The sequence below is a fragment of the Mucilaginibacter lutimaris genome (genome assembly GCF_042676625.1).
GTDB classification, from domain to species: domain Bacteria; phylum Bacteroidota; class Bacteroidia; order Sphingobacteriales; family Sphingobacteriaceae; genus Mucilaginibacter; species Mucilaginibacter lutimaris.
Genome location: NZ_JBHTIA010000003.1, coordinates 288,358 through 346,028, shown reverse-complemented (window position 1 = coordinate 346,028; position 57,671 = coordinate 288,358). Strand labels below are relative to the sequence as shown.

49 protein-coding genes (2 of these 49 only partly in view) are annotated in these 57,671 nt (G+C 44.8%); 21 read left to right on the top strand and 28 right to left on the bottom strand.

Going from position 1 to position 57,671, the window contains the following annotated elements; all coding sequences use genetic code 11:
• From ACFQZI_RS02220 to ACFQZI_RS02205, 4 genes are all read left to right on the top strand, one after another.
• On the top strand, positions 1-258 hold the 3' end of the coding sequence (locus tag ACFQZI_RS02220) for a gluconate:H+ symporter (RefSeq protein ID WP_377137936.1). 1,050 nt of this gene lie to the left of the window's left edge; 258 of the gene's 1,308 nt are visible here — the last part of the coding sequence; the start codon falls outside the window, past its left edge; the stop codon is at positions 256-258.
• A gap of 4 nt (positions 259-262) precedes the next feature.
• Entirely contained in the window at positions 263-1,060 is a 798-nt protein-coding gene (locus tag ACFQZI_RS02215; RefSeq protein WP_377137934.1) for an alpha/beta fold hydrolase, read from the top strand.
• A 95-nt stretch (positions 1,061-1,155) separates the two neighbouring features.
• Complete coding sequence (locus tag ACFQZI_RS02210; protein WP_377137932.1) at positions 1,156-1,476, top strand: hypothetical protein; 321 nt, start codon at positions 1,156-1,158, stop codon at positions 1,474-1,476.
• 275 nt (positions 1,477-1,751) lie between these two features.
• The gene (locus ACFQZI_RS02205; RefSeq protein ID WP_377137930.1) at positions 1,752-2,111 is read left to right on the top strand and encodes a response regulator transcription factor; all 360 of its coding nucleotides are present in this window, start codon (positions 1,752-1,754) and stop codon (positions 2,109-2,111) included.
• A gap of 219 nt (positions 2,112-2,330) precedes the next feature.
• On the opposite strand, the gene dnaK is transcribed toward ACFQZI_RS02205, so the two are convergent.
• Positions 2,331-4,268, bottom strand: coding sequence for a molecular chaperone DnaK (dnaK, locus tag ACFQZI_RS02200; protein WP_377141714.1), 1,938 nt, complete (start codon positions 4,266-4,268; stop codon positions 2,331-2,333).
• Between the two features lie 223 nt (positions 4,269-4,491).
• Here dnaK and ACFQZI_RS02195 point away from each other — a divergent pair, with 223 nt between their 5' ends.
• The gene (locus ACFQZI_RS02195; RefSeq protein ID WP_377137929.1) at positions 4,492-5,289 is read left to right on the top strand and encodes a hypothetical protein; all 798 of its coding nucleotides are present in this window, start codon (positions 4,492-4,494) and stop codon (positions 5,287-5,289) included.
• A 40-nt stretch (positions 5,290-5,329) separates the two neighbouring features.
• Here ACFQZI_RS02195 and ispG read toward each other — a convergent pair whose 3' ends face one another.
• Together ispG and ACFQZI_RS02185 are read right to left on the bottom strand one after the other, a co-directional pair.
• Positions 5,330-7,393 carry a (E)-4-hydroxy-3-methylbut-2-enyl-diphosphate synthase gene (gene ispG / locus ACFQZI_RS02190; RefSeq protein WP_377137927.1) on the bottom strand — a complete coding sequence of 688 codons (2,064 nt, stop codon included), beginning with the start codon at positions 7,391-7,393 and terminating at the stop codon, positions 5,330-5,332.
• A gap of 120 nt (positions 7,394-7,513) precedes the next feature.
• Positions 7,514-8,383 carry a DUF808 domain-containing protein gene (locus tag ACFQZI_RS02185; protein ID WP_377137925.1) on the bottom strand — a complete coding sequence of 290 codons (870 nt, stop codon included), beginning with the start codon at positions 8,381-8,383 and terminating at the stop codon, positions 7,514-7,516.
• Between the two features lie 112 nt (positions 8,384-8,495).
• On the opposite strand from ACFQZI_RS02185, the gene ACFQZI_RS02180 reads away from it, so the two are divergent.
• A complete protein-coding gene (locus ACFQZI_RS02180) occupies positions 8,496-9,317 on the top strand; it encodes a hypothetical protein (protein WP_377137923.1) in 822 nt (273 codons plus the stop codon).
• A 1-nt stretch (position 9,318) separates the two neighbouring features.
• Here ACFQZI_RS02180 and ACFQZI_RS02175 read toward each other — a convergent pair whose 3' ends face one another.
• From ACFQZI_RS02175 to ACFQZI_RS02125, 11 genes are all read right to left on the bottom strand, one after another.
• Positions 9,319-10,182, bottom strand: coding sequence for an NAD(P)-dependent oxidoreductase (locus tag ACFQZI_RS02175; RefSeq protein WP_377137921.1), 864 nt, complete (start codon positions 10,180-10,182; stop codon positions 9,319-9,321).
• Entirely contained in the window at positions 10,179-11,186 is a 1,008-nt protein-coding gene (locus ACFQZI_RS02170; RefSeq protein WP_377137919.1) for a phosphotransferase enzyme family protein, read from the bottom strand. The genes ACFQZI_RS02175 and ACFQZI_RS02170 overlap by 4 nt, the downstream gene beginning before the upstream one ends.
• A 71-nt stretch (positions 11,187-11,257) precedes the next feature.
• The gene (locus tag ACFQZI_RS02165; protein WP_377137917.1) at positions 11,258-11,515 is read right to left on the bottom strand and encodes a Txe/YoeB family addiction module toxin; all 258 of its coding nucleotides are present in this window, start codon (positions 11,513-11,515) and stop codon (positions 11,258-11,260) included.
• Entirely contained in the window at positions 11,506-11,703 is a 198-nt protein-coding gene (locus ACFQZI_RS02160; protein WP_377137915.1) for a DUF2683 family protein, read from the bottom strand. The genes ACFQZI_RS02165 and ACFQZI_RS02160 overlap by 10 nt, the downstream gene beginning before the upstream one ends.
• A 99-nt stretch (positions 11,704-11,802) precedes the next feature.
• Positions 11,803-13,134, bottom strand: coding sequence for a TldD/PmbA family protein (locus ACFQZI_RS02155; protein ID WP_377137913.1), 1,332 nt, complete (start codon positions 13,132-13,134; stop codon positions 11,803-11,805).
• 3 nt (positions 13,135-13,137) lie between these two features.
• On the bottom strand, positions 13,138-14,775 hold the full coding sequence (locus tag ACFQZI_RS02150; RefSeq protein WP_377137911.1) for a TldD/PmbA family protein: 1,638 nt from the start codon (positions 14,773-14,775) through the stop codon (positions 13,138-13,140).
• Between the two features lie 129 nt (positions 14,776-14,904).
• Positions 14,905-16,650 (bottom strand): hypothetical protein, encoded by a 1,746-nt coding sequence (locus tag ACFQZI_RS02145; RefSeq protein WP_377137909.1) that lies wholly within the window; start codon positions 16,648-16,650, stop codon positions 14,905-14,907.
• On the bottom strand, positions 16,650-18,776 hold the full coding sequence (locus tag ACFQZI_RS02140; protein WP_377137907.1) for a hypothetical protein: 2,127 nt from the start codon (positions 18,774-18,776) through the stop codon (positions 16,650-16,652). The genes ACFQZI_RS02145 and ACFQZI_RS02140 overlap by 1 nt, the downstream gene beginning before the upstream one ends.
• Positions 18,769-20,223, bottom strand: coding sequence for a BatA domain-containing protein (locus ACFQZI_RS02135; RefSeq protein WP_377137905.1), 1,455 nt, complete (start codon positions 20,221-20,223; stop codon positions 18,769-18,771). The genes ACFQZI_RS02140 and ACFQZI_RS02135 overlap by 8 nt, the downstream gene beginning before the upstream one ends.
• Complete coding sequence (locus ACFQZI_RS02130) at positions 20,220-21,101, bottom strand: DUF58 domain-containing protein (protein WP_377137903.1); 882 nt, start codon at positions 21,099-21,101, stop codon at positions 20,220-20,222. Before ACFQZI_RS02130 ends, ACFQZI_RS02135 begins: the two co-directional genes overlap by 4 nt.
• A 98-nt stretch (positions 21,102-21,199) precedes the next feature.
• Positions 21,200-22,195 carry an AAA family ATPase gene (locus tag ACFQZI_RS02125; protein ID WP_377137901.1) on the bottom strand — a complete coding sequence of 332 codons (996 nt, stop codon included), beginning with the start codon at positions 22,193-22,195 and terminating at the stop codon, positions 21,200-21,202.
• A 292-nt stretch (positions 22,196-22,487) separates the two neighbouring features.
• Between ACFQZI_RS02125 and ACFQZI_RS02120 the strand changes: the two genes are divergently transcribed.
• The 6 genes from ACFQZI_RS02120 to ACFQZI_RS02095 all read left to right on the top strand — a co-directional run bounded on the left by ACFQZI_RS02120 (position 22,488) and on the right by ACFQZI_RS02095 (position 28,771).
• A complete protein-coding gene (locus tag ACFQZI_RS02120) occupies positions 22,488-23,114 on the top strand; it encodes a DUF4159 domain-containing protein (RefSeq protein WP_377137899.1) in 627 nt (208 codons plus the stop codon).
• Positions 23,115-23,160: 46 nt separating this feature from the next.
• Positions 23,161-23,793 carry an RDD family protein gene (locus ACFQZI_RS02115; RefSeq protein ID WP_377137897.1) on the top strand — a complete coding sequence of 211 codons (633 nt, stop codon included), beginning with the start codon at positions 23,161-23,163 and terminating at the stop codon, positions 23,791-23,793.
• Positions 23,794-24,548: 755 nt separating this feature from the next.
• Positions 24,549-24,716 carry a hypothetical protein gene (locus tag ACFQZI_RS02110; protein ID WP_377137895.1) on the top strand — a complete coding sequence of 56 codons (168 nt, stop codon included), beginning with the start codon at positions 24,549-24,551 and terminating at the stop codon, positions 24,714-24,716.
• Between the two features lie 363 nt (positions 24,717-25,079).
• On the top strand, positions 25,080-26,714 hold the full coding sequence (locus ACFQZI_RS02105) for a TldD/PmbA family protein (protein ID WP_377137894.1): 1,635 nt from the start codon (positions 25,080-25,082) through the stop codon (positions 26,712-26,714).
• Positions 26,715-26,718: 4 nt separating this feature from the next.
• Entirely contained in the window at positions 26,719-28,056 is a 1,338-nt protein-coding gene (locus ACFQZI_RS02100; protein WP_377137892.1) for a TldD/PmbA family protein, read from the top strand.
• Between the two features lie 220 nt (positions 28,057-28,276).
• Positions 28,277-28,771, top strand: a complete 495-nt coding sequence (locus ACFQZI_RS02095; RefSeq protein WP_377137890.1) for a hypothetical protein — start codon at positions 28,277-28,279, stop codon at positions 28,769-28,771.
• A 54-nt stretch (positions 28,772-28,825) separates the two neighbouring features.
• Here ACFQZI_RS02095 and ACFQZI_RS02090 read toward each other — a convergent pair whose 3' ends face one another.
• The 6 genes from ACFQZI_RS02090 to ACFQZI_RS02065 all read right to left on the bottom strand — a co-directional run bounded on the left by ACFQZI_RS02090 (position 28,826) and on the right by ACFQZI_RS02065 (position 35,662).
• Positions 28,826-31,498, bottom strand: coding sequence for a TonB-dependent receptor (locus tag ACFQZI_RS02090; RefSeq protein WP_377137888.1), 2,673 nt, complete (start codon positions 31,496-31,498; stop codon positions 28,826-28,828).
• A complete protein-coding gene (locus tag ACFQZI_RS02085; protein ID WP_377137886.1) occupies positions 31,495-32,427 on the bottom strand; it encodes a GLPGLI family protein in 933 nt (310 codons plus the stop codon). Before ACFQZI_RS02085 ends, ACFQZI_RS02090 begins: the two co-directional genes overlap by 4 nt.
• Positions 32,428-32,547: 120 nt before the next feature.
• On the bottom strand, positions 32,548-33,216 hold the full coding sequence (locus ACFQZI_RS02080; protein WP_377137884.1) for an RDD family protein: 669 nt from the start codon (positions 33,214-33,216) through the stop codon (positions 32,548-32,550).
• 49 nt (positions 33,217-33,265) lie between these two features.
• Positions 33,266-34,252 carry a LiaI-LiaF-like domain-containing protein gene (locus tag ACFQZI_RS02075; protein ID WP_377137882.1) on the bottom strand — a complete coding sequence of 329 codons (987 nt, stop codon included), beginning with the start codon at positions 34,250-34,252 and terminating at the stop codon, positions 33,266-33,268.
• Positions 34,253-34,254: 2 nt separating this feature from the next.
• Positions 34,255-34,860, bottom strand: a complete 606-nt coding sequence (locus tag ACFQZI_RS02070; RefSeq protein ID WP_377137880.1) for a PspC domain-containing protein — start codon at positions 34,858-34,860, stop codon at positions 34,255-34,257.
• Positions 34,861-34,957: 97 nt separating this feature from the next.
• Positions 34,958-35,662, bottom strand: a complete 705-nt coding sequence (locus ACFQZI_RS02065; RefSeq protein WP_377137878.1) for an SDR family oxidoreductase — start codon at positions 35,660-35,662, stop codon at positions 34,958-34,960.
• Between the two features lie 94 nt (positions 35,663-35,756).
• On the opposite strand from ACFQZI_RS02065, the gene ACFQZI_RS02060 reads away from it, so the two are divergent.
• From ACFQZI_RS02060 to ACFQZI_RS02035, 6 genes are all read left to right on the top strand, one after another.
• Positions 35,757-36,488, top strand: a complete 732-nt coding sequence (locus tag ACFQZI_RS02060) for an MlaE family ABC transporter permease (RefSeq protein ID WP_377137876.1) — start codon at positions 35,757-35,759, stop codon at positions 36,486-36,488.
• Positions 36,485-37,237, top strand: coding sequence for an ABC transporter ATP-binding protein (locus ACFQZI_RS02055; RefSeq protein WP_377137874.1), 753 nt, complete (start codon positions 36,485-36,487; stop codon positions 37,235-37,237). Before ACFQZI_RS02060 ends, ACFQZI_RS02055 begins: the two co-directional genes overlap by 4 nt.
• A 33-nt stretch (positions 37,238-37,270) precedes the next feature.
• Positions 37,271-38,746, top strand: coding sequence for a redoxin family protein (locus tag ACFQZI_RS02050; protein ID WP_377137872.1), 1,476 nt, complete (start codon positions 37,271-37,273; stop codon positions 38,744-38,746).
• A 121-nt stretch (positions 38,747-38,867) separates the two neighbouring features.
• Positions 38,868-39,755: a class I SAM-dependent methyltransferase gene (locus tag ACFQZI_RS02045; RefSeq protein WP_377137870.1), complete on the top strand. Its 888-nt coding sequence runs from the start codon at positions 38,868-38,870 to the stop codon at positions 39,753-39,755.
• 80 nt (positions 39,756-39,835) lie between these two features.
• A complete protein-coding gene (locus tag ACFQZI_RS02040) occupies positions 39,836-40,903 on the top strand; it encodes a hypothetical protein (protein WP_377137868.1) in 1,068 nt (355 codons plus the stop codon).
• Between the two features lie 86 nt (positions 40,904-40,989).
• A complete protein-coding gene (locus ACFQZI_RS02035) occupies positions 40,990-41,952 on the top strand; it encodes a Gfo/Idh/MocA family protein (RefSeq protein WP_377137866.1) in 963 nt (320 codons plus the stop codon).
• Positions 41,953-42,171: 219 nt separating this feature from the next.
• On the opposite strand, the gene lepB is transcribed toward ACFQZI_RS02035, so the two are convergent.
• From lepB to ACFQZI_RS02010, 5 genes are read right to left on the bottom strand one after another with little or no spacing between them, the layout of a single operon-like run.
• Positions 42,172-43,320, bottom strand: a complete 1,149-nt coding sequence (lepB, locus tag ACFQZI_RS02030; protein ID WP_377137864.1) for a signal peptidase I — start codon at positions 43,318-43,320, stop codon at positions 42,172-42,174.
• A 22-nt stretch (positions 43,321-43,342) separates the two neighbouring features.
• Entirely contained in the window at positions 43,343-44,092 is a 750-nt protein-coding gene (gene dapB, locus ACFQZI_RS02025; RefSeq protein WP_377137862.1) for a 4-hydroxy-tetrahydrodipicolinate reductase, read from the bottom strand.
• A 34-nt stretch (positions 44,093-44,126) separates the two neighbouring features.
• Entirely contained in the window at positions 44,127-44,837 is a 711-nt protein-coding gene (locus ACFQZI_RS02020) for a DUF5683 domain-containing protein (RefSeq protein WP_377137860.1), read from the bottom strand.
• 4 nt (positions 44,838-44,841) lie between these two features.
• Positions 44,842-45,765, bottom strand: coding sequence for a ParB/RepB/Spo0J family partition protein (locus ACFQZI_RS02015; RefSeq protein ID WP_377137858.1), 924 nt, complete (start codon positions 45,763-45,765; stop codon positions 44,842-44,844).
• Between the two features lie 8 nt (positions 45,766-45,773).
• Positions 45,774-46,577 carry a ParA family protein gene (locus ACFQZI_RS02010; RefSeq protein WP_377137856.1) on the bottom strand — a complete coding sequence of 268 codons (804 nt, stop codon included), beginning with the start codon at positions 46,575-46,577 and terminating at the stop codon, positions 45,774-45,776.
• A 283-nt stretch (positions 46,578-46,860) separates the two neighbouring features.
• Here ACFQZI_RS02010 and ACFQZI_RS02005 point away from each other — a divergent pair, with 283 nt between their 5' ends.
• Positions 46,861-47,382 (top strand): NADPH-dependent FMN reductase, encoded by a 522-nt coding sequence (locus ACFQZI_RS02005; RefSeq protein ID WP_377137854.1) that lies wholly within the window; start codon positions 46,861-46,863, stop codon positions 47,380-47,382.
• Between the two features lie 4 nt (positions 47,383-47,386).
• Here ACFQZI_RS02005 and ACFQZI_RS02000 read toward each other — a convergent pair whose 3' ends face one another.
• Together ACFQZI_RS02000 and ACFQZI_RS01995 are read right to left on the bottom strand one after the other, a co-directional pair.
• Entirely contained in the window at positions 47,387-49,327 is a 1,941-nt protein-coding gene (locus ACFQZI_RS02000) for a gliding motility-associated C-terminal domain-containing protein (protein WP_377137852.1), read from the bottom strand.
• A 95-nt stretch (positions 49,328-49,422) separates the two neighbouring features.
• On the bottom strand, positions 49,423-51,387 hold the full coding sequence (locus ACFQZI_RS01995; protein WP_377137850.1) for a gliding motility-associated C-terminal domain-containing protein: 1,965 nt from the start codon (positions 51,385-51,387) through the stop codon (positions 49,423-49,425).
• A 144-nt stretch (positions 51,388-51,531) separates the two neighbouring features.
• On the opposite strand from ACFQZI_RS01995, the gene ACFQZI_RS01990 reads away from it, so the two are divergent.
• Both ACFQZI_RS01990 and ACFQZI_RS01985 read left to right on the top strand, forming a co-directional pair.
• Entirely contained in the window at positions 51,532-52,845 is a 1,314-nt protein-coding gene (locus ACFQZI_RS01990; protein WP_377137848.1) for a PQQ-dependent sugar dehydrogenase, read from the top strand.
• A gap of 72 nt (positions 52,846-52,917) precedes the next feature.
• Entirely contained in the window at positions 52,918-54,996 is a 2,079-nt protein-coding gene (locus tag ACFQZI_RS01985) for a TonB-dependent receptor (protein ID WP_377137846.1), read from the top strand.
• Positions 54,997-55,144: 148 nt separating this feature from the next.
• Here the strand turns inward: ACFQZI_RS01985 and ACFQZI_RS01980 are convergent, their stop codons facing one another.
• A protein-coding gene (locus ACFQZI_RS01980) for a family 20 glycosylhydrolase (RefSeq protein ID WP_377137844.1) crosses the window boundary here: on the bottom strand, positions 55,145-57,671 show its 3' portion. It continues 23 nt past the right edge of the window; the window shows 2,527 of its 2,550 coding nt (coding positions 24-2,550); the start codon falls outside the window, past its right edge; its stop codon occupies positions 55,145-55,147.

Sequence of the window (57,671 nt, the reverse complement as noted above, 5' to 3'; positions counted from 1 at the left end):
GCTACTGTTGCGGGTTTGACTGCCGCGGGTATCGTATCGTCTTTAGTAGTGAGTGAACACGTAAACCCCAATTTAATGGTGCTATCTATAGGTGCCGGCAGCTTGGCGTTCTCACATGTAAACGATTCGGGGTTCTGGCTTTTTAAGGAATATTTTAACCTGAGTATAAAAGATACGTTCAAATCATGGTCAATGATGGAGAGCCTGGTATCTGTAATAGGCCTGGCTGGCGTTTTAGTTTTAAACCTGTTTGTTTAATGGTATGAAAAAGATCTTATCGCTAATAATTTTCGCTATAATTTGCTGCACGGGCTTGTATGCCCAAACACCCGAAGGTAAATTTTTCACCTCTTTCGATGGCACGAAGATCTATTACGAAGTAAAAGGAAACGGCTTTCCCGTGATATTACTGCACGGCTTTACCGGTACCAGCCAGGGCTGGAAACATGGCTCGCTTTATCCAGCATTAATTGAGGCAGGGTACCAGGTTGTTATACTGGACCAGCGCGGTAATGGCCAGTCGGACAAGCCACATACCGATGCAGGTTACAACAACGACGCAGAAGCTAAAGATGTAATGGCCCTTGCATCAAGCCTGGGCTTTAAGAAATACAGCGTGGTAGGATATTCGCGCGGTTCCATCATCACATCGCGCTTAATGGTGCTTGATAAACGCATCAATAAAGCTGTAATGGGCGGTATGGGTGTAGATTATACTAACCCCGAATGGCCGAGGCGCATTCATGCGTACAAAGCGTTAATGGGTGATACCACAGTGTATGATGTAGATGATATGATGGTTTGGATCCGTAAGAATAATTTCGATAACCTGGCGCTGGCTTACCAGCAAAAACACCAGCCAAGTACAAGTGCTAAAGAACTTGCGGGTGTAAAAATACCTGTGTTATTAATAGATGGTGCTGATGATACCACAAACGGAGACGTTACGGTTTTACAAAAAATGATACCAGGTTCTAAGTTTATAACCGTACCCGGTGATCATAATAGTGCAGGGAAAACTATACAGTTTTCGGCAGCTATACTTAGCTTTTTAAAATAAATGGTTAAACTATTGGTATAATAATCAATCTATATATGTGTAAGTTTTATGGCTTACTATTTGTTAGAGTGTTTTATATTATAAAGATACATACCATGAAAAAGTTACTCATATATGGAGGCTTGTTACTATCATTAACCACTACGGTTAACTTTAGTGCACAAGCGCAAGAAAGCAAAGGAATAAGTAAACAAGGTAAAGGCGCTATTATAGGTGGTGCCGGTGGTGCCGTTGCAGGCGCGCTAATTGGTAAAAGCGTTGGCGGTGCCGTAATTGGGGGCGCTATTGGCGCTGGTGGTGGTTACATTATTGGTAATGAAGCCCGCAAACGCGAACAAAAAAGAAAACATGCTGCCTGGCTGGAACGCCGCCGCGCATGGAAACGTGCACATCCGGGTAAGGCGTATCCATATTAATACAGCACAATATAAACTATACCAGCCTCCGTTTAATAAACGGGGGCTTTTTTATTGCTATCTGAGATACTCTAATACATGCTATTAACCGCTTGTAAATTAAATCTAAACATTATAATATTTCCTATTAATAAGTTAATTGTGGTATCTTTGGGCCATAGCCGGTCAAATAAGATATGGTAGCATACTACCTATAGATGCCTTCGTCCTGCCATCATATATTTTTCATCTTACTTTAATATCTTTACATACTTTTTTAATTTTTACTTACTGATATGGTTAAGCGTATTTTAGTATTGGATGACAACCAGGACATTCTTGATATCGTTCATGAAACTCTTACTTACGAAAACTTTGAAGTAAAAAGTACAGGCGCAAGCGAAAATGTAATGCCTTTGGTTGAACAGTTCGAGCCCGATTTGGTTATACTTGATTTTAGGGTTGCGGGCCAAAACGGTGGCGAACTTTGCCGCAGTATTAAAGCGCATCCTAAATTTGGCAATGTACCTGTTATTATATTTTCGGCATATATCAATCACGAAGCCGACCTTTATGCCTACGGCTGCGATGCCATCATCAACAAACCTTTTGATCTATCGGAGTTGGTGGAGAAGGTTAATAGTCTGATATCATAGAAAATTTCAATCATAAAATAAAGGCCATTTGTTAGCTAACGGATGGCCTTTATTTTAGCCCCACGCGTCGTTGCGAGGTGGGTTGAGCTGTCATAGTGAGCCTGTCGGACCATTTGCCGCGAATATAAGTCTTCGACATGCTCAAACTGACAAGCAAAATATTTTCAAAATAAAAACGGCCCCGATCAATCGGGGCCGTTTTACTATATATTAGGGTAATTATTTTACCTCTTCAAAGTCAACATCTGTTACGTTGTCGGCACCACCTTCCGGCTGGCCACCTGCAGCCTGACCTGCGTCAGCGCCTGGCTGGCCACCTGCTTCGGCAGATGCTTTGTACATATCTTCAGATGCAGCAGTCCATGCGGCGTTAAGCTCTTCTTGTGCTGGTTCAATAGCAGCAAGATCTTTAGCAGCATAAGCTGTTTTCAATTTTTCGAGACCGGCTTCAATAGCGCCTTTTTTGTCGGCAGGTATCTTATCACCGTATTCTTTCAATTGTTTCTCGGTCGAGAAGATCAGGGCATCGGCAGAGTTCAGTTTCTCAACTTCTTCTTTTGCTTTTTTGTCAGCATCAGCGTTTGCTTCAGCTTCGTCCTTCATCTTTTTGATCTCGGCATCAGTTAAGCCTGATGAAGCTTCGATACGAATCTTTTGCTCTTTACCGGTTGCTTTATCTTTTGCAGATACATGTAATATACCGTTCGCGTCAATATCAAAGGTTACTTCAATTTGAGGCACACCGCGAGGTGCCGGTGGTATACCATCCAGGTGGAAACGGCCTATGGTGCGGTTGCCCGATGCCATTGGGCGCTCGCCCTGTAATATGTGGATCTCAACAGATGGCTGGCTATCAGACGCTGTAGAGAACGTTTCTGATTTTTTGGTTGGTATAGTAGTGTTAGACTCTATCAATTTAGTCATTACACCGCCCATAGTTTCGATACCTAATGATAACGGGGTAACGTCTAACAACAATACATCTTTAACCTCACCGGTTAACACACCACCTTGTATAGCTGCACCAATGGCAACAACCTCATCTGGGTTAACACCTTTTGAAGGGGCTTTACCAAAGAATTTTTGTACGGCATCCTGTATAGCAGGGATACGGGTTGAACCACCTACAAGTATAACCTCGTCGATATCTGATGTGCTGTAACCTGCATTTTTCAAAGCGGTTTTACAAGGCTCTATGGTACGTTTGATCAAACTATCAGCCAATTGCTCAAATTTAGCACGGCTTAAAGTTTTAACAAGGTGTTTAGGGCCTTCGGCACCTGCGGTAATGTATGGCAGGTTTATTTCTGTTTGAGTTGAGCTTGATAATTCGATCTTAGCTTTCTCAGCAGATTCTTTTAAGCGTTGCAAAGCCATTGGGTCTTTACGCAGGTCAACACCTTCGTCGCTTTTAAACTCATCTGCCATCCAGTCAATAATTACCTGGTCAAAGTCGTCACCACCTAAGTGAGTATCACCATCGGTAGATTTTACCTCGAACACGCCATCACCCAACTCCAGTACAGATACGTCATGCGTACCACCACCACAGTCAAATACCGCTATCTTCATGTCTTTGTGTGCTTTATCCAAACCGTAGGCAAGGGCAGCAGCAGTAGGCTCGTTAATAATGCGGCGAACTTTTAAACCTGCAATTTCACCTGCTTCTTTAGTAGCCTGGCGTTGTGCATCGTTAAAGTATGCAGGTACGGTAATAACCGCTTCAGTCACTTCAGTTCCTAAAAAATCTTCAGCAGTTTTCTTCATTTTCTGAAGTATCATTGCAGAGATCTCTTGCGGGGTATATTTACGGTCGCCAATTTCAACACGCGGGGTGTTGTTGTCGCCTTTAACTACTTTATAAGGCACACGGCCTACTTCACTGGTAACCTCGTTAAAGTTGTTACCCATAAAGCGCTTTATAGAATAAATAGTTTTTGTTGGGTTTGTAATGGCCTGGCGTTTTGCCGGGTCGCCCACTTTACGCTCACCGTCGTTAACAAAAGCTACAACAGAAGGCGTAGTACGTTTTCCCTCGCTGTTAGCAATAACTACAGGTTCGTTACCTTCCATTACTGATACGCAGGAGTTTGTTGTTCCTAAGTCAATTCCAATTATTTTAGACATATTATGATTTGTTTTTTCTTGATAATTAATGCTTCCACACCTATTTATCAATGCCTGTGCCAATATGCATTTGGCAGAAAAAATAATGGTAGGGTGTCAGTTAGCTTACAAACCGTCAGGATAACTTACTTTTCGGTGACAGGTTGGCAGTAAAAAATAGCGTGTAATCTTTTATTGCAACTGAAACAAAACATCATATATTCACTTTATAATATTTTTATAACTACTGCATAATCGCTTAAACACTATACAATTGAAAAACAATAACATTTTAAAATTATTCCGCCCGTATGAGGTATCCGGTTTAACAAGGTTGGGCCATGAGTTTGATGGTGGTTACATTGTTCATTCACCAAGCCTTAACGATGCTGATTACTTAATTAATTACGGCGTAGGCTACAACGTTGTTTTTGAAAAGGACTTTTATAAAACAACAAATAAACCAACCCTTGCTTTTGACCCCACGCTAAAAGATCTTAAACCAATTTTTGAAAAGCTTTTTAAGGGGCAGGTTATTTATTTTTTACGTCATTTAAAAAATTACCTGGGATGGAAAAAAACAGAGGCAACCTTACCGGAGTATAAAATTGATTTTATTGAAGAAGGAATAAGCGACGTTGATACCCCGAAATATAAAACCTTTAAATATCACTTCGATAAATATGGTTTAGCAGATAAAAGCATCATTTTTAAACTTGATGTGGAGGGTTATGAGTATGCGGTATTTAAGGATGAAACCATATATCCTTTGTTAAATAACGCGGTGCAAATTTATATTGAGTTCCATTCTCTTAAAGAAAGGCTGCATGAAGCGGCAAACATTATAGCAAAACTGCAAGAAACCCATTCACTGGTACATATACACGCGAATAACCATAGCGACTTTTTCAATTATGAAGGCGAAATGGTTCCGGATACCATAGAGGTTACGTTTTTGTTAAATAAATATTTGCCGGTAAAAGAACCATCAAAGCAGAAATATCCTATAGAGGGACTCGACCGCCCATGCCACAGGTTAAAGCCGGATCCTGAATTGACTTTCTTTTATTGATCGCAGTAGCTTGGCGGGTTACGCCGCCGCTATCAAAACTTTATTCGGCCGGTTCTATCCAGTTGCCATCGCCTTTAATGATGCCTATAAGTTCATCAAGGGCATTGGCCGAGTTAATGTTTTTCTTTACAGCCTGTTGCCCACGGTATAGGGTAACCTTATCCGTGCCCGAGCCTACGTAACCATAATCGGCGTCGGCCATTTCGCCGGGGCCGTTTACAATACAGCCCATAATGCCGATCTTTAATCCTTTCAGGTGGCTTGTACGGCTGCGGATCATTTGTGTGGTAACCATCAGGTCGAACAATGTGCGGCCACAGCTTGGGCAGGATATATATTCTGTTTTTGAGATACGCGAACGGGTTGCCTGCAAAATACCAAACGCGGTTGAGGTTATAATACCGGTTGGCACCTGAGGAGCATCAATCCAGATGCCATCGCCAAAACCATCAACTAATAATGCACCCAGGTCGGTTGCAGCATAAAGTTGTAGCAGCGTAGTAGCCCCCTCTAAATCTCCCCCGATAGGTGAGACTTCTTTTCCTGCTTCCTCTCCTTCGGAGAGGGCTGGGGTGAGGCTTATATAGCTGCGTTTAACAATCACCGGTACATCCAGTCCCAACACCTGGAGTTTCATAAAAAAGGAGCGTTGGTCGGCCATGCCATGCAGTTCATCCGTCTCCAACACAAATACCAGGCTTTTATCAAGCGGTATCAGTCCAAAAGCATCTGTATCCAGGTCGGCGTTTTTAATCCGAACTAAATTAAGGGCCGATCTGCGGTCGGTATCTGCGCTTATGTATTCCTCTAAAGTAAAAACCGGGTGGCAAAGCGTTTTATCGCTTAGCTTTTGCCAGGTTGCGTAATTATATAGTTGCTTTAAGTTACCGGGTAAAGTAAAAGACGGCAAGCTATCGCCCATGTAAACAAAATCTACCGATTGCTCAGCCATATTATATTTATCCAGCAGCGCCGAGTACAGATACCCGGCATCATTCATCACAGCGGGGTCTTTCAGGTTTGCGGCAGACAAATCTACAACTACCCTTGGCACCATGTGTCCGCCTATAAACGCGTTAACCTCGTAGGTTTCGCGTTTTTTATATTCGTACGGGGAATGAGGCCTCACCCCATCCCTCTCCAAAGGAGAGGAGGTTGTATTTTCTTTCTGACTTTCGACTTTTGACTTTTGACTTCGAAGCGAATAGCGCTTCACCAGCGCAATGGCAACCGGGGCTTCGGCCTCGGGCTCTTCGGTAAGCGACACGCGGACGGTATCGCCGAGGCCATCTTCAAGTAAAGTACCAATACCTACGGCAGATTTTATCCGGCCATCCTCGCCGTCGCCGGCTTCGGTTACGCCAAGGTGAAGCGGGTAATTCATACCTTCGGCAACCATGGTTTGTACCAATAAACGGTAAGCCTGCACCATAACTTGCGGGTTACTGCTCTTCATGCTTACTACCAAGTTGTAATAGCCCAGTGTTTCGCACATGCGGATAAACTCCATAGCGCTTTCTACCATCCCTTGCGATGTATCGCCGTAACGGCTCATGATACGGTCGCTCAGCGAGCCGTGGTTGGTACCAATACGCATGGCAGTACCATACTCTTTACAAATGTTTACCAGCGGGGTAAATTTTTGAAAGATACGTTCCAGTTCGCCGCGGTATTCCAGATCGGTATATTCTATGGTATCAAATTTCTTTTTATCGGCATAGTTACCGGGGTTTACGCGTACTTTTTCGACAATACGGGCAGCCACTTCGGCAGCGTTTGGCGTAAAGTGAATATCAGCAACCAACGGCACATTGTAGCCGCGCATGCGGAGTTGCTTTTTAATTTCGGCAAGGTTATTCGCTTCTTTTATGCTTGGCGCCGTAATGCGCACATACTCGCAGCCTGCATTAACCATGCGGATGGTTTGTTCAACCGTACCAAGAGTGTCCATGGTATCAGTTGTAGTCATGCTTTGAATGCGGATGGGGTTATTGCCCCCCATTGGCACATCGCCAATAGCAACCTCGCGGGTTACAAAACGCGAATAGTTTGTTAATGAGTTACAGTAACGGCCTTGCAGCATTTTTACAGCATCAGCATTCATGCAGGAGTAGAATTAATGAATTACAAATTTAAGGATAATGTTTGAAGGAAATAGCAAGGTTGTTAGGATGTTGCTTTAAGCTTACAACTCTACAAACGAGTACCCTTAAACTGATGAAATCTATGTAGAACTTAGCTTATTGAACACACTTTTTCCGCCTTTAAAAACAATTACGATAACCAAACCAATTACCAGGCCTGCACCTAATTCCCTAATGATTGATGGAAGATCGGGAAGTATATGATGCAAATAGCCTATGTTATGTATAAATATACCGCCGGCAACTAACACCAGCGCAACAGTCCCCACAATACTTAGTAACTTAATAACTAAGGGTAAACCCTTGATCAGTAAGTTTCCGATAAAATAAATAAAGCCATTGCCACCTGATGTTCTAACCAGCTTGTGGCCGGCGTCGTCCATGCGGATGATGATAGCTACTAAACCGTACACACCAATAGTAGCCAGAAATGCAACGGCCGACACCGTGATAATCTGTATAATAAGTTCCTTTTCCAACACTGTCCCTAAGGCTATGATCACAATTTCGGCCGACAGGATGAAGTCGGTTAGTATGGCCGATTTGATCTTGGCTTTTTCGGCGATGCCCTCATCCGAATGGCTTTCTTCAATAACCGCGTGAGTAGGCTTTTTACTATGAAACAAAAATTCAACTACCTTTTCTACTCCCTCATAAGCCAGGTAACATCCGCCTAAAACCAATATTACTTTAATTGCTATCGGAAAAAATACATTTAACAAAATCGCAACAGGGACAATAATTAGCTTGTTAATAAATGAACCTTTGGTGATAGCCCATAATACGGGCAACTCGCGGTCTGCTAAAAAGCCGGTAGCCTTTTCGGCGTTAACTGCAAGGTCATCCCCTAAAATGCCTGCTGTTTTGCGCGTGGCCAGTTTAGTGGTCACGGCCACATCATCCATCAACGTGGCTATATCATCTAAAATAGCAAAGAACCCTGAAGCCATATACCAATAACCCGTTACATACCGATTAGTTTAGCAGTTATTTGTTTTATTGTGTCATTAAGACAAGAAAAAACGGCATAATTCCTTATATTGGGGTTATTAATACGGCTACATGAAAAGGATCTTCTACCTCCCGCTTATAATCAGTATATTTTTATCCTGCAAAAGTACAACAGGCGATAGCGACCAGGATACTACTGCCGCAGGCCGGTTAGATCAATCGCAGGATCTGATGCACCAGTTTAAACCTTTGATAAACGGTTTATGGGTAAAAAAGGACTACATTAAAAAAGTAAAGAAAAGTAAATCGCCGCTGGAGGCCGTTGAAAAAGGGGTTGGCATTACGGTAATGTATATCGATACAGCACAGCTTAAGGGCGATAGCATTATGGTGCCTGTTGTGTTAAATAACCACGAAGGCGCTAATACAGCGTTGCGTTTCCAGGCAGGTAAAAATACTACCACCGTTGAACTTGGCAACGATGAGTTGAGCTACAAGGTAAAAAATGGCGATACCACGCTCATTATTTACAGCTATAACGAAAAAACCAAAGAAACAAACACCGCCCAATACATAAAAGCCATGCAAAATAAACCAGCCGGGGGCTTAGCGCAGGGAATGAGCTTTATGATCAATCAGGCAATACTATCCGGTGATTATGAGGGTACAGACGCCTCGGGCAAGAAGATATTGGCAAAATTTGATGATAATGGCAATGTAACCGGTTTACCCGGCCTAACTACCTATTTTGTACAAAACGACCTCATCGCCGACCCTCAGCACAGCCACGACGAGATCATTTTTAACCTGAACACTGAAGGTCAGAAAGCGTACTCATTCATATTTAACAAGCGCACCTTAAACCTTTATGATAGTGCAGATAAGACCCAATCTAACAAACCCTCATTCAGCTTAAAAAAGAAACGGGAATAAGCTATTTATTTGCCTCCAAATATTTGTAAATAGCAATCAGGTCATCGTCGCCAAAGTTTGCACTTGCAGCTTCAAACGTCTTTAATGCCGCTTCCCCTAATGGTGTGGTTAGCCCAATATCGCGCGATAGCTTAAGGTCTTTCACAATATTGTTTAGGCTAAAAGCTGCTTTAAAATTATCGTTAACTATGGCGTCACCTTTTAGTTTAGTATACGGGTTTGCAATTGCGGCGTTACCTATGAGGTTCAGCAAAGTTTCGGGCGCTATACCGTTATTTTTCGCGAGGATGATAGCCTCCGCCAGTCCCTGTGTGTAAAAGCTAAGCAAGGTGTTAATAGCCAGTTTCGCAGCATTACCGGAGCCCGTTTCGCCTACGTTTACTGCTAATTTCCCGATAGTTTCTAATACAGGCTTCACTTGCTCAAACACATCTGCTTCGCCACCAACCATAATAACCAACTGGGCGGTTTCGGCTTGTTTAACACTGCCGGACACAGGCGCGTCCAGGTAATTTAAGCCCTGTGCCTTACATAAAGCCGCCATCTTTTTACTTATTGCTGGCGAAACGGTACTCATGTTGATGATTACTTTACCGCCCACATCAGCCTTTAATAAACCCTCTTCACCTGTAAATATCTCGTTAATGGCTTTGTCATCGGTTACCATTATTATAACAACATCTGTTTGATGTAAAAGCTGTTTAGGTGTTGTGGCCGTACCTGCTCCCTGCTCTTTTAAAACAGCCTCTTTGTTTTTATGCCTGTTATAAACGGTTACCTCATAACCTGCTTTTAACAATTGCTGCGACATAGGGTTACCCATTAAACCAAGGCCTATCCAGCCAATTTTTGTTGTACTTGTCATGATAGATTAACAGTATTTGTGGTAACAACGTTTTCGTCGAAATACTTTTTTACAAGCAGATTGATAAACCGTTTTAAATAGGTTTCATTAAAAAACACGTTCGACCAGTTATCGAACCGCTGCGCCTGTATACCGAGATAAAAGAAATACATACTCACCCCTAACATAGGTAGCAAACGCTTTTCTTCGTCTGATATTTTAATAACCGATTCGTATCCGGCTAAAAAGCTGTTCAATTTTTCATCCCTTTCGGTCACAACTTTTTCCGTGCTATGCAGCTGCAATATATAGTATGCAATATCGTAACACAACCATCCATTGCCGGAAAAATCAAAATCGAATAAGTTTATCTGCCCTTCTTTGGTGATGTTAAAATTATCGAACCAAATATCCATATGCACCGCGCCTACCCTTAATTGTGTTGTATTCGCTTTGCCCAACTCATCCATCAGAAACACTTGGGTTGATACCATCCATTGCATTTCTTCGCTATTGGCAGGAAGAAATTCCTTGATGTATTCTAACGGATCTTGCAATATAACTTTAGGCGTATATTTCACTCTTTGTAACTGCATACTATGGGTAATCTGGTGGATGCGGGCCATGGTTTCGCCAACCTTGTAATGAAAATTAGCAGAAAAATTCAATTGCTTATCCCCTGCTGCAAAAGAGAAAAGCACGCCATAGCGTGTCCCTTCGGGGGCATTTAGTTCGTGAATGTAATTTCCGGCAGCATCTTTTATAGGGTAGGATACCGAGATACCAGCTTCTCGCAGCAAATTCAATAGCCTGAGCTCTTCGGATATTTCTAATTGTGTACGCCAATTAAGGCTGTAGATCCTGAAGACAGCCTTGCTCTCGCCGTCAGTAACTAAATAGCTATGGTTGATGCCCGTTTTTAGTAATTTGCAGGTAGCGCCTGCACTAAATCCGTATTTATCCTGCAAAAACAAACCGATTTGCTTTGACGATAGTGTAGAGTTACTGACCGGAAAATTTTGCATGATAAAAGTTTTGGGGCTGCAAAGAAACAAAAACGCCACTGCTTTTTAGCAATGGCGATGGATATTATCGGTTAATAATGCCCTTTTAAAGAATATATACTCAGGGTGTCATTATCGAAACTGTAAACTATGCGGTGTTCTTGATTTATACGCCTTGACCATTTCCCCGTTAACGCATGTTTCAATGGCTCTGGCTTTCCTATCCCTTCAAATGGAGTTTCTCTCATCGAAGATATTAACTCACTAATTTTCTTTTGCACACCTACATTGCCGCTTTTCTTCCATTCTTCAAGATGAGCTAAAGCAGCAGAAGTAAATATTACTTCCATAAATTACCTGTGTCCACTTTAATACCTTTTCCAGCCTTAATTTCTTCTTCACCTTTCAGCACCATATCTACAAATGCAGGGTCGTATTCATCCTTTTCCTCTTCGAATGAAATTTTGAATGCTTTCATAAATGCCTTTAAGGCATCAGATTGCTCTTGATTTTCAGGATGTACAATTAATGTTTCCATATTCAAATTTAAACTTTTTTGGTTATTTAAGTCATCCTTAAACAGAAAAGTTGCAAGCTATAGCAACCTGCAACTTTTCATAATATAATAAATTTCTATTTACACCGCATCAGACAGGGAGCTAAATGTAAAGTCCCTGATCTTCATTGGCGGGATAAGGTAGCTGCGGTAGCTTTCTACGCTGATACTGCGTTCCTGTTTGCCAAGGGCTTCGAGGTTGTTCAGCATAATAACCGGGCTCTCGTTAAACCTGAAGTTTTTTACCGGGAACATGATCTTACCGTTCTCAATATAAAATGTACCATCGCGTGTAAGCCCTGTTAATAGCAACGATTGCGGATCAACCATGCGGATGTACCATAGCCTTGATACCAGGATACCTTTTTCGGTGCCTTTTATCAATTCTTCCAGACTTTGGGTACCGCCTTCCATAATAATATTGCTTGGGCCCGGAACAGGCTGCACGCCTTTCTTTTGCGCCCAAAAGCGCGAGTACGAAAGATTTTTTACTACGCCTTTATCAATCCACATCGTTTTTTCGCGCGGAAGACCGTCACCACCCCAGGTAGCACCGGGCAGGTCGGAGTTAAAAGGGTCTGAATAAATAGTAACCTTAGGGTCAACCAACTGCTCGCCCAAACGCGTACCCCCGCCTTTTTTACTCAGGAAGCTACGGCCTTCCTCCGCGCTCCGCGCATCAAACCGGAACATATTTTCCAGCATATATGTTGCCGCTACCGGCTCTAATATTACGGTATATTTCCCCGGCTCAATGGCGCGGGCACCTACAGATGCATTGGCTTTCATACAAGCTACGCGCGTTGCCGAAGCCGTATCCAGTTTAGATACATCGGTAAAGCCGCGTGCCGCATAGCCAGATGTTGTCCCCCCCTCGTTACGGGTAGTAACCGAGAAGGTGACATCGCTGCTTTTGTTGTAAGCAAATAAACCCTTAGAATTCATCACCGCGTTAAAACCGCTCGAATTTTCTAAAAACCCTGCCGCAAAAAGTTTGGCATCTTTAGTAACCTGTAAGCTTTTGCCCACCATTTCGGCACGGCTCTCGGGCGTCATGGCTGCTGTATTGGCGTTATAGGTTATAGATTCTTTAAACTCGCTTTGGCCAAGCATCGGCATATATTCCGAATTTTCGGGGGCAAGCTGCGCCAGTTCTTCCGAGCGGCGCACAACGCGCTCTAAAGATGCATCATCAAATTGGTCTATAGTAGCCGACCCAGCCTTTTTACCATAAACAGATGTTACGCTAAGGCCAACAGTACTAATATCACCCGCTGTTGAAACCGCGTTTAACGCATAACGTACGTTACCGCCTTCGCTGCCGCCAAGGTTTACCTCGCATTCGTCGGCTTTTGAATAGCTAAGCACTTTCTTTAATAAAGCCTGTGCTTGTTCTTTTGTATATATAGGCATATTTTATCCGATCTTTCTTTTTGTGTTAATTACATTAACACCGTTAAACCTTGCTGTTGACGATCCGTGCGATACCGCGCTGCTTTGACTGGGCTGCCCCTTACCATCGTTGAACGATCCGCCTAAACGGTAATCGCGCTGGTCACAGACCGCGGTACATGAGTTCCAAAACTCCTGTGTATTGGCCTGGTAGGCAACGTCGTTGAGCATACCGGCTATTTTGCCATTCTTAATTTCATAGAATAGCTGCCCTCCGAATTGGAAGTTATAGCGTTGCTGATCTATAGAGAATGATCCATCACCAATAATGTAAATACCCTTTTCTACATTCTTGATCATATCGTCAACCGCCAGCGGTGCTTTGCCCGGCTGCAGCGATACGTTTGGCATACGCTGGAACTGCACATCCTGCCAACTTTGCGCGTAGCAGCAACCCTGCGATTCTTTTAAGCCAATGATATGCGCCTGATCACGAATGGCCTGGTAGTTTACCAGCGTACCTTCTTTTATGATGTCCCATTTTTTGGTGGCAACGCCTTCATCGTCGTATCCAACTGCGCCAAGGGAGCCGACTTCAGTTTTGTCGCCGGTTACGTTAACGTTTTTGCTACCAAAGTTAAACTTGCCGCTTTTCCATTTATCTAAAGTAAGGAAACTGGTACCGGCAAAGTTAGCTTCGTAGCCCAGCACACGGTCAAGCTCGGTTGGGTGGCCCACCGATTCGTGGATGGTTAACCAAAGGTGACTTGGATCAAGCACTAAATCGTACTTACCCGGCTCTACCGTTTTAGCAGCTATTTTTTCAGCGGCTTGTTTGGTAGCAAATTTCATGTCTTCCATCATATCGTAACGCTTCTTATAGCGGGGCGTGATACCGGCAACCGTTTCTGATGCCATAGGCACCAGGTATTCGTAACCCATACCAACCGGCGAACTTAACGAACGGCGGGTCTGGAACGAATTTGTAGCGCTATCTATTTTGGTAACGTTAAATGAAGGAAACAGCCTGTGGATATCCTGGTCTATATACGAACCATCGGTAGAGGCAAAATATTTTTGCTCGTTAACCGCAAATATGGTTGAGTTTACAAAGTTGGCGCCGCCGTTCATGGCTATAGCATTAGCGCCAAGTAAAAGGTCTACCTTTTCTTTAATGGGCACCTCAAAGGCATTCTTCTCGATAGGTGTTTTCCAGCTTACCTCGCCATAACCTTTTTGAGGGGCCAGTTGTACCGGCGCACTACCCAATTTGGCATTAGCTTTTGCAACGGCCACGGCACGTTTAGCAGCTTTGGCTATGCCCTCTTTGGTCACCTCGTTTGTTGCAGCAAAACCCCAGCAACCATTGGCAATAACGCGGATGCCGATGCCATACGATTCGGTATTGGCAACATTGGTTACGCGGTTTTCGCGGGTGATGACAAACTGGTTAAGGTAACGGCCTATACGCACATCGGCGTAGCTTGCGCCCGCGCTTTTTGCGGTATTAAGCCCAACATCGGCCAGCTCTTTTTTAATGCGCACATCAACGCCCTCAAGCGCCTGCTGCACATCAATGTTTTTACCAAAGCCATCTAACGACGGGAGCATCATTGCCCCCGCGCCAACGCCGGTTAAAAAAATAAAGTCTCTTCTTCTCAAAGTTTATCCTCCAAAAATTAATTTCAATTATAGCCTCTCCCTGCCCTCTCCTTCGGAGAGGGTTCTCAACCAAATATTTTTTTAAGTCCTCTCCCTTCCGAGAGGATTATTCCATGAGGGCTTCGCCGTTTAGGAGAGGCCCTTTGTTTCTACCCAAAGGAAAGTACATGCTGCAAGCAACAAGATATAAAAATATATTTTAGGCACATCAATCCGAACTTTTTGCTGTATCTGTTTTGTTACATTGCCGCTTATTTCGTGGGACTTAGCATATTTTTCAGTAGCCGACAATTTAGTGGCCGCTTGTGCTGCCCTCCAATCACTATTGGCAAATACATACCAGCTTTTACCCTGCATATTTTGCCAGCCACTTGCCGCGGGCCAATACTGCGCGGTATATTCAAATGGCACATTGGGGCTTTGTACAATTGCAACAGTTTCATTATTTATTATAACGGGGGATGCCTTGCCTTGCGCAAACTGCAATTGAACAGGACTGCCAATGTAAGGCGGTGATAAAAACTCAATTTCATCCTGTACCGCGTTGTCCTTCCGTGCGGCATTTGTGATCAGTGCCGACCATAGCGCGTTATAGTCCGCATTGTTACCTCTAAGCATCCAGCTAAAAGTGGAATTTATTGTAGTAAAAACCACCCGTCCCGAGCCCACTATTGTATTGCTTGCTAATATTTCCCCGTGTGCAGTTTTTACCAATGGCTTAGTACCATTTCTATAGATAATATTTGCCATGCCGTAATTTAGCTTACCAATACTGCTTTTACCGTTTATAATAACCGAAGCAGCACCGGGCTCTTTACCCCCCGCCCTATCTACCGGGAACTGCCTTTGCAGCCAGGATGTTTTTTCTATAGTATCCGCGCGTACAATAAGGCCAAGGCCGTTATCGGTAACAGCTTGTTTCAGCGCCCCTTCTTCGGCCGGGCTTAAACCATTTAATACTGACAGATCTCCTATTACCACATCAAATTCATCAAATATTTGCGCCGATAGTTTATCTGAATTAAACTGGGCGATATTAATGTATTCGCTATTGAATTTGCCTTTGCTGATAACCGAGCGCAAAGCAACAGCGTAGCCGTTTCCTGTTAGCCAATTCTTCAAAAACTTACTCTCAAAATCCGGCGAAGCCGAAAGCATTAAAATTTTTAAAGGTTTAACAGCGCTAACTTGTATGGGGATGCTACCCTGTACAGCAGTATCGGTACTCAGGCTAAATACCATTTTCCCTGTAGTTTTAGGAGAGGCGCTTAAGCTAAATGATGTTTGTGTATTTGCCGGCAGTATAACCGAATCCAAACCTGTATTTAATCCGCTTAAAACCAATTTTACTTTTTGTGCCGATGTGTTGTTATAAATCCCCTGCACATGTAACGGCTCCCCAGCTTTAAGATGGCCGTTCCAACTAACATGACTAATTCCGGAAGGGGCTTTCGCTGGATGAAATATAAATGGCATGCTATCCAGTTGTGCCAATTCATCTGCACGCAATCCGTAACCATAAACATGCAGCTGGTCTGTTTTATTTAATTCATCCAAACTGTTAATGAGTTTCGCTTTAGGATACCTTTTTTTATCGGCAATATCGGTAGTAACCACACTTGTGTCTGCCGCCTTAATGCTATCCACATCAAAACCATCGGTCAGTAAAATAACTTTACGTTCGGCAGATCTGCTGCTTACCCCATTATAAGTAATTGGTAAAGCAATACATGCCAGCGACGCCACGGCAATAATAACCGCCAATATCCGCAGCCACAAATTTCGTTTATTGACACGGCGGTACTCCTGCCATGTAAAGCCAATAGCCAGCAAAACGCAAAGCGTAGTAACGATATATGTCCAATTGGCCTGCATTAACGGTTAGCTTGTTTTAGGTTTTTAAAATACTGTTTAGACAGGCCCATATCTGCCGGACTTTTTTTGGATGCCGGCATCGCTTTAAGCGCTGTTAACGTTTTTTGCAAAGCACGCTCTACCGTGTTTACATCTGTAAGGTTTGCCTTTGGTGCCGATAATATGCGGCGCATAGCGTTTAGCGCTGGCAGGTAAATGCCCGGTTGTGCTGATGCCCTCATGCTTAGTTCCTGGTTAGCAACTTGAAGCAACGGGTTGTTAGCCCGACTAAGTACCAGATTAATTTTCAATTCTTCTAATACGTTTACTGCTTTTTTTAGTGCCTCCATCTGGTCGGCAGGAGCTTTAATTTCCAGTTTGTTTATGGGTTGGATAATTTTGTCAAGCTCACCGCTTAGTCGCTTTTCGGGCTTAAAGGGAGGAGGGTTGTAAGCCGTTTTTGCTACGTATGATCGCGACTTTTGCTGAAGGTCTTTAAGCAGCCGTAATGCCTTGTACGCAAAAGGCAATGCCGCCTGCGGCTTGTAAAGGCGAAGCTGTAATTCGGCCTTCCACATTTCGGTTAAAGTGGCTTTTAACTGCGCTTTTATAGCGGGTTCAAAAAAGCCCGCGTCCTCGGCATTATCGTGGTCGTCGGTATATTCTTTCAGTATCTTGGTAGCGTTGCTAAAATCTGACGGGTCGGCGGGGTCATTATTTGGCGCACCAATAGCATCTTCACCTTCTTCACCCAAAAACTTGCCATAACGCAGGCGCAACAACTTTTGGTCGATACCGAGATCGTTACTGCGGGCATTAAATTTTTCTACGCTGATGCTGTCCTTATCTTTCAACAATTGCTCGGCATCGATAATAATTTGGCGCTCGCTTCTAAAAAACTCGGGCTTAACGTTTACGCCCGATAGCACGCCATTCATACTCAACAATTCGGCAGTATCCTGAATGCTTACGGTATACACATCAGTGCGACTAAGCTGCTTGTGCGTATCCTGCGCCTGTATATAAAAGTACAGTTCATCGCCGGGCTGCATATCCAGGCTTGGCAGGTTAATTAATTTTTGAAGGTTGTATTGCGGTTTGTGCGCGTCAAATCCCTCCGAAAAACTCAATTTGTACTCTTTAAACTTTACGCCCTCGCCACGGCCTTTGGCAACAGTTGCTATAATGGTTGATGCAGCTACCCCATAGTCATCATTTACGGTAGCGTTGATGCTTACTTTTGGCGCTTCGCCTGCATCTATATATGTATATTGCTTTGGCGATTTAATATGGATAACCGGCGCCCCATCCTTAACCACCTGAATATAATAGTAATCGGATAGCTTACCATCGATATTTACCTGATAGAAACCCGGCTTAATAATTTGCCTGGAAGCACGCCATTCGGTATGGCTCTTACTACTTTGCAATGTTATTTCGCCATTTTTTATAAACTGAATAGCTATTTTCTTAACAGCGATATTGGTTTTGATAACCCAGCCAACTGTAGCCCCTTCCTCTGCCGATAGGTTAAACTTATCCTGCGTGCGTTTTGGTTTGCCCGTATAAGCAGGCGGGGTAATACTAATTTCGATACCGCTGATTTGAGGCAGTACGTTTTCGGCCATATCCATGGTGCCGGGCGCGCAAACAGCAACCGGGCGGTTTGGTCCGTAAAATATCCGTTCGATGTGGAAGATCTTTCCTAATCCCCATATTAACCCGGTAGCTATAATGAGCGCGAAAAATGCCGTTACTAACCGTTTAGCAAAAGGCTTGTGAGATATTTTCAGATCAGCCAATACAGCTGCTGTTTTTGAAGAAGCGATAACCTGCAATGGGTTTAACTCATGGGCAGGTAACAACAAAAGCTGACTACTCTCTTGTAATTCGGGGTATTCTTTATTTAAAAAAGCTGCTATCTTTTCGTCCGTCATCCGCCACGGGCGGTTAACAGCCAGTAAAATTGCAAGTGTAACGGGAAAAGTAATAAAGCCACATAACAGGTTTGGCGACCATAAGTAATACACCAGCGCACCAACATACAAAGCCGCGTACAGCGAGTATAGCACATCCTCCAGCACCTGGTAAATTACCCAACGGCGGCGCAGGCTTTGTATCTTATGTAACCCGCCTTGTTCAGCCATTGCTTATGGTTTTAGTTTTGTGCGCGAGGATCCGCTCGGCAATAAATACAACTACCAATAACATCCAAAAATATCGCGACATATCAGTTTGTTCTATCGGCTTAGCTGATGCTATACTTTTATTTTCAGTAACCTTATAAGGCATAATCTGCGCATTGCTTAACGCGCGCTTATCATATTTCGCGGATTGAGGCTTATGGGGTTCAATCAGCTTGAGTACCATCTTAGGGAATGCGTCATTCCAAACTAAGTCGCTCCACAAGGGATTAAAACGGCTGTAAAAATTGTAAGTATTACCATCTAAACCTAACACAGGTTTGCCAAACCCATCTTTCCAGATAGCTTCATCACCAGCTTTGGAGGCTATAGAACGTGCTAACGCGATGTGCCCCGGTTCTACCCACGTATTTACATCCGCAGCTTTGCCAGCCTCATACCTGAAAATATTTTTACTGTTTTTTGCAGAGCTGCTTACCGCCTGCTCCGACAACCAGAATAACCAGGTTTGTCCGCCAGGAATCTGCGATGCATTGGTATACTGTTTAATAACAGCTTTCTTTCCGCTAAAGCTAATCGCTGCTGAGAGGGCTGCTTTTAAATAGTTGGCATCCACACCATATTTATCGGTATAAATAGCTATGCGTGTTGTACCTGTTTCAACAGCAATTGTGTTTGAACCTTTTAAACTAACTATCGGGTGCCCGTTTTGGCTACTTACACTTATATCCCGGTTACCACCGTTTTGCAAAATTTGGTTAGTGTAACTTGTACCGGCAGGGCTGCTGTTGCCGATAGTTAATTTTATTGACCCGTTATTTGTTAGCGATGCTGAGGCGATCCATTTACTAACCGAGTCTGCCACGCTATACGTTTGCCAATGCAGGTTTAAATCGACTGACGGTTTACTGCCTTTGTAATAATTGATACCATTCGGTGTAAAAATATATACCGACATAACCGACGACACCCTGCTGTCTAAAGCCCTCACCAAGCTCCAGTAATTAACATTGGCGGCGGTATCTTTTATAGTAGTATCGGTTAATAGCTTGTACAAATCTTTTTTTGCAAATCCCCTGTCAAAATAATGGAACTCATATCCGGCTTTATTTAATGAATCGACCACAGGTTTAAACTTTTGGTAGGTTTCTTTAAAATTCTCCTTTGGGATGAGCAGCCAACCCTTTACCTTTTGTGTTGATGCAGCCTTTTGCCAAACAGGCCATGCCAGCAGCATTGCCAACAACGCCAACAGTAAACAACGCAGTAATAGCAGCAAAATATCCAGCAGTTTAAAACTGCTGCTGGTACTTTTTGAGGCCTCGGTTATGAGCGATATGCTACCAACCTTTAACGTTTTGCCCGGCCGTATATTCCACAGGTGGATTATAACCGGGATGCTGATAGCTGCCAATGCAAAAAACCAGGCAGGGTTCAAAAACTGCATCATTGTCTTGCCCCCTTTTTACGCTGCACCAAAAATGCCCGCAAGGCCTCATCAAGCGGTTGCGCTGTACTCACCATTTGATATACGATGCGCTTTGCCGCCAGGTTGCTTTTTATAGCGGTTAAATGTTCCTGCAAACGCCGCTTATAAGTATCCTTAGCACGTTGGGTATTTACCTGTATGGTTTCGCCGGTTTCCAGGTCCTCAAGCGTACTAAAACCTTTAAAGTCGAGATCCAGTTCGTTTTGTCCCATCAAATGAAATACGATGATCTCGTGCCGCAAAGCAGACAAAGAATTGAGCAGCATGTTTATTTCTCCATCCTGCTGGTACATATCGGTCACAAAAACCAATAGTTCCTTGCGGCCATCGCCTGCAAAAAGTTCCCTATAATGTACGGGTTTAGTGAACGCCCCTGCCGGGTCAACCTGTTGAACGTTATGAAACAAGCGTTGAAGATGCTGCGGATCGGGCTTGGATGGCATCGAGAAAAGTTCGCCATCTTTAAAAACATTCAACGCTACCGAATCGCCTTGTAGATTGGCAAGGTAGGCTAATGAAGCAGTTAATGCTTTGGCATATGCTATTTTCTTAACCCCGTCGTCATCGTGGTTCATAGATGCGCTTGCATCCACCAAAAACCTAATAGAGATACTGGTTTCCACCTCCGATTCGCGGATGTAGTACCTGTCGCTGCGGGCAAACATGCGCCAGTCCAGCCAGCGCAGGTCGTCGCCCGGTTGGTAGCTGCGGTACTGGCTAAACTCTAACCCGGGGCCTTTAACAGTACTTTTATTAAACCCATTCATAAAGCCATCAATAACCGTTTTCGCCAGCAATGGCAAATCCTTAATGGTCATTAATACTTTAGGGTCGAGCATTTAGCCTCCTCTAAATCTCCTTAATGAAGGAGACTTTAATTAAATAATTTACAAATTTCTTTTCTGGACCCTTCCTTTGGAGAGGGCGGGATTAGGCACTACAAAGCCCCTTTGCGCGCTACAACTTTTATCAGCTCTTCGGTCACCCTGTCCGAGTTGATGCCCTCTGCTTCGGCTTTAAAGTTCATGAGTATGCGGTGTCTTAAAACGGCCGGGGCCATGGCGTGTATATCCTCCATCAGTACCGAATACCTGCCTTTTAGCAACGCCCTTGCTTTGGCCGTTAATATCAAAGCCTGCCCGGCGCGCGGGCCTGCGCCCCATCGTACCCATTCTTTCACATAATTAACAGTTGTTGTATCAGGCCGGGTAGCGCGGATCATCTCGCTAACATAACGGGTTAGGTCTTCATTAATGGTTACCTGCCTTACCAGCGCTTGCGCCTGTATAATTTCCTCGGCGGTTATTACGGCCTGCACATCTGCCTTTTTGGTGCCTGTGGTGCGGTTTAGTATCGCAAATTCTTCTTCGGGTGTGGGATAGCCTATCTTGATCAACAGCAAAAACCTGTCTAACTGCGCTTCGGGTAAAGGATAAGTCCCCGCCTGCTCTATGGGGTTTTGGGTTGCCAGGATAAAGAAGGGCTTATCCAGCGGGTAAGTTTGCCCGCCATAAGTTACCTCAAACTCCTGCATGGCCTCCAACAATGCCGACTGCGTTTTAGGCGGCGTCCGGTTGATCTCATCAGCCAGAATAATATTGGCGAAGAGCGGGCCTTTGTTAAACTTAAAGAAACGTTTCCCGGTAGACTGATCTTCCTCCAGTATCTCGGTACCTATTATATCCGTAGGCATCAGATCGGGCGTAAACTGGATACGCCTGAACGCCAGGTGCAGCGCCTGCGACATGGTTTTTACGATAAGCGTTTTCGCCAATCCCGGCACCCCCTCCAGCAGGCAATGGCCCCCGGCTAAAAAAGCGACAAGTAATTCATCTAATATGGCATCCTGCCCAACAATAACCTTTTGTATCTCGGCTTTTAATTGCGGCAGCTTTTGCAGCAGGGCTTGTATATTTTTTTCGGTAAGTTCCAATGTGTTCAATGTTTAAGCTTTTCAGCGCTCCGTTTACTCACCCCGACATCGCTTTGCTTGCTGACCCTCTCTTCGCGAGCAAAAAGAGGGTTTTAGCTCCCTCTCCTTCGGAGAGGGTTGGGGAGAGGCTGACAAGGCTACAAGATATTATCCTTTCAGCTAATTACCATGCTTTTTTATCAAAACTTCAACAAAGTATCTAAAACTTTACAAGTTCATCTGTTAATAAGTAGATGCGGGCAATATTTTTGTTCTAATTTTAGTCCCGATAACGATCGGGATTTAATTACAGATGGCGTACGGACAAAAATTTACTTTTACAAGGTTAAGCTACCATAGCGGTGATTGGGATACCGATCAGCGGATGCCATCAAACCTGCTTAACTCCTTACTGGAGTACACTACCATCCCTATTAATGAGCATGAAAAGGTTATCCCGCTAAGCAGTGACGATATATTTGCCTATCCTTTTTGCTACCTCAGCGGCCACAAACTGGTACAGTTTGATGCTAAGGAGAAAGCTAACTTTAAAAAATATGTGCAAAACGGCGGCTTTGTATTTGTTGATGATTGCAATCACGATATCGATGGGTTGTTCGCCAAATCCTTTGAGGCACAAATGGCTGCTTTGTTTGGGCCGGCTGCTTTAAAAAAGATCCCGAATAACCATAAGCTTTACAACTCCTTTTTTAAGTTTGAGAAAGGGCCGCCAACCACTTCCTTTGAGCTGAACGGCTGGGGCGACGACCTTGTACACGATTACCTGAAAGCCATTGAAATAAATGGCCGCATTGGTGTGCTGTACAGCAGTAAAGATTACGGCTGCGAGTGGGATTACGATTTCCGCAACAAGCGCTTCCTGGCCGAAGACAACACCAAATTTGGGGTAAACATTATTGTTTATGCCATGAATTCTTAACCAGGTAAAGTCATTTTTGCTTACCTTTCGCACAGTTTTTACGACAATGGCACAAGACGGTTACTATATATCGCAGGGCAACGAAGAAAAAGGCCCTTTTACTATAGAAGAGTTAATGCAAATGGGTATCGACCTGGATACCCTGGTACTATCGCCTGGTGCCGACGACTGGCAGCGCGCGGCAGATATGCCCGAATTTTTCAACTACTTTGAGGCTAACGGTATATATTTCCCTACCGAGGATAACCTTGGCGGCTTTGGGTGGAGGTTGATGGCTTATATTGCCGACACGTTCATCATGTCGTACCCCATAACTTTTTTAAGGCCCGCGGGTTTTGCAACGGTTTACAACAGGGCCATGGAAGGCAATGCAACGGTAGACGACCTGGTATTTATGCTTAAATTTAATTTCACCAGCTTTTTGGTGGTGGCGTTATACCATACCATATGCGAATTTTCGCCGCTACAGGGCAGTATTGGTAAAAAAATGTTCAGGCTGCTGGTTGTTGATGCCGAAGGCCGTAAGCTGAGCTTTGGCAGGGCGCTACTGCGTAACCTTGGCAAGTTTGTTTCGGGCCTGGTTATCATGATAGGCTATCTGGCCGTACTTTGGGACGACCGCAAACAGGCTTGGCACGACAAATGGGCCAATACCTATGTCCTGATCAAAAACCGTTAGTAGGTTAGTATTTCAGTTCCCCTCTTAAGAGAGGGGTTAGGGGTGTGTTATAAAAGCGATAAGACCTGTAAATCTGCCATTCCAGGCAGAAAATGTTCACGTTCACGTTTGCACAAGTGCAGCACAAATCATGAACCCGCTAATAATCAACCTGTTCGCTGATAAAGTACTGACACGGTTGCGACACCATGAACATCGAAAAAAATGATATACAACTGAGTTACGTCTTTTCGAGTGATACTCTCCCCAGCACATCTTTGCGAGGTACGAAGCAACCTCTTTGCTATACAGAGCCGTTAGCTCTCCGTTAGGAATGGCAGTTCTAAATTGCAAAGCCTGTGGATGTACTTTTCTTTTTTGTCGCAAAAAAGATAAAGTACCAAAAGAAAAAACACGCGGCTGTACCGCGTCGCTGTTGAAGGGTGTGCTAAGGCAATGCCTGTGCTATCCGCAACGCGCTAAGGCCGCATTAAGGACGGTGGCGTTAGGTTTGTCAGGCTCAATTGTCTTGGACCGGGATTAAGGGGATTTATTCGATTTCCACAATTTTTAAAATTCTTTAATCTCGTTAATCCTAAATATCAAGGTTCAAGACAATATATATACCTTTTGTTATAACACAACGGCATGCGTGCGCCAGCGAGGGGATATAACTAATCAAAGAGCAACCTGCATATTAACAAGTAAGGTGGATAAATAAATATAATGTTGAAACTTTCCCTAAATTAAAATCGCAAAAAACATTAAATTAGAATGTGATAAAATCACCAGATAAGCAACAAGTTATCCAGGATAACTTTTCTGCAAAACCGTCTAAAGATGGTCAATCAAAAAAAGGAAATTACTCACGTGTCTATTTGCCAAAAAAAGAGCGAATTGAATTACCAATCGGATTTCCTTTTAAAAACAGTGAATGGTTATAAATCTTTCAACGAAAATTGCTAAAGCAAAATGTCCCAATAGTTTTCTATTGGGACTTCACCTCTAACCCTTAGACCTTATATAGCGAACAGCGGGCTACCGCAAATGAATACCACTGCACTTGCTTTTAATATAATTACCACCAGTCAGTCTGAGCTTGTCGAAGACCTCTGCGCGTGCTAATGGTTCGACGGGCTCAGCATGACAATTCGCATATCGCTCATATAACACACCCCTTGCCTCTCTTAAGAGGGGAACCAAAACCTAACCACTCTACGATGGAAAGCGGCTTAAAAAAAAGTCTCCCCTATTGGGGGAGATTTAGAGGGGGCTTTACTATATTTAGGCAATTAAACTGACCCACTTTGAAAAGAAAAGACTTCCTTTACCTTACCGGCATGGGCATTAGTGCATCTATGCTTAGCCAGTTCACGGCACTGGGTTCGCCCGTTGTGCCCGGCACGCGCATGCGCGATGTTGATGTGGCCATAAAAAAACGCATGAGCGATGTGGCCCTTAACGCTGCCCGCGCTAAAGGCGCCACCTATACCGATGTGCGCCTTGGCCGCTACCTTAACGAGTATGTGGTTACCCGCGACAAAAACATTGAGAACATTGTTGATACCGAAAGCTACGGCATGGGTATCCGCGTTATTGCCAATGGCTGCTGGGGCTTCGCCGCTACCGATAAATTAGATAACGACAGCATTGCCCGCGCCGCGCAAACGGCTGTGGCCATTGCCAAAGAAAACTCGCGACTGCAAAGCGAGCCGGTACAGCTGGCCCCGCAAAAAGGCTATGGCGAGGTTACCTGGAAAACACCTATAGAGCGTAATGCCTTTGAGGTGCCCATGAAAGAGAAAACCGACCTTTTGCTTTCTGTTAACGATGCTGCCTTTAAAAATGGCGCCAACTACGTTAACTCGATACTATTTATGGTGAACGAGCAGAAATACTTTGCTTCTACAGATGGCTCGTATATCGACCAGGATATCCACCGCATCTGGCCGGTATTTGGGGTTACCAAAATTGATGAGAAGAGCGGCAAGTTTGAAACCCGCAGTTCACTTAGCGCGCCGCGCGGCATGGGTTACGAGTACCTGATGCCGAAGGAGAGCGAAAAGATAAAAAGCCAAACCACCCTATACCGCGACCGTTACGACATGCTGGAAGATGCCGGCGCAGCAGCCTTACAGGCAGCCGAAAAGCTAAAGGCAAAAACTGTGGAGCCGGGCAAATACGACCTGGTGCTTGATCCAAGTCACCTGTGGTTAACCATACACGAGTCGGTAGGCCACCCTTCGGAGCTTGACCGTGTGCTGGGTTACGAAGCAAATTTTGCCGGTACCAGTTTCTTAACGCTTGATAAGTGGAAAAGCGGCAAGTTCAATTTCGGCAGTAAAAATGTAAACATTGTGGCCGATAAGCTGCAGCCGGGTTCGCTTGGCGCCGTTGGGTACGATGACGAAGGCGTGGGCACCAAACAATGGGATATTATTAAGGATGGTGTGCTGGTTAATTACCAGGCCATCCGCGACCAGGCGCACATCATCGGTTTAAAAGAATCGCAGGGCTGCTGCTACGCCCAAAGCTGGAAAGATGTACAGTTCCAGCGTATGCCAAACATATCATTGCAACCGGGCAAAGAAAAAATGTCGCCGGCAGATATGATCAAAAATGTGGAGAAAGGTATTTATATTATTGGCGATAGCTCGTTCTCTATAGATCAGCAGCGCTACAACTTCCAGTTTAGCGGGCAGCTTTATTACGAGATAAAAAACGGTAAAATAGTTGGCATGCTTAACGATGTTGCCTACCAGGCCAACACGCAGGAGTTTTGGAATGCCTGCACGGCCGTTTGCGATAAAGACGATTACCGCCTGGGCGGATCTTTCTTTGACGGTAAGGGCCAGCCAATGCAGGCCAGCGCGGTATCTCATGGTTCATCAACAGCCCGCTTTAACGGGGTTAACGTAATTAACACAGCAAGAAAAATATAGTAACATGGCAATATTAACTGAAAACGAATGCCGCACCCTGTTAAAAAAGGTGCTTAGCTATTCAAAAGCTGATGAATGCCAGGTTAGCATTTACAGTTCAGATTCGGCAAACGTACGCTTTGCCCGCAATAATGTATCTACCAGCGGCTTTATAAGCAGCAGCAGCATGGCCATATCATCGGCATTTGGCAAAAAACTGGGCGTTATTACGCTTAATGATTATAGCGACGAATCTATCCAAAAGGCCGTAAAACGCTCGGAAGAACTGGCGCAGTTCGCGCCCGAAAACCCGGAGTATATGCCTATGCTTGGCCCGCAAACCTACCCTGCACACGGCCAAACCTTTGTTGAGGCAACAGCCGCCATTACCCCTGCTCAGCGCAGCAAATGGGTAGAGGACAGCCTTAACATAGCCAAGCAAAACAAACTTACCGCCGCAGGCTTTTTGCAGGATAGCCAGGCAAGCAGCGCCATGATGAATTCTAAGGGCCTGTTTGTATACAACAAAGGCACCAATGTAAACTTCTCGGCCACTATGCGCACCGCAGATGGGCAAGGCTCGGGTTATGTTACTAAAGATTATAACGATGTAGGCAAAATGGATGTGGCCGCCTTCTCAGCAATAGCCGCTAAAAAAGCCGCCGGTTCCATAGGCGCTAAAGCCATTGAACCGGGTAAGTACACCGTGATATTAGAACCTGCAGCAGGTATTGTTTTGTTGGAGCAATTATACGGCAGCCTTGATGCCCGCAGTGCCGACGAAGGCCGCAGCTTTTTGAGCAAACCGGGTGGCAAAACCCGCCTGGGCGAAAAAATGGTAGATGAACGCGTAAACATCTACGCCGACCCTACCAACCCCGAGCTGCCTGCTACCACCTACGATGGCGAAGGCATGCCATTGGATAAAATGAGCCTGATAGAAAAAGGTGTTGTAAAGAATTTAAGCTACTCGCGCTACTGGGCGCAAAAGAAAGGTGTTAAACCTGTGCCCGGCGCTGCCAACATTATTATGGAAGGCGGCACCCAAAGCCTGGAGGACCTGATAAAAGGTACCGAAAAAGGGATTTTGGTTACCCGCCTGTGGTACATTCGCCCGGTAGATCCACAAACTTTGCTTTACACGGGCCTTACCCGCGATGGTACGTTTTATATCGAGAACGGTAAAATTAAGTTTCCGATCAAGAACATGCGCTTTAACGAGAGCCCTGTTATTATGCTGAACAACTTGGATGCCCTTGGCAAAACCGAGCGCACCGTAAGCGGCGAAAGCAGCCAAAGCGCCCTTATCCCGCCAATGCGTATTCGCGACTTTACGTTTACTTCACTGTCTGACGCGGTGTAATATAGTTGGCAGTTATTGGTGTGCAGTTTGCATACTTAAATAGCGATGGGTATAAAACCCATCGCTATTTTTTTGTTCCCCTCTTGAGAGGGGTTAGGGGTGTGTTATGCACGTGATCTGCAACCTGCTGGCCCGCCGAACCATTAGCCGCTCACACAGGTCTTCAACAAGACTGACATATTATCAAATTAATACCTATCTTTCCATAAAAATCTAAACCATGGCCTTTGCGTACGGTACTTCTATCACAACACCAAACGGTTCAACCGCAATAGAAAAGCTAAACATTAATGATACAGCTTCAGCCTGGACACCCGATGAGGTTGTACCTACAGTAATTGTATTTAGTAGCGGTAGCCCCGGCGGTTATCCGGCAGGTGGGATCGCTTTTCTTGAGATTGGTGACAACGATTTGATCGTTACCCAGGATCAACCTATTGTATTAGCCGGCGGTAAAATAAAAATGGCAGGCCAGTTGATACCACAACGCGACCATTTACTGCAGGCAGACGGACAGCCGGTGATGTTAAACATGTTATCGCTAGGCCAATGGAGCGGCGGCTTACACAGTGTAGTTGTTGACCAGTTAACGGATGCAGGAAATCATTATATTATTGCAAATGGTATTGTTTGCGGCGACTTTCTGATAGAACGAATGCCATCGCCATATGATGAGGACGATACCCCTTTCCTTGGCGAAGAAGAACACAAGTAAACTCAATATTCATTTAATTTAACGCCCTTCTCTGCACTTAACAGGTTATACAAGCTACAAATTAAACATCACCTTAGCCAGTAAAAACCTGCCGGGAATGGTATACGAGCTATTGGTAAACGTATTTGCCGATAGGAACAACGCGCTGTAGGTTTTGGTGTTGAACAGGTTTTGCGCGCTTAGCTCTACATCCAATTTTAACTTGTTGAATTTGTAGCGCATGGATGCATCGGCAAAAATATATTTCAGATCGTTGGCCTGCTGCTGATGGGTATAATAATGATCCGCTGAGGCGCTAAAGAACAGGTTACTTAGCGGGGCGTAGTTTACCGAACCCTGCTGTATCAGCCGCTCAAATTTACTTTTGGTTGCCACCGCGGATGAGTTGCTGGTTATTTGGTCGTAATTTGCTTCATAGCTGAAGTTTACTTTGTCGCTCACTTTGGTATCGGCGCCAATACTGTAGGTGGTTGATACGGTGTTGTAAGGCAAAATGATGTTATTCTGGATTTGGTTCAGCTTAGTAGTTTGTACCGATACCCCCGCGCTGAACGTTGTGCGCAGCCCAAACGAATATTTACTGATATAAGCGTTCCCCGTCCACGAATCGATATTATTATCGAACGGTAATACAATGCGCTGCTGGATATTGTTGGTAAGGATGCTCGACGCGATGTTGTTGGCATTCATATGTGTGTAGCCCGCGTTAACGCTAAAGAAGAACAGCGTTATAGCTTTGCGGTAATTAAAGCCCAGCATAGCGTTCTGTGTTTTGCGCTCCGCTAGATCGGCGTTGTTGGCGTAAAGCGAGCGGTAGTTTTTAAGGATATAACCGTTGTACACATCCTGAATATTACCAATGTCATTCCTGAAGTTATAAGCCAGCGAAATGTAATTCTCTACCGATGTTTGATATTTAACAGATACTCTTGGGTTAAAATAAAGGCGGGTTAAGCTTTTGTCTAAACTGTAATAACTATCTTTATAGCTTATTTGCTGCAGGTTTAAGGGCAGGGTAGCGTTAAGCTTTAATTTATCTCCCGGGATGTCAAAACCAGCCTCGGCATAAGCCTTGCGGCGCTGCCAGTTAAGGTTGTTAACCGAACTATCGGAAACGGCATTTATCGAATTGTTGGATTGTGTAAGGCTCAGCTCCGACTTTAACTTTTGCGATTGCAGGCTAAACCCTGCTTTATAACTCTGTGTAAAATAGTTGCCCGGAATTTTAAACCCAACATAATTATTTGTGAACCATGTTGGGATATCAACCGTTTGGGTTAGCTGTTTATAAGCTACCCCATTATTAAATATCTCGGGGTTTAAGTTAGGTTCTATCACCCTGTTCTCGGGCTCGGTGCTGCGGTTAAGGTAGCTATAAAATTCGAAGATCTTATTGCTTTTGCTGGTCTTCATAAGGCTAAACTCATTAGATAGGTCCATTAAATTATCCTTGAAAACCTGGTTAACGGGCGTCCCGTTTGTATTTAGCGCCGAGTAGCCGGTATTACGGCTATAGTCGGCAATAAAACTATTGTTAAGATAATATTTGTCCCTGTTCACATTTACAGTTAGCTGGCTGTGCAAAATATCGGGCCTGCGGCGGTTGTTCTGTACCTCCGCGTAGCGGATGGTATCTGTGGGTAAATAATATTCGCTAAAACGGCTGTAGTTTTGTTTCTGGTTATCGTACAGGTATGAGAGGTTGGCTTTTAACTGCACATCCTTTTTAAGTTTTACCAGGTTATTCAAATTAAGTAAAGCCGATTGGTTAAACAAATACCTGTTCCGGGGCAGGTCGGGGTCGCCGGCGGTACCCAAGGATAGTACGGTACCCGGCTTATCGTTATCTAACCGCGAGAGGTAGCCCGAAAGGTTGTGCGACACCAGGTCGCCTGCTACATCATTACTGGTGTTGTTGGCTTTAATATAGTTGATGGCTTTGTATTTATCCTTAAACATCATGGCGTTAAGGTCGGCGTAGTACTTGTCGGGTAAGCCAGCCCCTACCGTTTCCTGGCCAACCAGTTGCAGTTTCGCGTCCTTTTTAATGGTTAGGTTAAGGGCAACATCCTCGCTCACTACCTTATCGCGCAGCATTTTTACAGGTTGATGGTTTTCCATTACCTGTACCTTATCAACCACGCCCTGGGGAATGGTATTGGTGGCGATGTTATATTTATCGTCAAGCAAGTTATCGCCGCCAATGTACACCCCTGAGATGGCCTTGCCGTTGTAGCTTATCTTGCCGTCTTTAGCCACATCAATCCCCGGCAGCTTTTTAATAACGTCGCCTATAACCCTGTCTTGGGGGCTGCTAAACTCCGATACTTTGTAATCGGTAGTGTCGCCATGCACGCGCAGGCGCGGGTTTTTATCTTTAATGGTAACCGTTTGCAGTTGATTGATAGCTTGACTAAGCTTAAAGTTATAAACGGCATTTGCACCGCTAACAGCTTTTGCCTGCCGGGCAAACCCTACGCAGTTCACCTCCAGCTTAAGTCCGTTCTTGTCGGCACCCGCAGGTATTTGAAGGGTGAAATTCCCTTTATCATCAGTACTGGTGTACGCGATAATTAAATTGTCGCCACTTTTCAGGTTAACGCTGGCATAAGAGATCACCTTGCCCAAACTATCGGTAACCGTGCCTTTAACTACCTGCGAAAAGGCAATAGCAGAGCACAGCATGCAAAAAATGCACACCGCGCCAAACTTATATACCTGCCTCATTTTTTCTCGGGTAATTCTAATGGGTTGTTTATAACCGGGCCCTGGGCAATTTGAATTTTATCTTTAGGACCACCGGGAGCCATTTTAAACGTCGCGCCGGATGCAGCCATAGCCGATTGCATAAATGCCTGTGGGTCCTTTTTCATGGCGTCTTTCAGGTTGGTAAATTCCTTTTCGCTGGCTTTAATGCCGGTTGCCGGTAATGCTATTACTGCAGGGTCATCGGTATCATCGCCCATGCCAACCAGTCTTACAACTGTACCGCCGGTTTGTATGGTACCCGGCTCGCTGCCCTGCGCCGGTTTTTCCAGCTTGTCTGCGTTATCCAGTCCGTCAAACTTAAATATTACCTCTTTTTTAGTATCATAAGCTTCTACAATTAATCCCGGTAAACCCATTAATTTCCACGGCCCGCTCCAGAAGGGTACATCCGGGCAAAACCAGGCAGTATAATCGCGACCCGCGAAATGGCCTGTTGCCTTTTGGCATTTTAAGCCCGAAAAGCTTGCCGTGTCATTGGTGGTATTCCACTTAATTACTGGCATTGGCTCCTCAATCAGGTAATTGTTTACCAGCTTTTCTTTCCTGATGAATTTCTTTTGGTCAGCAAATGTAAAATACTCGGTATTGGAGGCCCGGCCGCCTTTAATGTTTATATTGATACGGCCCCCGTTACTTGCCGCTACCTGCTCGGCTACCTGCTTACGCATCATGGCGTCCTGCGTTTTACGGTCGAAGCTTTTGTAGACGCTTGCTCTTTTCCCCAGGAACAAGATCATGTTCTCGGTATAGGGCTCGTTGGGTTTGGTGGTATCCCTCAGGTGCGAAAATTTGTAATGCACTACAGCTTTGGTACTATCCGGTTTTTGTGCTTTAGCTAATATTGCGACTGCACACATCGAAAAAAATAGGGTGAAAAACTTTTTCATAAACTGTGATATATGTTAAAAACTAAGGTTGTTTAGTAATACATCACAAACATAACTAATTAATTAGTCAAACTACGAATAATTCGTAGCGATTAACATTTTTTAACAATGTAGGTTAGATTAGCCATCCAGCCTGTCTTTAATCACCACAGTATCAGCCAGCATATCGTGCAGGCACTGCTGTTTGGCGGTAAAAAAGCACATAATATAGCCTACAAAAAAAATAGCAGTAGACAGATATTTACCCAGGTTACGGCTTACAGCCCGGTTAGTGGTTATTTGTTCGCCGTACAGATCACACACCCGTATCTTCATGAGTTGCTTGCCTAAAGTACCGCGCTTGGGGCCGGCTTCTAATTTTACGTTGTAAATGACTTTGGCGATAGGTGTTAACGCGACAATACCAATAGTGATTCCTATCCTTAGTATCTTATTATCATCGCCCGGGAGGGCTATTAATAACACAAGCATCACCACAAAAGCGGTTAGTACAAATACTGCCAGCACGATGAGCCAGTCTATAACCATAGCTATAGCCCGCTGGTCGAAACTACCGAAGTACTGCATGGGCAGCGGTTGCCGTGTAAAGCCAAAAAGCTGCCTTAGTGCAGCTATTTCGTGGGCTTCTTTGTAATCGTCCATTTCGTGGGTCTTTACAAAATCGCCGGGCTTTATTTTGCGCTCTTTTAATTGTGCAATGGTAAAAGGCCCATCGGGTTTGCCGTTGATGACAAGGATATATTCCTCGTTGAAGGCGGGCCTTAAATTAGTATTGCCGGATGCTTGCATAGTGTTCAAATTTAAACATTAGGTGCAAACCATCCGGCAATAAAAACTATTAATAACGAGTTACCTTGAATTTAGACAGGCCACCTTTCATGTGAATAATTATTTTTTTCGCGGCGGCATCAAAACCCTGGGTTTCGTAAACGTTATTGCCTTTACTGATGAAGCCTACAAAATCTGTTGAAGATAAACCCGAGTCTGAAGTAATACGGCATGCAGCGTTCTCCGGCACGCTTATCACTACTTTAGAAACTCCGGTTTCCACATCAACATTGGTGGTAGCAAGCGGTTGACCAAGTTTGATGTTAAAAGAACCGGCGCCGCCATCTATATTAACACTTTTTATCTTAAACTTCGACAGGTCAAATTCAAGCGCGGTAGCGCCTGCATTAATGTTGATATCCCATTCCGGCTTAACATTTAGTTTGATAGTAGCTTTATTGTTATTGTCAGAATCCCATTCAATGTGGCCCTTTTTATCTTTCATGCTAAGGTTAAGCACCGCAGTATTACCTTCCATAGTATGAGTATAGATATACCTGTTGAAGCGCTCTTTAGTGGTGGCGGTAAAAAGCTGGTCGGTTGTATCTTTTAAGCTGTAAGCTGTGCCGCCACCACTTAAATTAAGTTTTGCCGATGTGGCTGTAGCTATATATGGCTCGGTGTATGTGCTGCTGCCTTCAACCTTTACAATGCCGGTGCTATCGCTGCCATTATCATCATCATCGTCGTCATCATTATCCTTGTACCATCCTTTGTCGTTAAAGTTCCAGTGGCTGTTACGCTGCCACCAGCGGTTCTCAAAATGGCCAAATATTAACAAGGCGAAACCTAATATAACTACACCTATTTTAAGGGCTGTAGCCCAGGGCGCTTTATTATTGGCAAACACCAGGTTTACGCCGCCCATGATGAGGAATACCGGCCATAAGTGCAATATGTTGCCCCAGCGGAAATCTATTACATGGAAATTATCTAACAGGAACACGGTTCCTAAAAGGACCAGGATAAGGCCCGGTATTAATTTTTCGCTTTTCATGACTATACAGTTGGAGTGTTATCGGTTTGGTTATCTTCTGTTGTTTCGGTTTTGGGTTGCTCAGTAAAATCGGCCTCCCTTTTATCGGCAGCCCAGCCTTCTTTTTCCCATGGTTGTTTTTTTCCGCCAAATATGATGGCTGCACCCGCTACTACCAGTATGGCAGGCCAAAGTTTTTCAAAGTCCCAATCGGGTATAATATTTAACTCATCTACCAAAAATATGGTACCAAGGGCTATCAGTATCACCCCAAACATAACCCCTACGTTTGAGGCCTTCTTTACCGGTTGGTATGTCGGGAACGGCTGGCCGGGAAACGGTGGCTTAGGCACGGTATAATCTACCTTTACATCACCGTAAGTTTGTTGATAGCTTGGGTTGTAGCCCGGTGTTACGCCAGGTTTAAAAGGTTCGTAAAACCCAAACGGGCGTTTTGGTAATACTATCCATAAAACTATATAAGGCAGCAGGCCTACGCCCTTTAGGCACATTGATACTACAAATATTACACGTACAATTGATACGTCAACGCCAAAGTAGTCGGCTAAGCCTGCGCAAACACCACCAATCATTTTGTGGCGTTCGTCTCTGTAAAGTTTCTTTTCCATTATCTTTTAGTTTAAATGTGAGCCCCCTCTAAATCTCCCCCAATAGGGGAGACTTTTATTTTTAAGCCCTCTCCCAGAGTGGGGTTTAAGGAGAGGCTTATATCTGGCCCGGTGCAGGTTTAATAACCACTTCGTCAACATTTGCCCCGGCGCTCATATTTAATATATTCACTATTGCCGATGCTACATCTTCGGGGAGTACCATGGTGTTCTTATCAACCTCAATACCGTTCCACGAATCTGTTAATGTCGACCCCGGGATCACTGCTGTTACTTTAACACCATGCCCCTGCATTTCGAGCCTCATTACCTTATTAAGACCTAAAAGTGCATATTTAGTTACACTATATACACCTGCCTCTACTACAGGGTTTATAGCTGCTACAGAGCATATATTGAAGATATGCCCTTTACCGACAGAAACCATGCTTTTACCGAAGAAACGGTACAGTTCATAGGCCGGAAGCAGGTTGGTATCTATCTGTTTTTGGAAAGAATCTTCGCTATCGTTAAGTATAGTAACATGCTTGTACATACCCACATTATTCACAATAATGTCGACGAAACCCAGCTTTTTCTCGGTGAATGCGGCAAAGTATTTTAGTTCGTCGCGCTTGCTGCAATCCGTAACGCTGGTTATAACCGTAATTTGAGGGTTAATATCCTGTAACTCCTTTTTAAAATTTGATAAATCTTCGGCGTTACGAGAACAAATTGAGAGGTTTATTCCTTGTTTAGCAAAAGCGATTGAAACAGCGCGGCCAATGCCTTTAGTTGCTGCAGTGATAAGGGCGTTTTTCATAGTTAAATATCAATTTAAATTAACTGAATTTGAGGCGGCAATATAGCTTAATATTAAAAAATGTATTTTTAACCGAATTATCTACGATTAACAAATGTTTCAAAGCTTAGGAAAATATATACTGTTACTGGGTTTGAGTTTTAAAAAGCCCGAAAAATTTAAGGTTTACTGGGCCGAGGTTATGCGCGAAATGGTATCGGTAGGTATCGGCTCGTTGGGCATCATAAGCATCATATCCGTATTTATTGGCGCGGCTACAACCATACAGGTAGCTTTCCAGCTATCAAGCCCGTTGGTACCCCGCAGTATTGCAGGCAGCATCTCTCGCGACTCTAACATCCTGGAGTTTAGCCCAACCATATCATCACTGGTACTGGCCGGGCGTGTAGGCTCAAACTTTGCATCTAACATTGGCACCATGCGTGTTACCGAACAAATTGACGCGCTGGAGATAATGGGTGTAAATGCACCCGGCTATTTAATTGCACCGAAAATTTTAGCTTCTATAACCATGGTTCCGCTGTTGGTTATCATTTCTATAGCTTTAGGTATCACAGGCGGTTATATTGCCTGTATAGTTACCGGCAGCATTACCCCGGCAGATTACCTGATGGGTGTTAACGATGGTTTTGATGGGCTTACCGTAAGGGTAGCTTTAGTTAAAGCTTTTGTATTTGGTTTTATTATTGCTTCTATATGCTCTTACCAGGGGTTTTATACCAAAGGCGGCGCGCTTGAAGTTGGACAATCGGCAACGGCAGGTGTAGTTTACAGTTGTGTGTGGATCTTATTTGCCGACCTTATGATCACCAGTTTAATGTTATGATCGAGATCAAAGATATTTATAAAACCTTTGGGGAGAACGAGGTGCTTAAAGGCATCAGCGCTACTTTCCAAACCGGCAAAAACAACCTTATTATAGGCGGCTCCGGCTCGGGTAAAACTACTTTGCTTAAATGTATTGTGGGTTTACATGAACCAACCAAAGGCCAGGTTTTTTTTGAAGGTGACAATTTTACCGAGATGGATTTTACTCAACGTGTACCCATCCGTACGCAGATAGGCATGCTTTTCCAGAACTCGGCTTTGTTCGACAGCATGACGGTGGAGGAGAACATCATGTTCCCGCTTAACCTGTTCACCAATCAATCCATGGCCGAAAAACGCGACCGCGCTAACTTTTGCCTGGAGCGCGTTAATCTGAAGGATCGTAATAAGCTTTATCCTGCCGAATTATCCGGAGGTATGAAAAAACGTGTGGGTATTGCCCGCGCTATATCCATGCAGCCAAAGTTTTTATTTGTGGATGAGCCAAACTCCGGCCTCGACCCAAAAACATCTATCCTGATAGATGAACTGATAGCCGACCTTACCATAGAATATGATATGACAACCGTGGTGGTGACCCACGACATGAACTCGGTAATGGGTATCGGCGATCATATAATCTTTCTTCACCAGGGCCAAAAATGGTGGGAAGGTTCCAACAAAGAAATTGCCAAAACTGATAACAAAGAACTTAACGACTTTGTATTTGCCAGCAAATTTATGCAGGCCGCAAAGGAGAAACTGTAATTTTTTTATATTTTTAGGTACTTCACACCTACTATGAAAAAATTGCTATTTACACAGTTGCTGCTTTTTTGCAGCAGCTTCTTGTTTGCTCAGAACCAGCCGGTATTAAAGCCTTTCATAATACAGGGCCAGCTCAAAAACTTTAAAGAAAAGCAGCTTTATCTTACAATTATTAATTATGATGAAGGAGATATAATAGATACCATAAACATAAGTGATGATGGTAAATTTTATTTAAAAACTACAAAAGTAACCAAACCTCAACTCGCGCTACTCTCCAGAAATTCCGCCCAATACCATGCAGACATTTTTGTGGCTCCGGGGTATAACCTTTTCATCACTGCCAACTGTGAAACCAGAGCTAAAGCTGCCCAAAGTAATGCAGTAACCGGCTATGGCGCTTTACCAAATAAATATCTTTTTAAAAGAGATTCTATCTTATCTGTCAAAAACGATACGACAAACTTTTATAAACTTGGCGATGAACAGTTAATTGCATATGCCAATGGCGTAAAACACCTGTCGGACTCTATTGCCGGCAGCGTTTTTAAGTATGCAAGTAATAAAGAGGCCTATACCGCCTTATTTGAAAAACAGATCTACCAGGATGCGGCCATAAAACAGCTGGACATGCTGGTAAATCACGTTATCGATACCAAAACATTTACGTACCAGCAGTCTGTTAAGTACATTGCAAACCACGCGGATGCCGGTGTTTTAAAAAACATTTATAACCCCGAATATCTCGATCTACCCTCGTACCGGTGGCTGACCACTGTAGACTATTACATCTATATACAGACACTTGAAAACCGTAAAGAATTAAAAGGATATAGTAATAACCAAGCTCTGGTAAACATAGGTTTTATAAATATTATAGCAACCCGGTACCAGGGGATAGTTAAACAACGCGTATTGTACAGCAAATTGCGCGAACTTTTCAGGTATGCGCGTACCTTTGAAGAACTGGATAATTACCGGAAAGCCTTACCACCATACATCGCCCAGATTGAGGATTTAAAAAAGCAAGCGGTATTGAATGAGCTTATGGCAGCAAAGGCAGATGAGCTTTTTAAAAACAGGATAGGCCAGCCTGCCCCCGCTTTTACCGCTGTTGACAGTACTGGCAAACAATTTAGTAACACCGATTTTAAAAATAAAGTTATAGTGATTGACCTTTGGGGGAGCTGGTGCGCACCATGCCGGGTATTAACCCCTTACTTTAAAAAATTTGTGGAGAAGTATAAGGCTGACCAACGAGTTGCTTTTGTGAGCATCTCCGTTTTTGACGAAGATAAAAAATGGCGAAAAGCTATGCGCGAAGACAAACCAAACTGGCTGCAGCTATTAGATAACAATGGCTCTGTACATACTAATTATGTAGCTAATTCGGTACCTAAATTTGTGGTGATAAACAAACAGGGTAACATTACAACATTTGATGCGCCAATATCAAACTCATTCAGCGAATTAGAGAAGATAATCACAGCAGAAATGAATAAGAATTGATAAGAGTTAGAGGTTGCCGGTTTGCTTTGGCAGCCTTCTTAGTTTAATAACTATATTTGCAATTAATTTAATCGGCAGGTGGTGGTGCAAACTGCCCGCTAATAACTGCAACTGATAGAAAATGATCCAACTCCTTACCCCAACCCACTGGAAAGATTACGAGCTGATTGATTGCGGCGACTTTGAAAAACTGGAAAGGTTTGGCAATACCATACTGATACGCCCCGAGCCGCAGGCCGTTTGGAGCAAAGCCCTTAGCCCTGCCGAATGGCAGCGCCTGCACCATATTAAATTTAAAGGCCGCAGCGCAACGGCCGGCGACTGGGTGAAAAAAGACCCTAAAACCGCCGACCGCTGGCACATCGAATATAAAAATAACGATGTGGCCATTAAATTCCGCCTGGGTTTAACTTCATTTAAACACCTGGGCATTTTTCCGGAGCAGGCTGTTAACTGGGATTATATATCGGGCAATATCAAAAAATTTAAGACACCAACGCCGAAGGTGCTTAACCTGTTCGCTTATACCGGCGGCGCATCGTTAATTGCTAAAGCGGCAGGGGCAGATACCACGCACGTAGATTCCATAAAACAAGTGGTTACCTGGGCCAATGAGAACCAGGAGTTATCGGGCTTAAAGGACATCCGCTGGATGGTGGAGGACGCCCTTAAGTTTGTAAAGCGCGAAGTTAAACGCGGCAAAACCTATAACGGCATCATACTTGACCCGCCCGCATACGGCAACGGCCCTAACGGCGAAAAGTGGAAACTGGAAGATAATATCAACGAGATGATGAGCGACGTGATACAATTGCTCGACCCCGAGGAACACTTTCTTATCCTGAATACTTATTCGCTGGGTTTCTCATCGGTAATTATCGAGAACCTCATCAAAAATGCGTTCCCTAAAGTGGAGAATTTAGAGATTGGCGAGCTGTATCTACAGGCTACAGCAGGCCCTAAACTGCCCTTAGGCGTATTTGGTAAATTTCACAAAAATAAAAGCTAACAAGCCTGTAGGTTTTATCTTTACAAGCACTATATTTAACCGTGCCTAACGTTAGGCACACCATCAACTTACCCATATCTATGAAATTAAAAAGCGTATTTGTACCGGCATTAATAGCGGTATGTTCTTTTGCATTGTTTACCGGCTGCGGCCAAAACGGCGACGGCAAAACGGCCGGTAAAAAAGCCGATACCACAGCAAAAACTAAAGGCGAAAGCGAAGAAGCCGATACTTTAGGTATTGTAAAATCAACCTACCCGCCAATTGATAAAGCCAAATACGACTCTTTATTAAAGTTTAACGCCCACAACGATACCAGCGGCCGCTGGCCTGTAAAAAACCAGCCTTATCCATTGGGTGGCGCTATTTTGCCGTTTAAACGCGTGGTATCGTTTTACGGTAATTTGTATTCTAAAAAAATGGGCATCCTGGGCGAACTGCCGCCTAACGAAATGCTTGCCAAGTTAAAAGGCGAAGTAAAAGCGTGGGAAAAGGCCGACCCTAAAACACCCGTACAGCCTGCTTTACACTACATTGCCGTTGTAGCACAGGGCGATGGTGGTAAAGATGGTAAATACCGCTACCGCATGCCGTTTAAACAAATTGACAGTGTACTGGTGCTTGCCAAAAAAGCACATGCCATTGTCTTTTTAGATGTACAGGTAGCATTGAGCAACATACAGGCCGAGCTGCCTTTATTTGAAAAATACTTAAAAATGCCACAGGTGCATTTTGGTATGGATCCTGAGTTTTCTATGAAAGATGGAACTAAGCCGGGTAAAAAAATTGGCACCTATGATGCTGCCGATATCAACTACGTATCGGGCTACTTAGCTAACATTGTTAAAAAGAATGGCCTGCCTCCAAAAATATTAATTGTTCACCGCTTTACTAAAAAGATGGTTACCAACTACAAAAACATCAAATTACGCCCCGAAGTGCAGGTGGTAATGGATATGGATGGCTGGGGCGAACCGGATCTTAAAACCGGGACTTACCGCTATTTCATCAACCAGGAGCCGGTACAATTTACAGGCTTTAAACTATTCTACAAAAACGATATTAAGAAAGCGCCTCACCACATGTTAACCCCACAAGAGGTGTTATCGAGATATAGCCCTTACCCTATTTACATACAGTATCAATAATAAGTCAAAATTCAAAAGTAAAAAGTCAAAAGCTCTGAGCATTATAGCTTGGGGCTTTTTTAATTTCGAATTTTTACTTTTGACTTATGACAAAATGGGGCATTATCGGTTGCGGGCGTATAGCGCACAGGTTTATGCAGGGGTTAAACGCCTTGTCGGGTAATATGCTTGCAGCCTCCTACTCGCGCAGGCCCGAAACAGTGGAGGCATTTGTAGCGCAATACGGTGGCGAAGCCTATAGCAGCGCTGATGAGCTTTTAGCGAGCGACATAGATGCGGTTTACATTGCTACCCTGCCTGATACCCATGCAGCTTATAGCATAAAAGCCATGCAGGCGGGTAAGCATGTTTTGTGCGAAAAGCCCGCTACCTTAAACCTGCCGCAATTGGAGGATGTGCTGGCGGTTGCAAAAACAACCGGCATGCTATTTATGGAGGGGATGAAACCGCCCTTTTATCCACTTTACCAAAAGCTAAAAGAATATTTAAAGCAAGATCCAATTGGCCCTGTGGGCTACGTGCGTGCGGGTTCATCCGTTGCGGATATTAGCCGCGACCATCCCAATTTTAGCCACAAGCTGGCAGGCGGGGCGCTGATGCAGATAGGGATCTATGAGGCCTTTTTAGCTATCGACTGGCTTGGCAAAACCGAAGAAATACAGGCTATGGGCCGCTTCAGCGGGATGGAAATAGATATGTTCAGCGTTTTCCAAACCCGGCACGAAGGCGGCTACGCGCAGCTTTACGGCGGGTTTGATCTGCATGGCAAAGGTGATGCGCTTATCTGCGGTACCACAGGTCATATCACCATCCATAAAAACTGGTGGAACCCGGCGAAAGCCACCATCAATTACCTGGATGGTCGTGTGGTTGTACTCGATGAACCATTCACCGCAGGCGGCCTTAACTACGAGATACAGCACTTTGTTGATCTGATAAAAGCGGGCAAAACCGAAAGCCCCATCATCACACATAAAACGTCTCGTGAGATGATTGCAATTATAGATGAAGCCAGGAAACAAATTGGGTTGAAGTATGAGGGGGAGTGAGCATTTAAAATTTGTTGTTATATTTTATATTGTATAACATCTCCCGTTTAAACTTTTTCAGTTCCCTCCTTGGGGAGGGGCGCGATGACTGTGCGTTGGCAGGGAGGGGTTGTTTGGCATGCCGATGAACCCCTCCCTACCCTCCCAGGGGAGGGAATTAGGATAAAATCAAAAAGCCCCGCTTTTTCAAGCGGGGCTTTTCAATATCATATCAGGCAATTAGTGGATACCCATAAACAACCTGCTCCAGCGGATCTTGCTGAAGAACGAGGCGTTATCGTCCCAACTCATCCACACAAACAGGGCTTTGCCTACAATGTGGTCTTCCGGTACAAAACCCCAGTAGCGAGAGTCTAACGAGTCGTGGCGGTTATCACCCATCATCCAGTAATAGTTCATTTTAAAGGTATAGGTGGTAGTTTCCACACCATTTATCGTTATTTTACCGTTACCATGCTCAACTTCTAATTTATTACCCTCATACACTTCAATGGCGCGGCCATATAATGGCAGAGTCAGGCTATCCAATTTTACGGTCCAGCCTTTTTTAGGTATAATGATAGGGCCAAAGTTATCTACGTTCCAGTCAGGATCTTTGCCAAGCGGGTTTAGCTTATATTTTGGATACTCGGGCAGGTAAGCCGGATAAACCGGGTTAAGCGGATCTGCCATGCCCGGCTGTTTGTAATTTGGCGTTATAGATTTTACGTTAGAGTAGGCTTTTAACTTTGCTGCCGCATCCTTTGTCATCGTAGGTGATGCAACGTTATCATAATTAGTTACGTTAAGATCTGCCAGTACCTGTGGGTTTACGTCCATACCGTTGGTAGTAATGGTGTAATCGGTTTGCGCGCCCGGAGGGTTTGGAGCGGGTTTACCATTTACATACACCTGCGCGTTTATAAGGCTTACGGTATCGCCCGGCGCGCCCTGGCAGCGTTTAATGTAATTTTCGCGCTTGTCAACCGGCCTGAAGTATGGCGAGTCGGCTTCCATGGGGTAGTTAAATACCACTACGTCGCCTTTTTTTATTTCGCTTAAGCCCGGCAAGCGGTAGTAAGGCAATTTAACGCCATCCCAGTAAGCTTTTGTACCCAATATTGGCATAGTATGGTGTGCAAACGGGAAAGCAATGGGCGTCATAGGTGTGCGGGCGCCATAGTTAACCTTGCTTACAAACAAAAAGTCGCCTACTAACAGCGAGCGCTCCATTGATGGCGTAGGTATGGTATAGGCCTCTATAAAAAGCGTACGGATAAGCGTAGCGGCAATAACCGCGAAAATTATAGCGTCGGTCCATTCACGTGCGGCGCTCTTTTTCTTCTTCTTTTCTGTCGATTTATTTTTATTCCAGAATTTCCAGTTCATTATTTAAATATTGGGCGGCAAATTAGTTATTAAAATCAAACATATCCTCAACCGAATAAAAACCCTTTTTATCCTTTATCCACTCAGCGGCCAGCACCGCGCCTAAGGCAAAGCCATTGCGGTTGTGGGCGGTATGCTTAAACTCAATGGTATCTATCTCAGAATCGTAAATAACGGTGTGTGTACCCGGTACATTCTCTATTCGTAACGACTCTATGAGCAATTCGTTACCGGCAACCGTTTCGTCATCGGGCTTATCATCACTTATTAAAACGTTCTTCCACTCTTTTTTACTGTCGAGGTTGTTAATAATACCTTCGGCTATAGTAATGGCCGTTCCGCTTGGCGAATCGAGCTTTTGGGTATGATGGATCTCTTCTACCTGCACATCGTAATACGGGTAGTTATTCATCAGCTTGGCTAAAATTTTATTTACGTGAAAGAACACATTTACGCCAACGCTAAAGTTGGTAGCATATACAAAGGATGACTTATGGTATTCGCACTGTTCCTTTATCTGGGTTATTTCGTGGTGCCAGCCGGTGGTACCCACAACTATAGGTACGCCTGCCTTAAAGCAGCTCTCGATATTACCCAACACGGTAGCAGGGGTGCTAAACTCAATGGCTACATCGGCCTGTTGCAGATTTTCGATAGTCAGCTCATCCAGGTTGTCCTGGTCTATCTTTAAAACAATTTCGTGCTTGCGGTCATGGGCAATCTTTTCAATTATCTTACCCATTTTACCGTAACCTAACAATGCGATCTTCATCCGTAAATTATTAAACTATAAGCTTTGTTCTTATTTAAAGCGTTAGGGTTAATCTTAATCCCGGCATAAATGTACTGTTAATATTCGAAGCTGCATAAACAGGCTGGCCCATTAAAGTTGGGGTTACTTTAAAAGAAAGGTTATTATCTACGGTGTAGGCATTAATAAATTTACCGGTAATGTAGGCCTCAACAGCCTGAATGCCCCAAACAGCAATAACACCCAATATACTTATCTGGAAATTACGCTGATAACCGTTGGCAGCGTTCTCAAGGTCGGTGCTTGACGCGCCGTAGTTAGTTACATAAAGGTCGTACTCGCGTTTATATTTAATGTACGAATCATATAGCCTGTCGCCGGGCGCAGGCACGCCCCCTGTACGGGTTATTTTTGCCAGCGCCACAAAAACCTTGTAGTTTTTTTGGTTTACAATAATTGCGTTACCCAATAAACCCAGGCCTGCATAAATAGCGGGCACTTTTAAATACCACAATTCTTTATTATAAAGCTGGCCCCAGCCCGGGATGATAAGCGAGCGTTTTACGGCCAGGCTTGGGCTATGCGTACTATCCGGATGATATTCCTTTTCCTTTTTTATTGGTGGTGCAAAAGAATTCCTTTTTACAGGCTCAGCTTTTTTAACAACTGTATCGGTTTTTGCTTTTACGGTTGTATCCGGGGTTTGGGCCATCGCAAAAAAGGCAAACCCTAAAAATAATACAGTAGTTAAAAGTTTTTTTAGCATGTGTTTACCAATCCAGCATTTCAAGTATACGGCCCAGATCGTCTTCGGATAAGAACGGAATTTCGATACTTCCATTGCCTTGGGCGTTAACTTTAAGTTTTACCCTGGTGCTAAACTTTGATGCGAGGTCGTCCTGTACTTTTTGCAGCTGGTATGTAAGCGGTTCGGGCTGCTTGCCTTCCTTTTTTTGAGGCGCTCTTTGTATCTCACGCACCATTTCCTCTACCTTACGTACCGACAGCTCATTTTTAATGATCTGCTGAAAAACATAAAGTTGCACCGTAGGGTCCTCTACAGCTAACAAAGCTTTGGCATGGCCCATGCTGATGCCACCATCGCGGATTGCTGCCTGGATGGTAGGCGGCAATTTTAAAAGCCTAAGGTAGTTGGTAACGGTAGACCGGTTTTTGCTTACACGGTCGCCAAGTTCTTCCTGTTTAAGGCTACACTCGTCAATCATGCGCTGAAAGCTCAGGGCCACCTCAATGGCATTCAGGTTTTCGCGCTGAATGTTCTCTATGAGGGCCATCTCCAGCATTTGCTGGTCGTTAGCGGTGCGCACATATGCGGGGATCTGGGTGAACCCGGCCATTTTTGAGGCGCGTAACCTGCGCTCGCCCGATATTAACTGGTATGAATGCGCGCTAACCTTACGTACGGTAATAGGCTGTATAAGCCCCTGTAATTTTATAGAGGCCGACAGGTCGGCAAGCGCCTGCTCTTCAAATTCGGTACGTGGCTGAAACGGGTTTACCTCTATTTCGCTTATCCTGATCTCGTTTACCGAACCCAGGCTATCTGTTTCTGATACCGGGTTAGCTGGTTTAGACGAATTGGAATAACTGTTCTTATTTTGATTTACGCTTGGAGAATCGTTTAACAGGGCGCTTAACCCTTTTCCCAAAGCGTTTCTTTTTTCTGTACTCATTGTTGTTATTAAGCTGTTACGGTAGTTGCCAGTTCCTCGTTACTAACCAGGCCATTCTTGCGGATGATCTCGCGGGCAAGGTTAAGGTAGTTAACGGCACCTTTACAGTTAGCGTCGTGCATAATTACCGATATACCAAAGCTTGGCGCTTCGCTTAAGCGGGTATTGCGTTGTATAATAGTATCAAACACCATATCTTCAAAGTGGGTGCGCACCTCATCAACCACCTGGTTTGAAAGGCGCAGGCGCACATCATACATGGTTAACAAAATACCCTCTATTTGCAGCGCGGTATTCAGGCGCGATTGCACAATTTTAATGGTGTTAAGCAATTTACCCAAACCCTCTAACGCGAAGTATTCGCACTGTACCGGTATAATTACCGAATCGGCAGCTGTAAGCGCGTTAATAGTTATTAAACCTAACGATGGCGAACAGTCAATAATGATGAAATCGTAATCGTCTTTAACCGCCTCTAAAACCGATTTCATTTTATACTCGCGGTTAGGCAGGTTGATCATCTCTATTTCGGCACCAACCAGGTCTATATGCGCGGGCAATAGGTCGAGGTTTGGTGTTTCTGTCTTTTGTATAGCTTCGCGGGGGTCTACATCGTTAATGATGCACTCGTAAATACTGTTCTTGATATTGCGCGGGTCGAAACCAATGCCCGATGTTGAGTTAGCCTGCGGGTCGGCATCTAACAATAAAGTACGGTATTCCAACACTGCTAAACTCGCGGCAAGGTTTATTGATGATGTAGTTTTACCAACGCCACCTTTCTGGTTAGCTAAAGCGATAATTTTACCCATTATGTTCTATAAAAAAAAAATTAAGTCTGCGGTTTATTACAAACGAAAAACAGGCACATAAATTTCTATGTTTGTACTGTTTTTATATCCGCCGCTAAAGATACGGATTTAAACAATTGAGAAATTAACAGTTTTGCCAACTTACAAACATTGTTGGGGCTAATTAGTGAGTTAGCGATTTAGTGAATTGGTGAATTTTTCTTGCTTAATGTCAAGCAATTAACCTTTGTCTACCATTAAAATTAATCACTAATTCGCCAATTCACTAACTCACTAAATAAATATGGTCACCATTATAGCATCTACTAACCGTGCCGGGAGTTCAACCTTAAAGCTTGCCCAATATTATCAAAAGGAACTTGCCGCCAAGGGGCAGCCAACCACCCTGCTATCGCTTGACCAGCTCCCGCCAAATATTATTGAAACCGACCTGTATGGCAAACGCAGCGAAGCGTTTGGCGAGATCCAAAAGATAGTGACTGATACCGAAAAATTTTTGTTTGTTATACCCGAGTATAATGGCAGCTACCCCGGCATTTTAAAGGTTTTTATTGATGCCTGCAGCTTCCCCGAAAGCTTTTATGATAAAAAGGCGGCATTAGTTGGCCTATCTTCGGGCAAGTATGGTAACATACGCGGCATAGATCATTTTACCGGTGTATGCCATTATCTTAACCTGCATGTTATGCCCTTAAAGATCCACATCGCATCTATCCGTAAAGAGATGGACGAGCAGGGCAACATCACACCGGAGGATACCCTGAAGTACACCAACGAGCAGATGGACAAATTCATTAAATTTTAAATAATCACCTCATGATCAGCACCCATCCCGAAAGATTGGGCGTGCCGTTTTTAAGATCGATAATGTAGTAGTAAGTCCCGGCGGGTAAGGGGCTTCCGTTCAGTTTGCCATCCCAGGGCTTGCCATACCCCCTGCTTTGGTACACACGCTTGCCGCCGCGGTTATAAATTGATATTACCCCATCGCTATAAGTACTTAGGGCTTCTATATTCCAGATGTCGTTAATACCATCGTTGTTTGGGGTGAACGATGACGGGATGACGATCTTTTCATACACCCGTATAAACACTTCGTCCTTTTTTTCGCCACAATTATTGGCCGATGTTACCGTAAGCGTATAAGTAGTATTATGCGGCGGGTTAGCCATTGGGGTTAAAGAGTGCGGGTCGTCCAGGTAATCGGCCGGCGACCAGGTATAGGTGGCAACATCGCCTGTGGCGCTGCCCTCCAGCTTGGTAACCTGGCCTTCAAATATCGCCTTATCATCACCTGCATTGGCCACAGGCAGGGGCAAAACATTAACCTGTACCGTATTAGTGTTAATACAATTGCTGGCATTGGTAACGGTAACCGTATATAACGTTGAAATCGAAGGGCTGGCAAACGGCGTTGCCGAATTAGCATCAGACAACCCCGCGGCCGGCGACCAGCTATAACTTACCCCATTTGTTGCCGACGCGGTAATTTGGGCGCCGCTACCTGCGCAAATAGTTTGGGTGCCGCTTACTTGTATAACCGGTTTTGCATTAACTGTAACTGTTACATCTTTTGGGGTTATACAGCCCGCTGCCGATGTTACATCTACATGGTAAGTGCCCGTGTTAGCAGCGCTTGCCGATGGTATGACTAAAGGGTTTTGTGTACTTGTTATACCGGGGCCCGTCCATTTGTAGGTTGCCCCGCCTGTGGCGGTTAGGGTAATTGGGTCGCCTTCGCAAACTGCCTGCGGTGGAATGTTTGATACTGCAGGATATGAGGTAACATTTATAGTTACTACGTTAGAGTATACCCTGCAATTAAGCGAGTTAATGTTACTGCCCTCGGCAACGCCAAGGCGGTATTGATACGAACCTAATTGAGCACTGGGGAACACAACGTTTAAAGATGTATTAATTTCGCCCGGGATATCTGCCCACCCGTTACCTGAGTTTTTTTGCCACTGATATTTGGGTTGGTTATATCCGGCTGCCTGAGTAGCATTTATAGTATAGTTGGCAGGCAGTCCCTCACAAACATTATTTTGTGTAATGCTTATATCGCCTGCAAAGCCTGCCTGCAAAACCGGGCCATAAGCCCTAAAACTAATATCATCAAGCAAAAAATCGTTACCCGCACCCCCGGGGGCATTATTTATCATTCTTACCACAACAGTGGTTACACCGGGCGGCGTAGTAAAAGTAAGGCCGTATTTACCCCAGCCATTAGGGTCGTAAGTTGGGTGGATCTCCTCTGTGTTCATCCCTATGATATCGCCTGATAGGGTTTCAACCCTAAAAGTGATGTTGGGTTCTATAAAGCCCGGCTGCCCTGCCTTTATCAGGTTTAGCACATAGGCCGAAAATTCGTACGTGGTGTTATCGCACAGCGCACCGGCGTTTGTTCCTTCAATGGTAGTTTCTTTACTAAAAAATTCTTTACCCGGCACGGCATCGGCGTTTACAACCATCATGTAACCATCGTTACCGGTGTGGTCTTTTAGCACCACATGCCAGGTATCGGGGTGGCAACCTACTTCTGTTTTAGATATAGAATACTTCCCATCCTCGGGGCACGAACCGCCAACAAAGGTGTAACCCGTGGTTGGAAATTTCATATCATTGCCCGAGCCAAAATCAAAAGTAAAAACAGGGTCGCCAAGGCTACCATTTACAACCTGCGCAAATGCCTGCACATTAGTAATTAAGAAAAGCAAGAAGGTTAAAAATTTCAGTTTATTAATTGGCATAGGGCACTGTTTTACAAACAGTAGCGTCAAAAATATAGCTTTTTAGCAATATTGGGCTTAATCGTTCAATTTAATTAACATGGATGTGGCGAGGGCTATTTCATAAGCAGAACCCACCCGGACTTTTTGGGCAAATTATTCTTTAGGTCAATAACATAATAGTAGGTGCCGGGCGGCAGCGCCTTACCATTTAAAATCCCGTTCCATTGTTTGGCATCACCAACAGTACGGAACACCTCGCCCCCCTCGCGGGTATATATGGTAAGCACACTTTGGGGATATGTAGATAAATTCGCAACGCGCCATGTATCATTCACGCCATCGCTATTAGGTGTAAATGTAGATGGGACAACCAGTTTTTTAAACACCCTAACGTGCATCTCATCCTCATACGATACGCCGCAATTTTCTGCCGACTCTACATGCAGCGTGTACGTTATGTCCTCGGGCGGGGAAATCTTAGGCGTTAGCGATGTTGGGTCGTCCATATAATCAGCCGGGGTCCAAAAATAACGGGGGCTTGTACCGGTAACCGCTCCCTGTAGTGTTATGGTTTCGCCCTCTGTCATTGTCCTATCGGTACCGGCATTGGCAGTCGGCGGCTGTATAACAGTTACGGTTACAATTCGCTGCTGGATACACCCCTCATTACTTACAAAAACACTGTATTTGGTAGTTTCGGTAGGGCTGGCAACGGGGTTCTTTACGTCATCATGATCTAAACCGGTTGCCGGGCTATCCTCATCTTTAAACCATTTGTAGGAATTGCCCCCGTTAACATTTAACTGTACAGACAGGCCCTTACAAATTACCGGGTTCTCGTTATCAACGCTGGCATTAAATGCGGGCAATACCTTAACTTGCGTTGACGATGTTTTTGAACAGCCTATGGTACTAACCGTAACCGTGTATGTTCCCTCATCTGCGGCTGTAACATTTGGCGTAACATCTAAAAAGTGCGATGTTGATGTGCGGCCATCGGGATAAGTCCACAAATAATCTGTGCCACCATCGGCATGTATAGAAAGCGCCTGCCCTTCGCATACATAAGTTATAGGCGGCAGTTTAAACTCGGGGTTCTTTTGTACGGTAATAACTATTGGCTCCGAAAACGTTTGGCAGTTGAGTGATGCCCCCGGCCCGCTTATTACCCCAACCCGGTATTGATAGGTACCCGAAGCGGGGGCCAAAAAATCAATAGCTAAATTAAGGTCGGCATTGGTTTCGCCGGTTAGGGGCTTCCAGCCTGTTTTGTTGTAGTTTAGCTGCCATTGGTATTGAGGGTTGGTGTAAGTATATACATGCGATTTAAGGATGTACCTGGCCGGCCGGTCATCCAGGCATTGGGTGGTTTTTGTAATACCTGTTGAAGAACCTATACCCGCTTCTATTTGTGGGCCATATGGTTTAACGGTAATATCATCCATGGCAAAATCGTTGCCAATGGTGCCGGTTAAGGATGCGTTGTTTAAAGAAATGATCACGTCGGACCCATCGGCAGGAGAAACAAAATCAATATGGTATTGTGTAAAGGTGTCGCTGGTAAATGGCCCTATCACTTCGTTTGCCAATACTGCCCCGTTAGCTGTTTTAACTGTGAAGCTAATACTGGGGTCTACGTAACCGGCCGGGCGCGGCATCTGGGTATTAATATTTTTAAAAAACGCCGCCAACTGGTATTTGGTACCGGGACAAAATTTACTCCCGCTTATCTTGTTGGTGTAATAAACCACCGGTTTATCATCGCCGTTTATCATCATCAAATAGCCGTAAGGGTTTGTGCCGCTGTGGTCGAAATTGATGGTTGAAAAAGTATCTCCGTAACAATTTGATGATGTGTTTAATATCATATATCTGCCGGGCAGCGGGCACCTGTCGCTCCCGCCTGGGGCCATGGTAGTATTACCGGCAGGCAATGGGGGGCCTACAGGGGAGTAAACGCCGCCAAAACCAAAGTCTTCATAAAGCACAGGGTCGCCCAGGCTGTTTTGCGCCCCAACCTTTAAGGTTAACAACATGGCAAGCGCCGATAGTATTAAAGCACGTTTATTGGTTAGCATTGGTGCTGATATACAGGCTTATCCAAAATTATTATTTTTTGGCAGATAATTAGCCTTTTATGTTTTTTGATAAAGCCTTTACACCTTTTGGGAGTATAAAACAAATAAGAGTGCCTGCAGGTTATTTAAAGCAACGCATACCTCATGAAAACATACATAGCATATATAACAGGCATAGCATTACTGGCAGCAAGCTGTAAACAAAAAAAGGTTGATGCCTCAAAAGCGGCGGAGGTTAATACGCCCGCCCAACAAGAAGTAAACCTGCCCGCGCCTTATAAGACCAAGGCTGTACGCAACTATTGTAAGGTTATACCGTGGCCGGCCGGTAAAATGCCTGTTGCACCCGCCGGTTTTGCGGTTAGCCTTTTTGCCGATAGCTTAAGAAACCCGCGAAACATTTATGTGGCCCCTAACGGAGACATTTTTGTAAGCGAGGCCAACACCGAGATGAAGGGCGTTAAAAAAATAGGCGCCAAGGTAATTGGGGCGGCCGCGTCACAAAACCTCGGCAAAAGCGCCAACCAGGTAACTATTTTACGCGATACCAACGGAGACGGCTTGCCCGATACGCGTAATGTATTTTTAAAGAATTTAAACCAGCCTTACGGTATGCTGGTATTAGGCAACTCCTTTTATGTAGCCAATACCGATGGCCTTTGGAAATACGATTACAAACCCGGGCAAACCCAAATAACCACCATGGGTAAAATGATATTATCCTTACCCGCCGGGGGGTACAACAACCACTGGACGCGTAATATTAAGGCCAATGCCGCAGGTACTAAAATATATGTGGCGGTAGGCTCGGGCACAAACGTGGCAGAACACGGCCTTGAGGTTGAAAAGCGCCGCGCCGATATTTTAGAGATAAACCCCGACGGCAGTGGCGAACGTATTTATGCCGCGGGTTTACGCAACCCCGCAGGAATCGATTTACAACCGGGGACAGGGGTGCTTTACGCAGCCGTTAACGAACGTGATAACCTTGGCGATGACCTTGTACCAGATTATTTTACCAGCGTTAAAGAAGGAGGCTTTTACGGCTGGCCATGGGCTTATTTTGGCAAACACGAAGACCCACGATTAGAGGTTAAACGCCCGGACATGGTGGCCAAAACCATCACACCCGATGTATCATTAGGCCCGCACACGGCATCGTTAGGGCTGGTATTTTATACAGGTAAAAAATTCCCGGCTAAATATGATAATGGCGCCTTTATTGGTCAGCATGGTTCATGGAACAGGGCGGTATTGTCCGGTTATAAAGTTGGTTTTGTGCCGTTCACCAACGGAAAGCCCGCCCCAAAAATGGAAGATTTTTTAACCGGCTTTATTGCCGACCTGAATAAGAAAGAAGTTTATGGCCGCCCGGTGGGCGTAGCTGTCGCTAAAGATGGCTCGCTGCTGGTTGCCGATGATGTAAGTAACCGCATATGGCGTGTGAGCGCTAAATAAACTTATAAATATCAACACAAAGATAGCCCGATACCATGTAAAGGGCTATTTTTGTTTACCACATCCCCGCATATGATAAAACGTTACTTCGGCTTGCTCTTGTTCTTTACTATTTCTATCACCGCCACAGCGCAAACCAAACCCAAGGCAATAGCAGATACCCTGCGGCAGCTAAAACCGGTCACCATAAAAGCCTACCTGTCTGAACAGCCTGTGTTAAGTGTGCCTGCATCTGTAAGCGTGCTGGGTTCGGCGCAGTTAAGGCTGCAACCCGATAATTCATTTGTTACCGCGCTGAACACCGTGCCGGGCATCCGTGCCGAAGAGCGTTCGCCGGGAAGCTACCGCCTGTCTATCCGTGGCAGTTTGCTGCGGTCGCCGTTTGGGGTGAGGGATGTGAAGGTTTACTTTGATGAGATCCCTTTAACTGATGCAGGCGGCAACACATACCTCAATGCCATCGATATCAGTAATATAAGGCACATCGAGGTGCTTAAAGGGCCGGATGGCAGCCTTTTCGGGGCCAATTCCGGTGGTGTGGTATTGCTTAGCCCGGTTAACCGTACCGATAGTAATTATCTTTCGGCAGGTATCAATGGTGGTTCTTATGGCTTATTCCACCAGAAAGTTTCGCTGCAAAATACCGGTGCTAAAAACCGTTTCAACTTTAACCAATCGTACCAAACTTATGATGGATACCGCCAAAACAGCCGTATGCACCGCACCTATATACAAGCAGGCGACGCATACCAATATGCCCAGCAAAGCGAGCTTCGCGCAACTTTATTGTACTCCGACCTGAATTACCAAACACCGGGCGGCTTAAACCTGGCCCAAATGGAGGCCGACCCGCGCAGCGCACGCTTACCAACGGCTACTTTGCCGGGGGCCATTCAGCAAAAGATCCGCATTAACACCAAACTGCTCTTAGGCGGCTTGGTTAACGATGCGCAATTGACCAGTCGCATCCGTAATGTATTGTCTATATTTGGCAACCATGTGGATTTTGCCAACCCTTTTATTACCAATTACGAGCAGCGTATCGAGAACACTTACGGCGCACGTTCCTATTTTGAACTGGCTGCCATCCCGAAGGAAAACTTTAACTGGAAACTGAACTTGGGTGCCGAGTGGCAGCAAACCAACTCGCAGATAAGCAACTATGATAACAATGCCGGCGAAAAGGGCAACGTGCAAAAAATAGATAAGATAAACACCAACCAACACTTCTTTTTTGCCCGTTACGCGGCGGATATTTTTAAACGCCTGCATGTAGAAGCCGCGGCAAGCCTGAACTATTACGGCTACAAATTCCGTAACCTGGCGCCCCTTAACGAGGCTGATTTTACCGACCGTAAGTTTGATGCAGTGGTGATGCCAAGGCTGGCGCTATCCTACCAGATCACCAATGATTTTATCTGGCGGGCATCGGTCAGTCGCGGATATTCTACGCCAACTACTGCCGAGGTTAGGCCGACTGATAACATTATTAATACCAATTTGCAGGCACAATCCGGCTGGAACTACGAAACGGGTTTCCGCCTGCGCAATAAGGACGAGAGCCTGCTGCTTGACGCATCGGTGTTTTATTACCGGTTAAACAGGTCTATCGTGCGCAGGCTCAATCCCAACGAAACCGAATATTATATTAACTCGGGCGGCACCAACCAGCCCGGTTTTGAACTGGCTTTTACCGATTGGCTCATCAAAAGAAAAAACAGCGGCATAATCCGAGGCTTGCAATTCAACACCTCGCTTACCGTAAGCCGCTTTAAATTCAGGGATTACCAAGTGGCAGGCGCAAGCTACTCGGGCAACCGTTTAACAGGTGTACCACGCGAGGTTTTTGTTTCATCTTTACAAGCCCTATTGCCACAAAGCTTCGCTTTATTTGTGCAACACAATTACACATCAAACACCCCCCTGAACGATGCTAACACGGTATATGCAGCTAAATACCACCTGCTGCAGGCCAAAGCATCCTGGCAACGTACTATCAGCCATAAAACAAGGCTTGAGCTTTACGCGGGTGCTGATAACCTGCTTAATCAAAGATACAGCCTGGGTAATGATTTAAATGCCGTAGGCAACCGTTACTATAACCCCGCCCCGTTGCGTAATTACTTTTTTGGGGTGAATGTGAATTTGTGAGAAGTTCATGGATCATAGTTGATAGATCATGGTAGAAAGAATCGTCATGATGGTGACTGGCAAAAGCTAAAGAAGAGGCTGTCTGATGGGCAGCCTTTATTATTATGTCCTTCCATGAACCATCAACTATGATCCATGAACCGCTCACCTACATCGCCGTATCCTGCTTATTCTGCACCTCGGCTACATTACCGCCCCTGCCCTTCGCATCAAACGCGCGGAATTTTACAATGCCGTTTGCGGGGATGGGTTTTTCGTAAACCGGGCTGTTTGCATCGGGCTCTTTACCGTTAGTAGTGTAACGGATGGTCATGCCCGGGAACTGTATATTGCTTTTGAATTTGCCGTCCTCCATAATTACACCCGGTTTTGGGATGCGGAAGTTGTAACCGCCGTTGTAATAGGCCAGTCGGGGTAACTCACGCTTGCCCAATATATTCAGGAACTTGCTCCAGTCGGCATTGTACATTTCGCGTGCTTTGGTGGTGTCGCGCTCGGTGGCCCATGTCGGGTCCTTGGCCCAGGCACGTTCAGCCAAACCTATCAGCTTTGGGAAGATCATGTAATCCATACGTTCGGGAGATTTTACCGTTTCTGCCCAAAGCGCGCCCTGTAAACCAATAATGTTGGTTTTACCATAATCTGTCAAGCGTTGCTTGCCTATAAAAATGTTGCGGTTTATTGGCTGCCCGTTCTTATCAACATCGGCATTCTTAAAATAGTCGTAAGGGATAAAAGAGAAGAATTTATCTATCCCTAAAAACGCGCCCCAGTAATAACCCGGCTCATCCCACGATTTGTAATTGGCCATATCAAAATACAGGTTGGTTACGCAGGTAAGCACCGTTTTGTAACCGCCGTTGGCCAGCTTGTAGGCAAGGTCTTCCTGCCCGTCGCCAAGCACATTGTTCCAAACGTCAACCTGCATTTTATCGCCCACAAATTGCGGGTTTGGCACGTAGGTACTTTTGCCATCTACAAGGGTTTTGCGCAGGGCCATCTCTTCCCAACCCGAAAGGGTGATGTTCCGCTTCTTAAGAATATCGTTCACCCTGCCGTAAAAGTAATACCACAGGTCTCCCGTGTTTTGAATGGCCGGGTTGCTTGCCTTCAGCGCCAAATACGCGGGCGACTTTTCCCAAACGCCGGCCGGCACTTCATCCCCACCAAAGTGAATGGCCGGCAGCGGCGCCCCTGCCTCTTTGTAAATGCTCACGAGGTCGCCCACAACGGTTTCGATATAGTTATAGGTTGATGGCAGCGACACGTCTATCACGTTATCATTCCAGTACTGCACCGAGCGGTAGTCGGACTTATCGTTAAAATCGCGCAGCAAATTACGCTCGGCACCGGCTTTATCGCCTGCGGCCATCAGGCGCTGGTACCGGGCATCCATCGCCTTGATAGAAGCACGGGCATGGCCGGGCGTTTCAATCTCAGGCAATACGGTTATGTGGCGCTCGGTGGCGTATTTTAAAATTTCCATATAGTCGGCCCTGGTGTAAAAACCTGTTCCGGCAGTATTGCTAAAATCGGGCCCTGAGCCGTGTGATGCCGGCAGAAAGCCCTTGCTATCTAAAGTATGGCCCCGTTTTGAGCCAACGGCCGTTAATTCGGGTAAAGATGGAATTTCGATGCGCCAGCCCTCATCATCAGTAAGGTGCATGTGCAGGGTGTTCATTTTATAAACGCCCATCAGGTTTATCAGTTTAAGCACCTGCTGCTTGCTCTGAAAATTACGGGCAACATCCAGCATCACGGCACGGTAAGGGAAACGGGGCTCGTCTTTAACGCTCATACAAGGCACGGGGATACTGGCTTGCGGTTTCATCCATGGTGATGCCGAGATAGCGGTTTTGAACGATTGGATACCATAAAATAAACCCGCCGGGGTTGATGCCGCGATGGTTATATCATTTGGTGTAACGTTAAGCGTATATGCCTCCGCGCCCAAACCTGTATCTTTCTTAAAAATGATCTTTTTACCCGTTGAACCACCTTTAAGTTTACTACCCAATAGCTTCTCGATGCCGTTAATAAAGTACGCTTTCTCTTTGGCGAATAACGGGTCGCTTACGATGGTAATTGCATTGGTGACGATAAAGCTGCCCGAGTTTTCCTGGTAACTTACAGGAGTGGGTATAATTTTTTGCAGTTGAGATGCCGGGATATCCTGCACGATCTTGTTTTGATTATACAGTATTTCGGGCGTGATGAGGCCCGGGTAAGTGGGGTTAAACGGCTTTATGATGAAATCGCCGGGCGAGTAACCTTTGGCAGGGTCGGCATCCCAAACAAAATACGGGCCCTCAATGGCGTCGGTAAAGTTTACTACAATAGCCTCGCATACGTAATCTATACGGATACTTTCACCGGGTTTCACCTCCTTCATTTTTTCGTTCGGGGTGATGCTGTACAGATCGCCATTTACCTGCAATACCTTAGCATTACCGCTAACCGCGTCGGCAATAAAATTGCGCGAGGAGTTGAAATAGATCTTCCACCCGCCGGCAGGCATGGTTTGCGCACCATTGTTGGCTATAACCATGGAGGTTAACGACACGTGCTTGTTTTGATAGTTGTTATCTAAAACTTCCCAGCTGAGGTGCAGTTTTTTGATATCGAAAGCAGGCGCGCTGGCCAACACAGTTGCAGCGTTTACTGCAACAAGCAAT

What these genes read in the sequence shown, in the direction of transcription:
- ACFQZI_RS02215 (WP_377137934.1), top strand. Translation starts at nt 263, where the DNA reads ATGAAAAAGATCTTATCGCTAATAATTTTCGCTATAATTTGCTGCACG.
- ACFQZI_RS02210 (WP_377137932.1), top strand. Translation starts at nt 1,156, where the DNA reads ATGAAAAAGTTACTCATATATGGAGGCTTGTTACTATCATTAACCACT.
- ACFQZI_RS02205 (WP_377137930.1), top strand. Translation starts at nt 1,752, where the DNA reads ATGGTTAAGCGTATTTTAGTATTGGATGACAACCAGGACATTCTTGAT.
- ispG (WP_377137927.1), bottom strand. Translation starts at nt 7,393, where the DNA reads ATGAATGCTGATGCTGTAAAAATGCTGCAAGGCCGTTACTGTAACTCA.
- ACFQZI_RS02185 (WP_377137925.1), bottom strand. Translation starts at nt 8,383, where the DNA reads ATGGCTTCAGGGTTCTTTGCTATTTTAGATGATATAGCCACGTTGATG.
- ACFQZI_RS02180 (WP_377137923.1), top strand. Translation starts at nt 8,496, where the DNA reads ATGAAAAGGATCTTCTACCTCCCGCTTATAATCAGTATATTTTTATCC.
- ACFQZI_RS02175 (WP_377137921.1), bottom strand. Translation starts at nt 10,182, where the DNA reads ATGACAAGTACAACAAAAATTGGCTGGATAGGCCTTGGTTTAATGGGT.
- ACFQZI_RS02170 (WP_377137919.1), bottom strand. Translation starts at nt 11,186, where the DNA reads ATGCAAAATTTTCCGGTCAGTAACTCTACACTATCGTCAAAGCAAATC.
- ACFQZI_RS02165 (WP_377137917.1), bottom strand. Translation starts at nt 11,515, where the DNA reads ATGGAAGTAATATTTACTTCTGCTGCTTTAGCTCATCTTGAAGAATGG.
- ACFQZI_RS02160 (WP_377137915.1), bottom strand. Translation starts at nt 11,703, where the DNA reads ATGGAAACATTAATTGTACATCCTGAAAATCAAGAGCAATCTGATGCC.
- ACFQZI_RS02155 (WP_377137913.1), bottom strand. Translation starts at nt 13,134, where the DNA reads ATGCCTATATATACAAAAGAACAAGCACAGGCTTTATTAAAGAAAGTG.
- ACFQZI_RS02145 (WP_377137909.1), bottom strand. Translation starts at nt 16,650, where the DNA reads ATGCAGGCCAATTGGACATATATCGTTACTACGCTTTGCGTTTTGCTG.
- ACFQZI_RS02140 (WP_377137907.1), bottom strand. Translation starts at nt 18,776, where the DNA reads ATGGCTGAACAAGGCGGGTTACATAAGATACAAAGCCTGCGCCGCCGT.
- ACFQZI_RS02135 (WP_377137905.1), bottom strand. Translation starts at nt 20,223, where the DNA reads ATGATGCAGTTTTTGAACCCTGCCTGGTTTTTTGCATTGGCAGCTATC.
- ACFQZI_RS02130 (WP_377137903.1), bottom strand. Translation starts at nt 21,101, where the DNA reads ATGCTCGACCCTAAAGTATTAATGACCATTAAGGATTTGCCATTGCTG.
- ACFQZI_RS02120 (WP_377137899.1), top strand. Translation starts at nt 22,488, where the DNA reads ATGGCGTACGGACAAAAATTTACTTTTACAAGGTTAAGCTACCATAGC.
- ACFQZI_RS02115 (WP_377137897.1), top strand. Translation starts at nt 23,161, where the DNA reads ATGGCACAAGACGGTTACTATATATCGCAGGGCAACGAAGAAAAAGGC.
- ACFQZI_RS02100 (WP_377137892.1), top strand. Translation starts at nt 26,719, where the DNA reads ATGGCAATATTAACTGAAAACGAATGCCGCACCCTGTTAAAAAAGGTG.
- ACFQZI_RS02095 (WP_377137890.1), top strand. Translation starts at nt 28,277, where the DNA reads ATGGCCTTTGCGTACGGTACTTCTATCACAACACCAAACGGTTCAACC.
- ACFQZI_RS02090 (WP_377137888.1), bottom strand. Translation starts at nt 31,498, where the DNA reads ATGAGGCAGGTATATAAGTTTGGCGCGGTGTGCATTTTTTGCATGCTG.
- ACFQZI_RS02085 (WP_377137886.1), bottom strand. Translation starts at nt 32,427, where the DNA reads ATGAAAAAGTTTTTCACCCTATTTTTTTCGATGTGTGCAGTCGCAATA.
- ACFQZI_RS02080 (WP_377137884.1), bottom strand. Translation starts at nt 33,216, where the DNA reads ATGCAAGCATCCGGCAATACTAATTTAAGGCCCGCCTTCAACGAGGAA.
- ACFQZI_RS02075 (WP_377137882.1), bottom strand. Translation starts at nt 34,252, where the DNA reads ATGAAAAGCGAAAAATTAATACCGGGCCTTATCCTGGTCCTTTTAGGA.
- ACFQZI_RS02070 (WP_377137880.1), bottom strand. Translation starts at nt 34,860, where the DNA reads ATGGAAAAGAAACTTTACAGAGACGAACGCCACAAAATGATTGGTGGT.
- ACFQZI_RS02065 (WP_377137878.1), bottom strand. Translation starts at nt 35,662, where the DNA reads ATGAAAAACGCCCTTATCACTGCAGCAACTAAAGGCATTGGCCGCGCT.
- ACFQZI_RS02060 (WP_377137876.1), top strand. Translation starts at nt 35,757, where the DNA reads ATGTTTCAAAGCTTAGGAAAATATATACTGTTACTGGGTTTGAGTTTT.
- ACFQZI_RS02055 (WP_377137874.1), top strand. Translation starts at nt 36,485, where the DNA reads ATGATCGAGATCAAAGATATTTATAAAACCTTTGGGGAGAACGAGGTG.
- ACFQZI_RS02050 (WP_377137872.1), top strand. Translation starts at nt 37,271, where the DNA reads ATGAAAAAATTGCTATTTACACAGTTGCTGCTTTTTTGCAGCAGCTTC.
- ACFQZI_RS02045 (WP_377137870.1), top strand. Translation starts at nt 38,868, where the DNA reads ATGATCCAACTCCTTACCCCAACCCACTGGAAAGATTACGAGCTGATT.
- ACFQZI_RS02040 (WP_377137868.1), top strand. Translation starts at nt 39,836, where the DNA reads ATGAAATTAAAAAGCGTATTTGTACCGGCATTAATAGCGGTATGTTCT.
- ACFQZI_RS02035 (WP_377137866.1), top strand. Translation starts at nt 40,990, where the DNA reads ATGACAAAATGGGGCATTATCGGTTGCGGGCGTATAGCGCACAGGTTT.
- lepB (WP_377137864.1), bottom strand. Translation starts at nt 43,320, where the DNA reads ATGAACTGGAAATTCTGGAATAAAAATAAATCGACAGAAAAGAAGAAG.
- dapB (WP_377137862.1), bottom strand. Translation starts at nt 44,092, where the DNA reads ATGAAGATCGCATTGTTAGGTTACGGTAAAATGGGTAAGATAATTGAA.
- ACFQZI_RS02020 (WP_377137860.1), bottom strand. Translation starts at nt 44,837, where the DNA reads ATGCTAAAAAAACTTTTAACTACTGTATTATTTTTAGGGTTTGCCTTT.
- ACFQZI_RS02015 (WP_377137858.1), bottom strand. Translation starts at nt 45,765, where the DNA reads ATGAGTACAGAAAAAAGAAACGCTTTGGGAAAAGGGTTAAGCGCCCTG.
- ACFQZI_RS02010 (WP_377137856.1), bottom strand. Translation starts at nt 46,577, where the DNA reads ATGGGTAAAATTATCGCTTTAGCTAACCAGAAAGGTGGCGTTGGTAAA.
- ACFQZI_RS02005 (WP_377137854.1), top strand. Translation starts at nt 46,861, where the DNA reads ATGGTCACCATTATAGCATCTACTAACCGTGCCGGGAGTTCAACCTTA.
- ACFQZI_RS02000 (WP_377137852.1), bottom strand. Translation starts at nt 49,327, where the DNA reads ATGCCAATTAATAAACTGAAATTTTTAACCTTCTTGCTTTTCTTAATT.
- ACFQZI_RS01995 (WP_377137850.1), bottom strand. Translation starts at nt 51,387, where the DNA reads ATGCTAACCAATAAACGTGCTTTAATACTATCGGCGCTTGCCATGTTG.
- ACFQZI_RS01990 (WP_377137848.1), top strand. Translation starts at nt 51,532, where the DNA reads ATGAAAACATACATAGCATATATAACAGGCATAGCATTACTGGCAGCA.
- ACFQZI_RS01985 (WP_377137846.1), top strand. Translation starts at nt 52,918, where the DNA reads ATGATAAAACGTTACTTCGGCTTGCTCTTGTTCTTTACTATTTCTATC.